The sequence below is a fragment of the Cerasicoccus frondis genome (assembly GCA_031296915.1).
Classification (GTDB): Bacteria; Verrucomicrobiota; Verrucomicrobiia; order Opitutales; family Cerasicoccaceae; genus Cerasicoccus; species Cerasicoccus frondis.
This window is the reverse complement of sequence record JAVDPC010000001.1, coordinates 1-57671: the sequence shown is the minus strand read 5'-3', so window position 1 is coordinate 57671 and position 57671 is coordinate 1. Positions and strand designations below refer to the sequence as shown.

Annotated in this window: 50 protein-coding genes (1 of these 50 running past the window's edge); 34 read left to right on the top strand and 16 right to left on the bottom strand. The window is 54.4% G+C overall.

Annotation, left to right across the window (positions count from 1 at the left end; all coding sequences use genetic code 11):
- The 15 genes from RBB63_RS00250 to sppA form a co-directional block, all read left to right on the top strand.
- A protein-coding gene (locus tag RBB63_RS00250) for a molybdopterin molybdotransferase MoeA (RefSeq protein WP_309379905.1) crosses the window boundary here: on the top strand, positions 1-862 show its 3' portion. Its footprint begins 338 nt before the window's first position; 862 of the gene's 1200 nt are visible here — the last part of the coding sequence; its start codon lies beyond the left edge, outside the window; the stop codon is at positions 860-862.
- Positions 859-1344, top strand: a complete 486-nt coding sequence (gene moaC / locus RBB63_RS00245) for a cyclic pyranopterin monophosphate synthase MoaC (protein WP_309379903.1) — start codon at positions 859-861, stop codon at positions 1342-1344. Before RBB63_RS00250 ends, moaC begins: the two co-directional genes overlap by 4 nt.
- Positions 1337-1960: a molybdenum cofactor guanylyltransferase gene (mobA, locus tag RBB63_RS00240; protein ID WP_309379901.1), complete on the top strand. Its 624-nt coding sequence runs from the start codon at positions 1337-1339 to the stop codon at positions 1958-1960. Before moaC ends, mobA begins: the two co-directional genes overlap by 8 nt.
- On the top strand, positions 1957-2199 hold the full coding sequence (locus tag RBB63_RS00235) for a MoaD/ThiS family protein (RefSeq protein WP_309379899.1): 243 nt from the start codon (positions 1957-1959) through the stop codon (positions 2197-2199). The genes mobA and RBB63_RS00235 overlap by 4 nt, the downstream gene beginning before the upstream one ends.
- Before the next feature lie 3 nt (positions 2200-2202).
- The gene (locus RBB63_RS00230) at positions 2203-2667 is read left to right on the top strand and encodes a molybdenum cofactor biosynthesis protein MoaE (protein ID WP_309379897.1); all 465 of its coding nucleotides are present in this window, start codon (positions 2203-2205) and stop codon (positions 2665-2667) included.
- Positions 2660-3733, top strand: coding sequence for a GTP 3',8-cyclase MoaA (gene moaA / locus RBB63_RS00225; RefSeq protein ID WP_309379895.1), 1074 nt, complete (start codon positions 2660-2662; stop codon positions 3731-3733). The genes RBB63_RS00230 and moaA overlap by 8 nt, the downstream gene beginning before the upstream one ends.
- Before the next feature lie 9 nt (positions 3734-3742).
- The gene (locus RBB63_RS00220) at positions 3743-4498 is read left to right on the top strand and encodes a ribonuclease HII (protein WP_309379893.1); all 756 of its coding nucleotides are present in this window, start codon (positions 3743-3745) and stop codon (positions 4496-4498) included.
- A 56-nt stretch (positions 4499-4554) separates the two neighbouring features.
- Positions 4555-5319 carry a pyridoxine 5'-phosphate synthase gene (locus tag RBB63_RS00215; RefSeq protein WP_309379891.1) on the top strand — a complete coding sequence of 255 codons (765 nt, stop codon included), beginning with the start codon at positions 4555-4557 and terminating at the stop codon, positions 5317-5319.
- Complete coding sequence (gene acpS / locus RBB63_RS00210; protein WP_309379889.1) at positions 5319-5732, top strand: holo-ACP synthase; 414 nt, start codon at positions 5319-5321, stop codon at positions 5730-5732. The genes RBB63_RS00215 and acpS overlap by 1 nt, the downstream gene beginning before the upstream one ends.
- Positions 5733-5735: 3 nt before the next feature.
- On the top strand, positions 5736-7283 hold the full coding sequence (locus tag RBB63_RS00205) for an NAD(P)H-hydrate dehydratase (protein WP_309379887.1): 1548 nt from the start codon (positions 5736-5738) through the stop codon (positions 7281-7283).
- Positions 7284-7310: 27 nt separating this feature from the next.
- Positions 7311-7706 (top strand): META domain-containing protein, encoded by a 396-nt coding sequence (locus RBB63_RS00200; protein ID WP_309379885.1) that lies wholly within the window; start codon positions 7311-7313, stop codon positions 7704-7706.
- A 7-nt stretch (positions 7707-7713) separates the two neighbouring features.
- A complete protein-coding gene (gene dprA, locus RBB63_RS00195; protein ID WP_309379883.1) occupies positions 7714-8871 on the top strand; it encodes a DNA-processing protein DprA in 1158 nt (385 codons plus the stop codon).
- Between the two features lie 3 nt (positions 8872-8874).
- Positions 8875-9804: a glycosyltransferase family 9 protein gene (locus RBB63_RS00190; protein WP_309379881.1), complete on the top strand. Its 930-nt coding sequence runs from the start codon at positions 8875-8877 to the stop codon at positions 9802-9804.
- 55 nt (positions 9805-9859) lie between these two features.
- Complete coding sequence (locus tag RBB63_RS00185; protein ID WP_309379879.1) at positions 9860-11644, top strand: ABC transporter ATP-binding protein; 1785 nt, start codon at positions 9860-9862, stop codon at positions 11642-11644.
- Between the two features lie 94 nt (positions 11645-11738).
- Positions 11739-13565 carry a signal peptide peptidase SppA gene (gene sppA / locus RBB63_RS00180; RefSeq protein ID WP_309379877.1) on the top strand — a complete coding sequence of 609 codons (1827 nt, stop codon included), beginning with the start codon at positions 11739-11741 and terminating at the stop codon, positions 13563-13565.
- 42 nt (positions 13566-13607) lie between these two features.
- On the opposite strand, the gene RBB63_RS00175 is transcribed toward sppA, so the two are convergent.
- On the bottom strand, positions 13608-14990 hold the full coding sequence (locus RBB63_RS00175) for a hypothetical protein (protein ID WP_309379875.1): 1383 nt from the start codon (positions 14988-14990) through the stop codon (positions 13608-13610).
- Positions 14991-15192: 202 nt separating this feature from the next.
- On the opposite strand from RBB63_RS00175, the gene RBB63_RS00170 reads away from it, so the two are divergent.
- Positions 15193-15732: an iron-sulfur cluster assembly protein gene (locus RBB63_RS00170; protein ID WP_309379873.1), complete on the top strand. Its 540-nt coding sequence runs from the start codon at positions 15193-15195 to the stop codon at positions 15730-15732.
- Positions 15733-16176, top strand: a complete 444-nt coding sequence (locus RBB63_RS00165; RefSeq protein ID WP_309379871.1) for a 23S rRNA (pseudouridine(1915)-N(3))-methyltransferase RlmH — start codon at positions 15733-15735, stop codon at positions 16174-16176. It begins immediately after the preceding gene.
- 12 nt (positions 16177-16188) lie between these two features.
- Here the strand turns inward: RBB63_RS00165 and RBB63_RS00160 are convergent, their stop codons facing one another.
- Complete coding sequence (locus tag RBB63_RS00160) at positions 16189-16899, bottom strand: SOS response-associated peptidase (RefSeq protein ID WP_309379869.1); 711 nt, start codon at positions 16897-16899, stop codon at positions 16189-16191.
- A gap of 109 nt (positions 16900-17008) precedes the next feature.
- Here RBB63_RS00160 and RBB63_RS00155 point away from each other — a divergent pair, with 109 nt between their 5' ends.
- From RBB63_RS00155 to RBB63_RS00130, 6 genes are all read left to right on the top strand, one after another.
- On the top strand, positions 17009-17461 hold the full coding sequence (locus RBB63_RS00155) for an RrF2 family transcriptional regulator (RefSeq protein ID WP_309379867.1): 453 nt from the start codon (positions 17009-17011) through the stop codon (positions 17459-17461).
- Positions 17462-17633: 172 nt separating this feature from the next.
- Positions 17634-18233, top strand: coding sequence for a Tll0287-like domain-containing protein (locus RBB63_RS00150; RefSeq protein ID WP_309379865.1), 600 nt, complete (start codon positions 17634-17636; stop codon positions 18231-18233).
- Positions 18234-18244: 11 nt separating this feature from the next.
- Positions 18245-18667, top strand: coding sequence for a c-type cytochrome (locus RBB63_RS00145; RefSeq protein ID WP_309379863.1), 423 nt, complete (start codon positions 18245-18247; stop codon positions 18665-18667).
- 27 nt (positions 18668-18694) lie between these two features.
- Positions 18695-19072 (top strand): group I truncated hemoglobin, encoded by a 378-nt coding sequence (locus RBB63_RS00140; protein ID WP_309379861.1) that lies wholly within the window; start codon positions 18695-18697, stop codon positions 19070-19072.
- Positions 19073-19261: 189 nt separating this feature from the next.
- Complete coding sequence (locus tag RBB63_RS00135; protein ID WP_309379859.1) at positions 19262-21232, top strand: FAD-dependent oxidoreductase; 1971 nt, start codon at positions 19262-19264, stop codon at positions 21230-21232.
- On the top strand, positions 21232-22578 hold the full coding sequence (locus RBB63_RS00130; RefSeq protein WP_309379857.1) for a cytochrome c3 family protein: 1347 nt from the start codon (positions 21232-21234) through the stop codon (positions 22576-22578). The genes RBB63_RS00135 and RBB63_RS00130 overlap by 1 nt, the downstream gene beginning before the upstream one ends.
- 184 nt (positions 22579-22762) lie before the next feature.
- Here RBB63_RS00130 and RBB63_RS00125 read toward each other — a convergent pair whose 3' ends face one another.
- From RBB63_RS00125 to RBB63_RS00115, 3 genes are all read right to left on the bottom strand, one after another.
- Positions 22763-24019, bottom strand: coding sequence for a beta-ketoacyl-[acyl-carrier-protein] synthase family protein (locus tag RBB63_RS00125; RefSeq protein ID WP_309379856.1), 1257 nt, complete (start codon positions 24017-24019; stop codon positions 22763-22765).
- Positions 24020-24116: 97 nt separating this feature from the next.
- On the bottom strand, positions 24117-24572 hold the full coding sequence (locus RBB63_RS00120; RefSeq protein WP_309379854.1) for a 3-hydroxyacyl-ACP dehydratase FabZ family protein: 456 nt from the start codon (positions 24570-24572) through the stop codon (positions 24117-24119).
- 8 nt (positions 24573-24580) lie between these two features.
- Positions 24581-24955 carry an acyl carrier protein gene (locus tag RBB63_RS00115; protein WP_309379852.1) on the bottom strand — a complete coding sequence of 125 codons (375 nt, stop codon included), beginning with the start codon at positions 24953-24955 and terminating at the stop codon, positions 24581-24583.
- A gap of 156 nt (positions 24956-25111) precedes the next feature.
- On the opposite strand from RBB63_RS00115, the gene RBB63_RS00110 reads away from it, so the two are divergent.
- Positions 25112-26176 carry an exosortase/archaeosortase family protein gene (locus RBB63_RS00110; protein ID WP_309379850.1) on the top strand — a complete coding sequence of 355 codons (1065 nt, stop codon included), beginning with the start codon at positions 25112-25114 and terminating at the stop codon, positions 26174-26176.
- A gap of 11 nt (positions 26177-26187) precedes the next feature.
- Positions 26188-27705, top strand: coding sequence for a glycogen synthase (locus RBB63_RS00105; RefSeq protein WP_309379847.1), 1518 nt, complete (start codon positions 26188-26190; stop codon positions 27703-27705).
- A gap of 986 nt (positions 27706-28691) precedes the next feature.
- Here the strand turns inward: RBB63_RS00105 and ruvA are convergent.
- Positions 28692-29300 carry a Holliday junction branch migration protein RuvA gene (gene ruvA / locus RBB63_RS00100; RefSeq protein WP_309379845.1) on the bottom strand — a complete coding sequence of 203 codons (609 nt, stop codon included), beginning with the start codon at positions 29298-29300 and terminating at the stop codon, positions 28692-28694.
- 121 nt (positions 29301-29421) lie between these two features.
- Here ruvA and RBB63_RS00095 point away from each other — a divergent pair, with 121 nt between their 5' ends.
- On the top strand, positions 29422-29574 hold the full coding sequence (locus RBB63_RS00095; protein WP_309379843.1) for a hypothetical protein: 153 nt from the start codon (positions 29422-29424) through the stop codon (positions 29572-29574).
- A gap of 140 nt (positions 29575-29714) precedes the next feature.
- Here RBB63_RS00095 and RBB63_RS00090 read toward each other — a convergent pair whose 3' ends face one another.
- The 3 genes from RBB63_RS00090 to dapA all read right to left on the bottom strand — a co-directional run bounded on the left by RBB63_RS00090 (position 29715) and on the right by dapA (position 31873).
- Positions 29715-30113, bottom strand: coding sequence for a lipoyl domain-containing protein (locus RBB63_RS00090; RefSeq protein WP_309379841.1), 399 nt, complete (start codon positions 30111-30113; stop codon positions 29715-29717).
- Positions 30114-30135: 22 nt separating this feature from the next.
- Complete coding sequence (gene dapB / locus RBB63_RS00085) at positions 30136-30870, bottom strand: 4-hydroxy-tetrahydrodipicolinate reductase (RefSeq protein WP_309379839.1); 735 nt, start codon at positions 30868-30870, stop codon at positions 30136-30138.
- Between the two features lie 109 nt (positions 30871-30979).
- Positions 30980-31873: a 4-hydroxy-tetrahydrodipicolinate synthase gene (gene dapA, locus RBB63_RS00080; RefSeq protein ID WP_309379838.1), complete on the bottom strand. Its 894-nt coding sequence runs from the start codon at positions 31871-31873 to the stop codon at positions 30980-30982.
- A gap of 97 nt (positions 31874-31970) precedes the next feature.
- Between dapA and RBB63_RS00075 the strand changes: the two genes are divergently transcribed.
- From RBB63_RS00075 to lepB, 5 genes are all read left to right on the top strand, one after another.
- Complete coding sequence (locus tag RBB63_RS00075; RefSeq protein ID WP_309379836.1) at positions 31971-33077, top strand: type IV pilus twitching motility protein PilT; 1107 nt, start codon at positions 31971-31973, stop codon at positions 33075-33077.
- Positions 33078-33350: 273 nt separating this feature from the next.
- Complete coding sequence (locus RBB63_RS00070) at positions 33351-34220, top strand: hypothetical protein (RefSeq protein ID WP_309379834.1); 870 nt, start codon at positions 33351-33353, stop codon at positions 34218-34220.
- Positions 34221-34262: 42 nt separating this feature from the next.
- Positions 34263-35168 (top strand): ACP S-malonyltransferase, encoded by a 906-nt coding sequence (fabD, locus tag RBB63_RS00065; protein ID WP_309379832.1) that lies wholly within the window; start codon positions 34263-34265, stop codon positions 35166-35168.
- A gap of 9 nt (positions 35169-35177) precedes the next feature.
- Positions 35178-36977: a translation elongation factor 4 gene (lepA, locus tag RBB63_RS00060; RefSeq protein WP_309379830.1), complete on the top strand. Its 1800-nt coding sequence runs from the start codon at positions 35178-35180 to the stop codon at positions 36975-36977.
- Positions 36978-36990: 13 nt separating this feature from the next.
- Entirely contained in the window at positions 36991-38418 is a 1428-nt protein-coding gene (gene lepB / locus RBB63_RS00055; protein ID WP_309379828.1) for a signal peptidase I, read from the top strand.
- 191 nt (positions 38419-38609) lie between these two features.
- Here the strand turns inward: lepB and uidA are convergent, their stop codons facing one another.
- The 4 genes from uidA to RBB63_RS00035 form a co-directional block, all read right to left on the bottom strand.
- The gene (gene uidA, locus RBB63_RS00050; RefSeq protein WP_309379826.1) at positions 38610-40346 is read right to left on the bottom strand and encodes a beta-glucuronidase; all 1737 of its coding nucleotides are present in this window, start codon (positions 40344-40346) and stop codon (positions 38610-38612) included.
- Positions 40347-40355: 9 nt separating this feature from the next.
- A complete protein-coding gene (locus RBB63_RS00045) occupies positions 40356-42458 on the bottom strand; it encodes a glycoside hydrolase family 2 protein (RefSeq protein WP_309379824.1) in 2103 nt (700 codons plus the stop codon).
- Between the two features lie 198 nt (positions 42459-42656).
- Complete coding sequence (locus RBB63_RS00040) at positions 42657-43451, bottom strand: PEP-CTERM sorting domain-containing protein (RefSeq protein ID WP_309379822.1); 795 nt, start codon at positions 43449-43451, stop codon at positions 42657-42659.
- Positions 43452-43617: 166 nt separating this feature from the next.
- Positions 43618-45078 (bottom strand): MFS transporter, encoded by a 1461-nt coding sequence (locus tag RBB63_RS00035; protein ID WP_309379821.1) that lies wholly within the window; start codon positions 45076-45078, stop codon positions 43618-43620.
- 493 nt (positions 45079-45571) lie between these two features.
- Between RBB63_RS00035 and RBB63_RS00030 the strand changes: the two genes are divergently transcribed.
- On the top strand, positions 45572-47296 hold the full coding sequence (locus RBB63_RS00030) for a sodium:solute symporter family protein (protein WP_309379819.1): 1725 nt from the start codon (positions 45572-45574) through the stop codon (positions 47294-47296).
- Complete coding sequence (locus RBB63_RS00025) at positions 47296-49608, top strand: FAD-dependent oxidoreductase (RefSeq protein WP_309379817.1); 2313 nt, start codon at positions 47296-47298, stop codon at positions 49606-49608. The genes RBB63_RS00030 and RBB63_RS00025 overlap by 1 nt, the downstream gene beginning before the upstream one ends.
- 73 nt (positions 49609-49681) lie before the next feature.
- On the opposite strand, the gene RBB63_RS00020 is transcribed toward RBB63_RS00025, so the two are convergent.
- The gene (locus RBB63_RS00020) at positions 49682-50740 is read right to left on the bottom strand and encodes a LacI family DNA-binding transcriptional regulator (RefSeq protein WP_309379815.1); all 1059 of its coding nucleotides are present in this window, start codon (positions 50738-50740) and stop codon (positions 49682-49684) included.
- Between the two features lie 231 nt (positions 50741-50971).
- Here RBB63_RS00020 and RBB63_RS00015 point away from each other — a divergent pair, with 231 nt between their 5' ends.
- Positions 50972-53272: a discoidin domain-containing protein gene (locus RBB63_RS00015; RefSeq protein WP_309379813.1), complete on the top strand. Its 2301-nt coding sequence runs from the start codon at positions 50972-50974 to the stop codon at positions 53270-53272.
- Positions 53273-53283: 11 nt separating this feature from the next.
- Here RBB63_RS00015 and RBB63_RS00010 read toward each other — a convergent pair whose 3' ends face one another.
- Positions 53284-54012 carry a hypothetical protein gene (locus RBB63_RS00010; RefSeq protein WP_309379811.1) on the bottom strand — a complete coding sequence of 243 codons (729 nt, stop codon included), beginning with the start codon at positions 54010-54012 and terminating at the stop codon, positions 53284-53286.
- Between the two features lie 18 nt (positions 54013-54030).
- Positions 54031-57351 carry a hypothetical protein gene (locus tag RBB63_RS00005; protein ID WP_309379810.1) on the bottom strand — a complete coding sequence of 1107 codons (3321 nt, stop codon included), beginning with the start codon at positions 57349-57351 and terminating at the stop codon, positions 54031-54033.
- Between the last annotated feature and the right edge of the window lie 320 nt (positions 57352-57671).

The following is a 57671-nucleotide window of genomic DNA, read 5'->3' as shown; positions in this document are numbered from 1 at the left end:
AGACACGGAACGCGAAGGCGAAATCTTCACCTTAACCGCCAAAGATGACATCGAGCGTGGGCAATATATCCATCGTCAAGGCACAGACTTTGCAGCGCAAAGTTTACTCGTTTCTGCAGGTTCACCATTAGGCCCCGTAGAGTTGGGCGTTGCCGCGTCCTGTGGATATGCCGAAGTAAAGGTGAGCGCACGTCCGCGGATCGCGGTCGTGGGTACGGGAGATGAGCTTGTTCCCATCACTTCGACGCCATTACCACACCAGATACGCGCGTCCAATGCGACTACGCTGGAGTCTGCCCTTGGGCTGGCCCGTTTTCACGTCGGAGAAGTTGATCACTGGCCCGACGATGAGACTGTAGGCAAAGCTCGATTGCAGGATTTACTGGCGCGATCCGATGTGCTGGTTATTGCGGGAGCCGTTTCCAAGGGGCAGCGGGATTGGATACCCATGGCGCTGGATGACGTTGCCGGTTGCGTCTTCCACGGTGTCCGTCAGCGCCCTGGAAAGCCAATGGGTTTGTGGCGAACCCCTGACGGAAAAATGATCTTCGCACTGCCAGGAAATCCCGTCTCTGCGTTAGTCGGCCTGCACCGTTACATACTGCCATATTTACGTCAACGGGATGGGCAGGCGGCAACAGCGCAGTCAGTCGCTATTGCGGAAGATGTCTCATTTGCACGACCGATGACCTGGTTTTTGCCGGTGACGCTCCGCAGTGACGGAAGTGCGGAACCACGCCCCGTCAACAATTCCGGTGACTACGCTAGACTCTGTGGCGCAGATGGTTTTATTGAGCTGCCTGAAAACGCTTCACGATGGACAGCAGGAACTAGAGTCACATTCTACAAGTGGTCAGTATGAGTAAAAGTTTAACGCATTTAGATGAGTCAGCCCGGCCGAGAATGGTCGATGTCAGCGCTAAGGCTGTTTCCACACGAGAGGCAGTTGCCGAAGCCATTGTCCTGTTTCCGCCAGATGCTTGGGCCTACTTGTGCGAAAACGGGTTCACGTCGAAGAAAGGATCGATTCTGGATGTCGCCAGAGTTGCTGGCGTCATGGGTGTTAAGCAGACGAGCCAATGGATTCCATTTTGCCATCCGCTGCCTATCGACGGTTGCTCCTTTACGATTGAGCCCGATGTTGATGAAGCGATGCTGATCATACACTGCAAGGTCAAGACGACGGGAAAGACTGGAGTCGAAATGGAAGCGCTGACCGGAGCCTCTGCAGCCGCACTAACGATCTATGATATGACGAAGGCCTTGGGGCACGGCATTGAAATTAGGCAAACGCGCTTGCTCAGTAAAACGGGCGGCAAAAAGGATTTCCAAGCTGATGCCTGAACTTCCGGAACACAGCCCGACTCTCGGCTTGGTGCTCGCTGGCGGACAAAGTCGCCGCATGGGGCGGGACAAATCGAGTTTGCACTGGGGAGGCCAGGCGCTTTGGCGCAAACAGGCTGAGCTGCTTCGTTTCGTTGGATTGGAGGTGGCGGTGTCTATTCGTCCCAATCAAGTACTGACAGAGGAAAATGGAATCAGCGTAAAGCACATTGAAGATTGTTTCGCTGATGCAGGGCCGCTTTCGGGTTGGCTCAGCGCATGGCGACAGTACCCGGATCATGCGCTGCTCGTTGTCGCATGCGATCTGCCACTATTGGATAGCGGTACGCTGCTTGAGTTGATTGCTCAGCGAGCTGCGGGCCACTTAGCGACGGCATACCGCAGTGCAAGTGATGGACTGCCGGAGCCAATGTGCGCACTTTACGAGCCTGCGGCTAAACCTGTATTTGAAGCTGCGCTTGCTGCTGATCGACGCTGTCCCAGAAAGCTTTTGATCGAAGGGCAAGGCCGAGTTAAGCTTTTGGACTTAGCCAATCGATTGGCGTTGGAAAACGCCAACACGCCGGAAGAGTTCGCGCGTTTGGAAAAGCTTGCTGGAACGGAGGCCCTGCAATGAAGACGGTAACGCTTATGTATTTTGCCCAACTAGGCGCGCAAGCCGGTTGTTCGGAGGAGCAGTTTAAAACTTCTGCGCAAACCTGCACCGAGCTTTTTGGAGAATTGAAGCATAGACACGGCTGGCAGTTGCCAGTTGATCGCGTGCGGTTTGCATGTAATGATGCGTTTTGTGCTGGCGGTGACGCCTTTAGCGATGGTGATGTGTTGGCCATCATGCCACCCATGTCCGGAGGTTAATTGATGTTTACTCTGTCAAACAAAGTAATCGAGCATGAGGTTTTGCGAGGCAGCTTACTGCGTCATGACGCCGGCGGCTTCTGTGCTTTCGAAGGTTGGGTGCGCAATCACCACCTCGGCAGAGATGTTGAGCGCTTAGAGTATCAGGCATACGCCAAGCTAGCTCAAACCCAAGGCGAGGCGGTGCTCAAACTGGCGCATGATCAGTATGACCTCCTTGATTTAAGAGCCGAGCACCGGATCGGAGCGTTGATTCCGGGAGACCTGGCGGTTTGGGTTGGCGTGTGCTCAGTGCATCGCGATCAGGCCTTTGAGGCTTGCCGTTTTATCATCGACGAAATCAAAGCAACAGTTCCCATCTGGAAGCATGAGTACTACGTGGATGGATCCGATGAGTGGGTCGATCCCACCGCGTGCCATTGCGATCATCGACACTTAAACCACGACCACAAGCACCGGCATGCTTAGTCCGTCCAGTCAGCTTACTTTGCCTGAGAAAGTAGCTTTGCAGAGCAAAGTTATCTCAGAAGGCAATGTTGCCGACCTTCGTGGACGCATGCTTAAGGACTTGCGCCTGTCGATTATTGATCGCTGCAACCTGCGTTGTCAGTATTGTTTGCCGGCTGAATTATTTGGTGAAGACTTTCGTTTTCGTTCCATCCGTGAATTATTGTCCTATGACCAACTGGCGCAAATCGCCGATGCGTTTGTGAAACTTGGCGTGGAGAAAATCAGGCTGACGGGAGGCGAGCCGCTCCTGCGGCCACAGATTGCGGACTTTGTTGCCAGGCTTAAATCAGAGCATCCTGCGGTTGACCTAGCGTTGACGACCAATGGCATGCGATTGAAGGCGATGGCTCCCGAGTTGCGGCAAGCTGGCTTAGACCGAGTGAACATCAGCCTTGATGCATTGGACCCGATTGTTGCCGCCAAGATGGCGGGGCGGCATTATAATCCCTGGACTATCATTGAGGCCGCCATTTCCGCTCGAGAAGCAGGACTTGGCGTGAAGCTGAATGCTGTCATCAAGCGTGGCGTCAACGACTCGGAAATCTTGCCACTGGCCAAAATGGCTCGGACGCATGGATTCGCGCTACGTTACATTGAGTATATGGATGTGGGCGCCACCAATGGTTGGCGGAAGGAAGATGTCGTGACTGGCGCAGAAATTCGAAGGCTGCTCACTCAATTAGCTGAGCTTGAGCCAATGCGCCCCGCAGTATTTGGCGAAGTCGCTCGACGGTATCGGTATCTGGATAGCGGCCTGGAAGTTGGTTTCATCGAATCGATCAGCCAACCGTTTTGTGGGAGTTGTACCCGGGCAAGGGTATCCGCCATGGGCGAACTCTATACCTGCCTGTTTGCGAATCGCGGCATTTCGCTAAAGCCGCATTTCGCTGACGACAATTTTGCCGAAGCCGTGCGTAACATTTGGCTGCGACGCAAAGATAATTACTCGGAGTTGCGACGCATCAAGCCTCACGGACTTGGTCCGGATGAATCACCGGCTGAAATGTGGAAACTGGGCGGATAATTGGGAGTTATGGCGACGCAGACTAGCAAAGGGCACCCGCTTTGGCGTTTTGATCGACAAGCATTGCGCAGGACACGATGCCCATCATTGATTGGTGTTGATGAGGCGGGTAGGGGGGCATTGGCTGGTCCGGTGGTTGCAGCGGTTGCTTATATTCCCGCTGCTAGTTATGAGCACCCTGGTTTTCGGCGATTGAGTCGGGAAATTAACGACTCCAAGCAGCTCAAAGCCGATCAACGTGAAGCTCAGTTGCAAGTGATTGAAGCCTGGCGTGCGGATAAGTTAGTTGCCGTTTTTCCCGGAGTCGCAAACGTGCAGGAGATTGAAACGCTCAATATCTTGGGCGCTACTCGATTAGCCATGCAGCGTGCGTTGGAAGCCTTGAAAGTGGATTTGCTCTCGGCGAATTCTGCTGGTGGGGATCTGCTTGGCAATGACGTGAATCAGAGCGCGTATCCCAGGATTTTAGTCGATGGGAAGCCACTGAAGCCTTTTCCTTGGATGCATGAGTCTGTCGTCGGTGGGGATGGCAAAAGCCTGGCCATCGCGATGGCGTCCATCTTCGCGAAGGTGACTCGTGATCGTCTGATGGTTGAACTGCACGAGACGGACTCACGTTACCACTTCGATCAGCATAAAGGTTATGGGGCTCCAAAGCATGTCCAGGCATTGCGAGAGCACGGGCCAACTTTGCATCACCGTAAGCTATTCTTGCGGAAGCTGGAATTGCCCGTGACTCAATACAATCAAGGCGAGCTGTTTTAGACTTTGCGCGAAGTCAGAAGTTTGCGTAGGTTGTCACGTTTCAATCCCAGCTTACCATGATATCCAGAAATGTATTATTGGGCGTGAACATCGACCACAGCGCCACGGTCAGGCAAGCGCGTTATCGCGATAACTCGTTGGATCGTGGACGGATGGTTGAGCCTGATCCTGTAGATTTTGCTTTGGCTGCGCAGCGCGCTGGCGCAGACGCCATTACGCTCCATCTGCGCGAAGACAGGCGACATATTCAGGACAGCGACGTCTACCGTATGATCGAAATGATTCAGGTTCCGATGAATCTGGAAATGGCGGCGACCGAAGAGATGGCGAAGATTGCGGCAGAGGTAAAGCCTGCGGTTGTGCTTCTGGTGCCGGAGAGTCGGGAGGAAGTCACGACCGAGGGCGGGCTGGACGTCGTCAAACACCGCAGTCGAGTCAAAGACGTTATCGCGGAGATGAAAGCAAACGGCATTGCCACGAGCCTGTTTATTGACCCTGAGTTTGCGCAGATTGATCTATCGGCTGAGCTTGAGGCTGAGTATGTTGAGCTTCATACGGGAGCCTTTGCTAATGAATATTATGGCCCTCAAATGGAGATGGAGCTAACCAAGCTCAAACATGGCGCAGTCCGGGCGCACGACGCAGGCATCAAGGTCAATGCAGGGCATGGGATTAACTATACGAACATTCGCCATGCCCGGGAAATCCCTTGGCTTCATGAAATGAACATTGGCCACAGTATCGTGAGCCGATCTTTATTCGTTGGCGTAGATGAGGCGGTTCGCGACATGAAAGCCAAAATGAACGGCATTTTTCGGTGATGATTGACCCATCCCGCATTCGAGGGGCCGTAATCGGCATTGGCTGCGACCTGGTGGATATTGAGCGAGTCCGCGAAATGCATGAGCGTCATGGAGAGCGTTGCTTACAGCGAATTTACTCTCCGGAAGAGCAGGCTTATTGCCTTAAAATGCGCAACCCATATCCGTCGTTGGCAGCTCGTTTTGCGGCGAAGGAAGCCGTGTCGAAAGCTTTTGGCACTGGCATCGGCAAAGAGTTTGGTTTGCTGTCTTTGAGTGTTGGAAAAGGCGAGCAGGGGGAACCGATAGCCATCCTGGATGAGCAGGGGGAAGCTTTGCTGCGCAAAGTTGGCGGAACAGACATCCTGTTGTCCCTGTCGCACACGTCCACGCAAGCAATGGCGTTTGCTGTGATTGTCTGTAAAGATCGTTAAACCATGATTTATGCGCACCCCATTCTGACTTGCGAAGAGTCCATTGCTTTGGAGAAGCATTTGCTTACCGGAAAAGAAGCGGAATGGACGGCGATGAATAAGGCGGGGCGCACGCTTGGCCGCGCGGTATTGGATGACTTTTGTGAAGTGGCGCATCCGCATTCCCACCAACATCGCAGGCCGCGTGTGTTGGTGATTGTGGGCAAAGGTCACAATGGTGGCGACGCCTTACTGGCTGCAGATGAAATTTCCCAACTGCGGCCTGAAGCCGAAATTTTCATCCTGCCTTTGGTGGAAAAGAAGGAGTGTCGCACGTTGACACAACGGGCATGGGATAACCTCGAAGGAGCCGGCAAAGCCCAAGTGATCCCGCAATTGAAAATCACTAACCTGGACTTTGAAATCTGCATAGACGGTCTGTTGGGCATGCAGTTCAAGCCTCCGCTCAGGGACAGCGCCAAGCAACTGCTCACCGCCATCAACGGGCATGCGTCCATACTTTTCCGCGTTGCAGTAGACTTGCCCAGTGGGCTGGGGGACCCGGATGCTTTTCAAGCAGACGCAACTTATGCGACCGGGATCCTCAAGTCGCCGACGATCAACTTTAGTCAGGCAGATAAAGTTGGGCGGTTGCGCTACCTGGATATTGGCTTTTTCGAAGAATTGTATCTTGGACCGCAGGAAGCAGGCGAAGATGTGCTGACGCCTCAGGTCCTTGCTCCTTTGCGCAATTGGCGCTCTCCGCATGCGGATAAACGCCAATTCGGGCATTTGTTCATCGTTGCCGGATCTCGTTCAATGCCTGGCGCTCTGCTGATGAATGCGATGGCGGCGCTCCGCAGTGGAGTAGGCTTAGTGACGGCGTTTGCTCCTGAGAGCGTGGCGGCGCAGTTTGCGGCTCAGTTGCCAGAAGTTATGTGGGTTCCCTGGCCGGAAACGCCAGATGGCGGCTTGGCGCTCGAAGGTTGGCATTTGCTACGTGAGAAATTGCCCCGGGCCACAGCGCTGCTGTGTGGTTCAGGCATCGGACAGGATCCTGAAACGCTGAAATTGATCGAGGAGATCGTCGCCGAGACGCAGACACCGATGGTGCTCGATGCGGATGCCCTGGTCCCAGCTGTTCTTGATGCAGCCGCGGCACGTGGTCCGAACAAGGGTTCAGTGATCATTACCCCGCATGCCGGTGAGTTTAAGCGACTCAGTGGGCAGGACCATGCCCGCTATGACCGCGAATCCCTCACCTGGTATGCGCATAAGCATGACGTCATTACCGTTTATAAAGGGCCGTTGACCCGCGTTACCGATGGACGCTTTGTGCATGCTTCGCCGTTTGGCGGGCCTGTTTTGGCGAGAGGCGGCAGTGGCGATTTACTTGGGGGCTTAATCGGTGGTCTGTTGGCGCAATGGCCAGGTGAAGCCTTTCAAGCTGCGAGCGCTGGAGTGGTGTGGCATGGCATGGCGGCCGATATGCTAGCCCGGGAGCGTGGGGCGGTGTCAGTGGCGACGACGGATTTATTGTCCTACCTTGCCCCTGTTTTACGTTTGGCATAGCGCCAGTTTCTCGAAAGTATTTTGGCAATGAGGAAATATTCCGTATCCATTGTTTTACTGGTCTTATGCCTTGGGCTCTGGCTTTCGTCATCCGGCTGCGCTAGTAGCAAGCAATCAGCAACAGTCCAGGGGGAATACACTCTGAGTTCGATTAACGGCAAAAATCCGGAACTGGATAACGTAACGCTGAAGCTGACGAACAAAGACATCTACGGAAATGGCCCCATCAACCTTTGGCAGGCCTCATTTGAATACGGCAAAGTTGGTCCAATGATCGTGACTCGCCGGGGCGGTCCACCACACGAAATGCAATTTGAGAGCAATCTCCTGTCTTCTCTGGAGGGCTCAACTTTGGAGACAGTGGAAGACGAACTGATTTTCAGCAAGTCCGGGTCGAAGATCATTTTCATTAAGACCGAGTAGGCCTGTTGTGAGCACGCCCGCATCATTAACGAAATCCCAGGCGCTGCTTGCGTTGAACGGCCTGCCACGCCTTGGCCCCGTAACCTTGCGCCGTTTGCTCAATGAATTTAAGGATGACCCGATAGCCATTCTATCCGCCAGCAAATCAGCCTTGTTGCGGGTGGAGCGAATTGGGCAAGATACGGCGGAGGTTATCCAAAACTGGGAAAAGCATTTCGATTTGGCGCGGGAGGAAAAACGCCTCGCCAAAGCAGGGGCGTCTTTCGTCGCCATTACCGATCCGGATTATCCCAAGCCGCTCAAGAAAATTTACGATCCGCCCCTCGGTCTCTACATGATTGGTCCATTGCGTCCGGCAGTCAAAACCGTCGCAATTGTGGGTAGCCGCCGCACTACGTTGTATGGGCAAAGTGTGGCCAAGCGATTAGCTCGGGACCTCGTTGGCATGGGGTTTTGCGTGGCCAGCGGTCTAGCGCGAGGCATTGACACCGAGGCGCATCACGGGGCCGTGGAGGCTGGCGGCGACACCGCTGCGGTTCTCGGCTGTGGCGTGGACATCGTTTACCCGCCAGAGAACATTGAGCTCTATAAGGCAATAGGAGAACGCGGCGTACTGATCAGCGAGTTGCCTTTTGGCACGCGTGCGAGCAAGACCACGTTCCCCATGCGCAACCGCCTGATTGCGGGCATGTCGGCCGCCATCATCGTCGTTGAGTCTGATAAAAGCGGCGGCAGCATGATCACCGCGCGCTTTGCGATGGAGCAAAATCGGCCGGTTTTTGCTGTTCCAGGGCGAATAGATCAGCCAAGTAGTGCAGGTTGCCACCAGTTAATCCGGGATGGGGCTGTGCTATTGACCAGTATCGACGACTTAATCAATGAACTTGCCTACGGAGGCGCCAAGCAGACTGAACTCGAACTTGGCGGTGAGGACGGTCAAAGCATCACCATGAGCGACGATCAGCGTTCCGACATCTTGAAAGACCTCAACAATGACGAGCGGGCTGTTTTCGAACATCTCTTAGATGGGGCAGCGTTGACGCGCGACGTTCTGGCCGAAAAAAGCGGCCTGCCTGTTTCCGCAGTCTCGGCGACCCTGCTGATGCTGGAGTTGAAGCGGCGGGTCGGAAAACGGGCCGACGGAAGCTACGAACGCCGGAATTAACCGATGCGTATCCTGGTTATCAAACCGTCCTCATTGGGCGATATCATTCATGGCTTGCAGGTCGTCGAGTCGATCCGCCTCCAGTTGGAGGACGTTCAAATCGACTGGGTGGCGCGTGATGTTTTTGCGCCACTGGTGGAGGCGTGCAATACGGTGGATCGGGTGCTGCCGTTTTATCGCTCTGCCGGCATCGGAGCCTTTGGGCAGCTACTGGCAGATATACGCGATACGCACTATGATTGGGTGCTGGACATGCAGGGGCTTGCGCGCAGTGGCCTGATGACCGCCTTTTCCAAGACGCCGCGTAAGCGTCGTGTTGGGCGGTCTGACGCCAGAGAGGGAAGTCGTTGGGCCTATGGGAAATTCGCCAAAGCGCCAGAAGGAGGCTCGCGTCATGCGGTCGATATTTTGCGTGAATTTATGCCAGCCATGGGACTGCAGAATCAACTCTTAGGTCACCTGTCTTTTGCCTCGCCGAAGCAAGGCGCCTTGGAGTTGCCTACCGATTACTTGCTACTGTTTCCTGGCAGTAGACGTGCCGAGAAAGAGTGGCCGGGCTTTACTGATTTAACCGAACTTCTGCTCGAAAAAACAGATGCGCCGATCATTTGGGGTGGAGATGTTGCGGCCGACGGTCGTGACGTGTGGCCTAAGGATCGTTTTTTCAATTTTACCGCCAAAACTGCATTGGATGTGCTGCCGTTACTCGTGGGTAAAGCCAAATTAGTCATCTGCAATGACAGTGGCCCCATGCACTTAGCGGCTGCAATGGGTAAGCCGGTTTGGGGTATCTTTGGCCCGACGCCACCGGAATTGTATGGGCCGTACCCGCTCAGCGCCCCCCAGAATCACGTAGTTTCAGCGCCAAATGGAGTATTGGCGGACTTAAAGGCAAACCAGATGCTTGCGGACATCTTAAGTCACATTCAGTAGACTAAATCAACCTCCTCGCTTGAACTTTGGGCAGAGCGCCTTCAAGTTTGGTGGAATGAATGTCATTTGGCGCGTTTCGAAATATCTTTTTCGCTATCCGATCTTGTTTACCCTGACGATTGGTTTGGCGGTGACCATGACCGGTCTGCAAATCTGGATACCCAAGCAAATCCAGATAATCCTGAAGGGCGTTGAAGACGAGGGCACGCTCAATCAGCTCTGGTTCGGCGCGGCCATCATAGCCTTGCTGTATTTCGGCAGCGAACTCGCCAATGGCCTGCGCATTACGCTGAATAACCTTCTGGAGCAGCGCGTGCTCAAGGACATGCGCATGCAAATTCATTCGAAATTGCTGCGTTTGCCGGTGTCTTTCTATGATCAGCGCAAAAGCGGTGAAATTTCGTCTCGGGTCATCGAGGACGTGAACAATGTCGAGCGTGCGCTGTTGGACGGAACCGAGATCGGGACCCGCGCACTGGTGATGCTCATTGGGGTGACGGTGGTTCTCTTTCGTGAGAATGCCTTTTTAGCCTGGTTCGTCTTTTTGCCGGTGCCGATCTTATTGGTGGCGGGTTATTTTTACGCCAAAAAAGGTCGCAAATACTGGAAACCGGTCCGTGAGGCATCGGGTGATCTGAACAGCCTTTTGGTCGAGGATATCCAGGGAAATCGCCTGATACAGACTTTTGGCCTGCAAAAGCGAGAAACGCAACGCTTTGACAAGCGGGCGGAAACTCTGAGAACACGTCTGCTTTCAGCAATGTTTCGCTGGGCTGCATATAATCCGGCGACTAATTTCATTACCAATCTGGGCTCTGTTAGTGTGATTGGAGTCGGGGGGTACCTTATTTTGTCGGGAAGTAGTGACTTCGGCTTTCCAGACATGGTGATGTTCCTGATTTTCGCGAACATGATTTACATGCCTATTGGGCAGCTCCATCAGCTCAATCACCTATTGGTTGCTGGGAAGGCCAGCGGTGAGCGTGTTTTCGAAATCCTTGATGCGCCGATTGAGGTGGAAGACCCTGACCAGCCTAAAGCGTTTCCTTCTGGATTGCTGGAAATCGATTTCCGCAATGTCACCTTTCAATATCCAGAGCGTCCTGCCGTCCTGGCAAATTTTAATTTAACCATCGAACCGGGTAAGGTTACGGCCTTGGTCGGCCATACTGGCGCGGGCAAAAGCACGATCGCAAACCTGGCGATGCGCTCTTATGATGCAACTGAGGGCACGGTGATGATCAACGGGCTGGATATTCGCGAGTTTGCGCTTAGTGACTTGCATCAGCAAATCGGGCACGTTGCGCAAGATCCATTTCTTTTCGAGGGCACCGTGCGGGAGAATCTCTTGCTTGCAAAGGAAGATGCGACGGATGAGGAGATCGAACGGGCGCTTCGTGGTTCATCCGCATGGGAATTCGTTCAAAAGATGCCCGAGCAAGTGGACACCAATATCGGCGAAAAAGGCATTCGCCTGTCACAGGGCGAAAAGCAGCGGCTGACCATTGCACGCGTGTTGCTGAAAAACCCACCGATGGTCATCCTGGATGAAGCGACTGCGAGCGTTGATACCATTACTGAGCGGCAGATACAGCAAGCTCTCGAAAACTTGATGAGCGAGCGCACCGTATTGGTCATTGCCCACCGCCTGTCGACGATACGAAAGGCGGACAAAATCGTGGTGCTGGAAAATGGCGGCATCCTCGAGCAAGGCACGCATGATGAGCTGTTGCTCAACGAAGGCCGTTACGCGAACCTGTGGCTGCACCAGGTGGATGTCATCCAAGAGTATGAAGACGAAGAGTTCGCCCGCAGTAAGGTAGAAACGAGCGCAAAATAGTTTTTTTGACTGTCTCTCAGCGCACAAAGCGCGATCAAGCATGTCCTGAGATTGCCAAAGTAGGTTTTAAGTCATATTAATAAGAAACTTTTCCATGAAAGATTTATTCAAAATCGTCCTCGGAAGCCTGGCGGCGCAGGCAATTGTAGCATCCGTTTTTTTACTGGGCAGTATTGCGTTTTTATTTCTGCTCCTGATGAGTGGTTCAAGCAAGCCGGTCGAAATAAAGGACAACACGGTATTGGTTGTCGACCTCTGGGCCAATATCAGCGATGCGCCGCAGAGCGAAACCTTAAACGAGGCAATCAGCCAAGCCATGGAGGGTAGCTACATTCCTAATTACTACCTCCTGGAGCTCATCGATGCGCTGGAGACTGCTGCTGATGACGACCAGATCGACGCCATTTTTCTCCATGGAAATTTGCTGCCGGTAGGCTATGGCTCTGGTTTAGCGGTCTTGACCGAGGTGCGGGAAGCGCTGCAGGAGTTTAAAAACTCGGGTAAGCCAGTCTATGCGTATGTTGTCGACCCTAGCTTGAAGGATTATTACCTGATGTCAGTGGCAGACGAAATATACATGAATCCCTTTGGCTTAATCAGCCTGAACGGACTTTCCGCCGAAGGTGTTTATTTGGGGGATGCTTTGAAAAAATATGGCGTTGGAGTACAGGCGACCAAAGTCGGGAAGTATAAGTCGGCAGTGGAAATGTTTACGGGCAACCAAATGAGTCCAGCGGATCGTGAGCAGTTGACAGAGCTCATTGATGATCTCTGGCAGACAATTATCACAGATATCTCGACTGCACGTGGGGCCAGTAAATCACAGATACTTCAAGAGTCGAATAGCCAAGGTTTCTTTATCGCCAATCAGGCGAAAGAGATCGGGCTGGTTGATCATGTCGGCTACTTCGATGAGGTCATCGAAATGCTCAAAACGACCTATGAGACTGATCACGAGAACGAGACATTTCGCCAGATTGCGATGAGCGACTACATTACACGTCACGGCTTTCGCTCGGAGGGAGTTCCGCTTTGGAATACGAGCCCGCAGGTCGCCGTTGTTTACGCCGAAGGAGAAATCGTGGATGGAGAGGGTTACCCAGATCAGGTTGGCGGCGACCGGCTCTCTCGCTGGATCCGCGAACTGCGCAATGACGATAACGTGGCGGCCATTGTTTTGAGGGTTAACAGCCCAGGTGGCAGCGCTGTCGCCTCTGAACTCATTCAAAGGGAGATTCGAGAAGCGCGCAAAGAGAAGACCGTGGTTGTTTCGATGGGCTCCATGGCGGCAAGCGGAGGTTATTGGATCTCGGCTTATTCCGACCAAATTTTTGCCGAGCCGGCCACGATTACCGGGTCGATTGGCGTCTTTGGTCTGGTGCCGAATTTCAAAGCGCTCGCCAATGAGCATGGCGTCACTTTCGATGGGGTGAAAACCAGCACTTACGCGGATCTATTTACGATTTCCCGCCCGAAAACAGATGATGAAATGGCGCTAATCCAACAGTTTACCGACCACTTATACGATGAATTTATCATGAAGGTGTCAGAGGGCAGGGGGCTGCCGTTGGAAGAAGTCAGCAAAATCGCCCAAGGCCGAGTCTGGAGTGGAGAAGATGCGCTGAATATCGGCTTAGTTGACCAGATTGGCGGACTCACAGACGCGATTCATTTCGCAGTCTCCGCAGCAGGCATTGAAGATAATTGGTCCGTAACCCAAGTGCCAGAGCCGCGAAAACTAGCGGACGCCATTGCTGATATATTGAGCGAAACGCCTGGCGCCCCGCCCGTGGTAAAAGCGCCTGAAGACCTGGTGTCCGCAACCATGCGGCGTCTGAACAAAGAACTGAAGTCTCTGCGTTCGCTTAATGATCCCCGCAATGTCTACGCGCGGGTGCCATTTTCCATCGAAATCCAATAGCCAATTTGGCAACTCCGCCGATTAAGCAACCACACTAAGCGCCTACTTCTTGGCCTGGGGGGGGATGCTCTCAGCAGAAGCAGGTTCAATTGTCAGGCTGCCAATCTCGATGGAAGCATCGCCGTTTTTAGCAATTGCGCGAATGCTGTAAACACCCTCTGAGTTTTCGACTGGAGTTGTCGGGGAAACTCGCCATTCAGCATTGGCCATATCCACTAGTTGCACATCTTCATTGGCGAGAGGCAATGCTTGGGAAATGAACTCGTAGTCATCTACATGTATGTTCTGCTCACGCATCAGCGCGTTGTTGAGCAAAATTGCGGCACGCTGATCGTAGCCATCGATTTGCCCAACGTAGTTTACGTCAAAAAAGTAGTTGGCTTTGGCAGTTCCCAATCGGCCGAGGAAATTTGTCTTATCGTCGAGGGTTAAAGACAGTCCGGCTGGTTTTGCATTGTTCGAGGCAGACTGCGTTTCGCTCTCGGAACCGGCGCCCTCAGATACGGTTGGGTCTACTGTGGTGAGCAGTTCCTCGCTCTTAATTCCGAGCGTTTCCGGGGTGTCAGCATTGATCGGGAAGCGCAAGATGGCTTGATCGATTAACACACCAGTCTTGAGATCAAAAGAATTGAGCGCGTAGAGCCCATGCTTGGCTTCAGCGTCAAAAATGATTTCTACGATCAGCAGGGCGGGTTTGAAGCGTTTAACAGTGTCCTCTCGTGAATCAAACAGAACTTTCGGCTTACTCTTATCTACATCCAGGCTGAATTCTGTAACCTCTTCAACGTATGTATAGCGGTTCCCGTCCAGATTGGCAATGGTGTCGCTGAGCGACTGACTAAGGGGGGCGGCTTTGGCATAGGCGCCATTATTTAGGACAAAGGCTCCAGCAAAGAGAATTTTGGTGTAATTATCATTCCACAACTTATAGAGCATGGCCTCAGTTGGCTGTTGGATCGCCTCTTCCAATGCAGCGCCGCTGATCGTCATGTTGATAGACTGAGAATCAAACTGGGCTTGGTAATTCTTGTATGCTTCGTAAGTTTTAATGCGAAGCTGTCCCTGCTCCTCCAAATAAGCTTCCAGTTGCGCTTTACCCTCATCGATTTTTTCTTTGCCTTTCTTACGGTCGGCGTCGGTTTGTTGTTTGGGGACAAATTGGCTGTACTCTTTGGCTGCAAGCCATTCGCCTGATTCGATATCGGCCTTGGCTTGAGCGATGCCACGTTCGACGCGTCGCCATTCTCGCAGCATATCTGGTGACATGAACTGGACTAACGTTTCGTCGGGAACATCCACCGTTACGGCTGGGGCTTCCTTTTTTTTAGCCGCAGCAAATGCTGATGGAGTGCAGAACGAAATCGAGAAAATCACACATGCCAACACAGAGGCCAGCCGGTGTAACGCAGATATGGTATTGGGCATAACGAGAATTTTAATTCAATGCAGAAAAGTGACAAATATATGTCCGGAGTTAAAAGCTACAAGTTTTTTAGCCACATATCACTTACCTTAAATATTTTAATTATAATCGCAAGGAGGAGGTCTAAATTGCCCAGTGGCTGAGGTTTGACATTTCACGCCAACTGATGAATCTGGATGCATGATTAACGACACTTTATACTTAATGCGTGATTGCCCTGCCACCCTGATTCCTGCTGGTGACGCTGTCACCTTGGCAAAAGGCAGCCCGGTAAACGTGAACCAGGCTTTAGGCGGCTCAGTTACGGTCACCGCGCCCAACGGCATGTTCCGCATAGCCAGAGAGAATTTCGCCGCTCTTGGCGCTGAGGCTGAGGAATGGCTCATGAGCGAATTGGGGGGAGAGTCGGCCGATGAGGAACTGGACGGCCCCTTCAGTGAGGACCACGTCTGGGCTGTTTTACGCAACTGTTTTGACCCGGAAATCCCTGTCAATATCGTCGATTTAGGCCTCATTTATGACCTGAAAGTTGAAGACGCTGATTCTGGCAAGCACACCATTTCGGTCCAAATGACGCTGACGGCGCAAGGCTGCGGCATGGGCCCCGTAATTGCCGCAGACGCCAAGGAAAAAATCGAAAGCTTGCCGGACGTCGAGTTTGCAGAGGTGAACATTGTTTGGGATCCACCGTGGAATCCCAAGATGATTTCCGAGGCGGGCAAAATGAAGCTTGGCCTAAAGTAAATGTTCCGCATGACGCTTCTGGTGGTGGGGAAAATGAAAAACACCCACCTGCGCGCATTGTGTGATGATTTCACTGCGCGCCTTCAGCGCCAGGGGCGGCTGGATATCATTGAGTTTAAAGATTCAGACCCTGAGTCCGAAGGAGCGCGTCTGGTGGCTGCCCTCGAAGCAAAAGCCGATGCGTCTGCTTGGGTGCTTGCCGAAGAGGGCAAGACGATGGGCTCCGCTCAATTGGCGGCGCGCATTCAGGAGCAAATGGGACGTGAACTGGTTTTCGTTATCGGCGGACCCTATGGCTTGTCAAAGGCAGTCAAACAACGCGCTAACCGATTATTCGCACTCTCGCCGATGACCTTTACGCACGAGATGGCGCGCTACCTACTGCTTGAGCAACTCTACCGTGGCGTTTCAATCAACAGCGGCTCAAAATACCATCATGAGTAGCAGGCAACGCCGTCAGAATCCAAATCCCATTTGTGACGGCGGCTCCGGAGGCAGTTCGGTCGGCATTACACACTCTGGCAAATCATTTTGAACGCGATTGACTAAGGGGGTAACGGGCTCATGGACGAAGAAATCTTCCGGTGGCGCGCGGAGTAAATCTGCTACTTCTCCGCTGCGCTGTATCGCTGGGTCTAGCCAGCGATCATAGTCTTGGGGAGCGATGATCACTGGCATGCGAGCATGGATAGGTTTCATGAATTGATTGGCCGCGGTGGTGAGTATGGTGGCCGATTCGATCTCAGACCCGTCCGGTGAACCCCAGTGATCAAAGAGGCCGGCAAAGCAAAATGGCTCGAAATTCGGGCGTCGGATGTAAAATGGCTGTTTCTGGCCTGATCGACCTTTCCACTCGAAGAAGCCGTCAGCAGGAATCAAACAGCGATGATGACGCATCGGTCCGCGAAAGGCAGGTTTAACGGCAGCTGTTTCTGAGCGCGCATTGAGCAGCTTCGTGGAAATCGAGGGCTCTTTGGCCCAAAAGGGAACGAGCCCCCAGTTGAAAATCGCCACTTCTCGCTCCCGGGACTGTTCGTTGGCTCGAATCGCGGCAATCGGTTGGGTGGGGGCGATATTGTAACGAGCCTTTAGGCCTGCCAATTGCTGCATTTTCAGCATTTTGGTGAGCGCGGCTTCCACTTTGATCAATGTGTAACGACAGCACATGGTTTGATTAAACGGTTAAGGTATCCCTGAAATAGTCCGTAGACTAAAGCGTGGAGAAGTCGCTCGCTACTTGCAATTATTTCAATATGCCCACTAATTGACTAATTGCTTGCCCGAACTACTCATGGAACTCACTGCATTTACGGACTATTCTCTGCGCGTTTTAATGTATTTGGCGCGTGAAGATGGGTTGCAATCATCGATTGATGAATTAGCCGAATATTACAATGTTTCGCGGCACCATATTGCGAAAATTACCGGGCACTTGGCTAAAGCTGGCTATCTCAAGAATTCGCGGGGGAAGAACGGCGGTGTTTCCTTGGCCATGCGTCCTGCTGAGATCAATTTGGCCGAAGTTGTCCGTTGCACAGAGCCACATTTCAACTTGGTTGAGTGTTTCGCTGGCGAGCAAAGCAACTGCCTATTGAATAATTGTTGCCGGTTGAAAGGCATCTTGTATGGCGCTCGTGCACAATTTTTTCAACACCTGCAAAAATATACGCTCGAAGATGCGATAGCTGGTGGCTGGCCAAAGACCGAGCTCGAAGGGCAGTCGGCCTGAAGCAGGGCTTATACGCCCCATTAATGCTATGGCATGAGGTGGATTCATGCCTGGGATGCATTAAAAGCAGCCTTAAAAAACGTCAGTAACAGTGCGTTGGTTTTAAAATGGCATTCTGAGTGCTATTTTAACAATTAGCCATTTCTTGCGGCTAACTAAAATCTGACGTACCATGAAAAAAACGATAATGACTATCGCGCTCGGCGCGACAGCACTGGGTTGCTGGTTGGTGACCGGTTGCTCCAAGACAGAAGCCGTAGAGGCAGCGCCTCCCGGAGTTTCTTACGAAAAAATGACGGACGCACTGCATATGGTGCTTGAAAACGACCGTACGGTCTACACGCAAAAAGTTGTTAACCGACTGGTTAAAGAAGACAAAGTAATCAAGGCCAGTGAACACTGGACCGAGGACCAGGCTCTGCCACTGCCAGCACAAATGTTTCGCATGGGCGCAGAGCTCACCGCGAGTAAGGATGCCTGGTTTAGCTATTCACTTCAGTCGCTTTGGCCGATAAATAAGTCCAACGCGGCGGGCCAAACTGAAGTTGAAAAGAAGGGCTTGGAATTCGTTGCCGCGAACGGAGGCTCTGCACCTTACTACAGTCAGGAAACGCTCGGTGGGCAGAAGTACTTCACCGCCGTCTATGCAGATGTCGCGGTGGCGCCCGTTTGCGTATCTTGCCACAACGAGCACAAAGACAGCCCCAAAACCGACTTCAAGCTCGGTGACGTGATGGGCGGCGTTGTGATTCGCGTCCCCATGGATTCCTAATCCCGCCGGACATGAGCTTTGTGCAGCAAAGTGCATGGTCTGCTGTATGTCTGCTGGCCTGCCTGCTCCTTGTGAGCGGGTGTGGCCAGGAGGCAAAGCCAGTTGCGGTATCAGAACCCAAGGCGGAAAAACCTAAGCTTTTCGACCCAATGGCGCTCAAGCTAAGTGATCCCGCCTTGATCGAAGGTCGTGAGCTCTGGGTTCCGCGCTGTGGCCAATGCCACATTAGCGGACTTGGCGGAGCGCCTAAAATAGGCGACCAGAAGGCATGGGCGCCTCGGATAGCACAGGGAAAAGAAATCCTCTATCAGCACGCAATTAACGGATTTTCCGGGCCACAGATGCTCGTGATGCCCGCTAAAGGCGGCTTTACCGAATTAACCGACGAACAAATTAAGCTGTGTGTGGATTTTGTGGTTCATGCCAGCCAGTAACCAAACCGAACAACGATAGCATTACCAATGAGCACATTATACGATAAACTCGGCGGGGAGCCCGCCATAGACGCCGCAGTCGACATTTTTTACGTGAAGGTCCTCGCCGATGATCGCATCAAACACTTCTTTGTGGGGATCGACATGGACAAGATGCGCGATCACCAAAAGAAGTTTCTCACCTTTGCTTTTGGCGGTCCCAGTCAATACTCTGGCCGTAGTATGGGTCCGGCGCACGCGCACTTGGTCAAGGAAATGGGCCTGAACGACACCCACTTTGACGCAGTGGTTGAAAACCTTGGCGCCACTTTGACTGAGCTGGGCGTGCCCAGCGACCTCATCGCCGAGGCGGCTGGCATTGCCGAAAGCGTCCGTGCTGATGTTTTAGGCAAAGCAATTGCTTAACCATTTAACCGACTTTTCCCGCCGCACCCTCAACGCCATGAATGGTTGCGGTTGGTAAATGTAGTCAGCATCAGGCCTGGAGCGTTCATGCGCTCCGGGTCATGGATGTGGTAGGCGATGCACTCTCAGCACAACACGGCAGCCATCAAATGACCGCACCGGCAATCCTGCGATTTTGGCGACATCACGATGCGCACTCATAAAACAGATGAGTCGCCGATTGCGATCATCGGCAATGGCATGGCTGGTTGGCGTCTTTGCCAACAGCTCGTTGAACGCGGGGTAAATAAAAAGCGTCCGATCATCATATTTGGCGAAGAGCCACGCCCGGCTTATGATCGAGTCAACCTGACCAAAGCTTTCTACCTCGATGACCCTGATGAGCTCCTGCTCGCCAAAGCGGATTGGTACGCAGCGAATGGCATCGAACGCCGCCCAACAAAGTTTATCATCGAGATCGATGCCGCTGCGAAAACGCTGATAGATCAGGATGGGGCAAAGACAGCCTACGGAGATTGCGTTCTGGCTACTGGCAGTCGTCCATTTATTCCGGAGATCGAGGGCGTCCGATCTCCGAATGTCTTTGTCTACCGGACGCTGGAGGATGTCCAAAAGATTAAAGCTTCGGCCAAGCAAGGGCAGCGATGCCTTGTTGTTGGCGGTGGACTACTGGGCTTGGAAGCAGCGGACACCATGCGTCGCATGGGGCTGGAAACCTGCATCGTGCACAGCGCCAATTGCTTAATGAGCCGTCAGTTGACGCCAGACAGCTCCAGCTATTTGCTACGCGAAGTCGCTCAACGCGGCATCAGTGTCCGCCTCACAACGCGGACCCAGAAGATCGAACCGGAGGCGGGCCGGCTCCGCGTCTTGTTTGATCAGGGAGACCCGCAGACAGTCGATTTGGTGGTGCTGGCGGCGGGCATACGGCCCCGCGATGAGCTGGCGGTTCAGGCCGACTTGCCCACGGGCGTTCGGAGCGGTGGGGTGATCATCGACGATGAATTGCGCACCAATAATCCCAGCATCTATGCCATTGGCGAATGTGTTTCGCACCATGGGGTGGTGTATGGGATCGTGGCGCCGGCATACCAGCAGGCCGATGTGCTCGCCGCGCGCTTTGCTGGTAAAAACGAATACTACCGCGGCAGTGATCAGTCCTGTCGCCTGAAGTTGCTGGGCGTCGAAGTCAGCGTGTTCGGCGACTTCATGGGCGAGGGCACTACCCATATTTATCGTGGGGAGAACGTTTATCGCGCCATTGTCACTCGGCTTGGGCACATTGTTGGGGCGACCATCGTGGGGCCGTGGGACAAAACCATGCTCGTTGAGCGCGCCGTTCGCGAAAAGCGCTCTAATTCCCAGCGCGTGGCGGAAGCGTTTGTCCGAGATGGTGATATTTTCACCGATTCGTCCGAGCAATCGGTGCTCAATTGGCCGGATAGCGCCTTGGTCTGTCACTGCACGAATACCAACTGCGGCGTCCTGCGCAAAGCCGTGGCGGGCGGTTGCTCCACGGTCAAGGAACTCGGTGCGCAAACTGGCGCGGGTCGCGTTTGCGGCTCCTGTTTGCCGCAGTTGGCAGAGTTTGTCGGCGAAGACGCCCAGGCCATTGCCGCTGCTGGCTCCCCCCGGGGGAGATGGTTGCTGATCATCTCAGCGGTTTTGGGGGCGATCCTCGCTCTGGCTTTCATGTGCATTCCGGGGCTACCTGCCTCCGATACAGTGCAAAGCAGCTACTACCAGCTAACCCGAATCTGGACCGACTCGCTAACCAAGCAAATTTCAGGCTATACGCTGGCGGGAATATCCGCCATTGCGCTTCTGCTTTCGGCGCGGAAGCGGATTAAATTCCTGTCCTTTGGCAACTACGGTTTTTGGCGTGCGGCGCATTCCTGGCTGGGGGTAACGACCATTGTCGTACTGTTTTTCCACACCGGCCTACATCTCGGTGAAAACCTCAACCTCTGGCTGATGATTTGTTTCCTTGGCCTGAATCTCGCCGGGGCGCTTGCTGCAATCGCAGTCGCGGCTGAAAAGCGATTTGACGGCTATTTGGGCATGCGCATGCGGCGCTGGGCGCTCAAGTCGCACCTCCTGTTTTTCGCACCGTATCCCGTGTTGCTCGGGTTTCACATTGCCAAGGTTTATATCTACTGATGCAGACTTTTCTCAAAGGCAATTGGTATTGGATACTCGGCGTTCTTGCGCTCAGCGGTTACCTGGGCTTTGCGCTGCAAGGCGGGCATGAGCAGGTATTGATGCCTGGCGTCACGACGCACGGCCACTACCAGATCGAACTCGATTGTGCGGCCTGTCACACGCCAAATATGGGCGTCAAGCAGGAGTCCTGTAACGAATGCCATGCCGAGGAATTAGAGCGCGTCGACGACTCGCATCCGGTGATCAAGTTTAGGGACCCGCGCAACGCCGAGCGCTTGGCGCACCTCGATGCCCGCTACTGCATCACATGCCACCGAGAGCACCAACCGGAATTAACGGGTGAAATGGGGCTCACGCTGCCGACCGATTACTGCTACCATTGCCACGAAAACATTGCTGAAGAACGTCCCACCCACCAAGGCATGGGATTCGACACCTGTGCGACGGCCGGTTGCCACAATTTCCATGACAACACCGGGCTTTACGAACGGTTTCTCGTCGATCATTTGGATGAACCCGACTTCAAGCCCGAGGCTTATCAGCGTGTGCGAGATTATTACATGGCGCACTATGGCGATCGCAGCGAAGCGCTGGAAGCGGCGAGGGCGGAATACCCCCATGAGCTCAAGGTCAGCCAGGAAATTCTCCACGACTGGTCGGCCACCTCGCACGCCGCCGCTGGGGTCAATTGCCGAGCCTGTCATGACATGCCCAACGCCGAGACCGGCGCCATGGTCTGGGTCGACAAGCCCAACTACGAGTCTTGCCAGAAATGCCACGACTACGAAGTGAAAGGCTTTCTGGAAGGACGGCACGGTATGCGACTGGCCCGTGGTTTGAGTCCGATGACGCCAGGCATGGCGCGCCTGCCGATGAAGTCTGAGGCCGCGCATTTTGAACTCTCCTGCATGTCTTGCCACAGCAGCCATGAGTTCAATACGACGTTTGCCGCCGTGGACGCCTGCTTGCAGTGCCACAATGACGACCATTCACTTGCCTACAAGGAATCGCCGCATTTCGATCTATTCACGCAAGCCAAGGAAGGGCTTCGCACGCCTAATGAAGCGGTGTCCTGCGCCACCTGCCACTTGCCCCGTGTTGAAGTGTCTAAATTCGGCGAGACACTGGTGCGCGTCGACCACAACCAGAACAACAGCCTGCGCCCGAACGATAAAATGGTCCGCGCCGCCTGCATCAACTGCCACGGATTGCAATTCTCGCTCAACGCACTGTCAGACCAGAAACTCATCCGCAACAACTTCAACGGGCAACCGGAAGTCTTTGTGGAAAGCCTGGAAATGGCGCGCGAAGAAAAGGAACGCACGGAGGCTAGCCGTCGCTAGCCGGTGATTGAAATGCCAACGCAGCGAACTTCTAATCTGGCCACAAGGCTCCAACCGAGTGTTTTTCCGCACCAGCAGCGTTGGCTTTTCGCTCAGAGGCTTCCAGCCTACCGCGCTCAAGCCGCCTTGCTGGACGCGAAAAATCACTGCGGCCTGATCGGCCAAGTTCGATGAAAAGTGCTCTCTAGCCCTTGTATTTCTTTAGGGCGAGTGTGACATTGGCGCCGCCAAAGCCGCTGCTGTTTTTCAGGGCGATATCGGGCGCTCGGTCAAGATTTTCGGTGAGGATGTCCACGTCCTCGATCTTCGGGTCGACTTCGGTGATATTCGCCGAGCCGAGGGTGAAGTTTTCATGCATCGATATCGCGGTGAAGCCAGCCTCCATCACACTGGCCAGCGACAATCCGTGGCCGGTCAGGGCTTTGGTGCTGCTGACTTTGGGGCGATCATTCGGGAAAGCCTTACGCAAGGCCTGAACCTCCGACAAGTCGCCAATCGAAGTGGATGTCGCGTGCGCATTGACGTAGTTGACGTCGCTAGGGTTGATTTGCGCACTGCGCATGGCAATGTTCATGGCCTCGGCCAGGCCATGACCTTCCGGGTGAGAAATCGCCACATTATAGCCATCCGAAGACTGTCCCCAGCCGATCATTTCGGCGTAGATTTTGGCGCCGCGCGCCTTGGCGGTTTCGAGCTCTTCGAGCACCATGACCACGCCGCCGCCGGTGCCAACGAAGCCGTTGCGATCCTTGTCGAATGGACGGGAGGCAATGTCGGGATCAGTCGTCAGCGAGAGTGCGCGCATGCCGGCGAAAGGCAGGATTGCCTCGCGATTGCCGTCTTCGGCGCCGACGACAAACATGCGCTTCTGCCGTCCTAGGGCGATTTCATCGTAAGCAAAACCAGCGGCATGACCCGAGGATGCGCAAGCTGAAGCAAACCCGCACGAGGAGCCCAATATCTGGAAGCTCGCCACCATGTTGAACGACAGGGCGCCGACCACTGAGGAAACGACTGCCATTGGGGAAACGCGGTTTACGCCCACCTGATTCATGCGGGCAATGTTGTAATGCATGCCGCGAGCGGAACCAGCGGAAGCCGTGAACATGCCAGTCTCGCGGTTGGAAATTTCCTCTTCGCTCAAGCCCGCGTCCTCGATGGCCTGCAACAACGCACAATGCGCATAAAGCACGTGCGGCGACATGCTGCGCAGGTGTTCGCGGCGGATTTTGTAAGGCTTGGGAATGGTCCAGTCCTCGACGTCCATGGAGGAGCAGTCAAAGTCCTTGATCGTGCCCAGCAAGTGGACGGGGTCCTTTTCCAGAAACTCGTCGGTAAGGGCGATGCCGTGCTTAAGCCCCTTGAGGCTGTCGGTCACGGTGGCGCGATCATTTCCAATGCTGGTGATAAAACCCAGCCCTGTAATGGCTACTCTTGGCATGGTCGTGGAATATGGACGGCGTTTGGCCGCCTGACAATGGCTCTTTTTAAAGGAGAGACTTGAGGAGCGGAATTATTCCGCCAACTGAAGCGCTTATTTACCCGGCGTAATCAAACTTGAGCGAGATTTCCTCGGCAAAAACCGCCTTTTCGCCGTTGACGAGAATTTTGCCTTCAAAGGTCGCTCCTGGATGGCGGATGCGACGCGCTTTGACCTGCATTTCCAGCTTATCGCCGGGCTTGCACACACGGGAACAGCGCACGCCGTCGCACGCGGTAAACAGGATGCGGCCCGGATCGACTTTAGCCGTCAGGGATTCATCTTCGGCCAATAGCAGGTAAACCACCGCCAATTGCCCCAAGGCCTCCAACATGATGGACGCCGGGAAAACTGGGTTGCCTTTGAAGTGGCCGCGTAGGAAATCCTCCTGGCCGGTTATTTGATAGCTGCCAGAAATCTGCCGCCCCTCAACGGTGGCCTCTTCGACAAAGAGAAATGGATCGGCGTGGGGCAGGGTCTCTGCAATGACACGCGCGTCAATAGTAGTCGGCATGGGACGGCTTAGGCGGAGAGCTTGCGCTTCACGAATTCCTTGACGTCGCCAATGGTCTTCAGGTCGCCGAGTTCTTCGTTGTCGATGGTGATGTCGAGCGACTCCTCAACGAGCATGACAACGTCCACCATCGTTAGCGAATCAAGGCCTAGATCGTCCATGATCTGCAAATCGTCTGAGCCCTCTTCCTTCAGTTTCGGGCGGACATCTGGTTCACAGAAGCGCTGAATGATGCCGATGATAACCACCGGAGCCATGCTGAGATCCCCTTGGTTGCGGAAGGCAATAGCTGCCTCAATCGTCTCTGGCGTGCAACGCTTCAGGGAATCGCGCAGGGTTTCTTCTTGTTCGGGAGTAAGCGGATTGTTCGGTGCGGAACTCATAAGCCGCATTGATAAAGTGGGCCTGTCCCCCTTTTGTAAATCCTAATTTTAAACAGGTTTGTTCTGAACACTCTCAGGAAGTCCGGGTCCAAAAGCCGAGCGATTTGCTATTGCCCTCATCCTTGGGGAGTCTTTTCCTCAGCCTCTTTCTCTTCCATGGCGAAACCCGAAACCCAGTCCCCCGAAAAACCGCTCGGCCTCATGGCCGAACTGAAGCGCCTCGACCCCATGGTGCGCTACAGCCTCATGATCGTAGTCGCTATGGCGGGTATTGTGGTGTTTGATCAGTACTTCTATTGGTCGACAGTCCCGGATTACAGTTTCGGCTATCTGGTGCCATTTTTCGCCGCTTATGTGGTTTATGACCGTTGGCCGAAAATCCAGAAATATCTGACTGGAGAAGCAGGTGAGGCCAAGGGCGCCACCACTGATTTTCTGGCCATTTTCTTTAATGCCTGTTTCGCGCTGGGTTTGCTGGCGTCGCTCTTTGTGTTTCTGGTCGGCGCGATGGTTCGCGCAGGGCAGGGGCCTTCCAATCAGGGGAGCCTCGCTTTAGCAGCCGGATTTGGTGGAATTGTCCTGGGCTTTGCCTACCTCGTGAGCGACCGCGACGCCAACGGCGCCCGCTACGACCTGAAGCACCGCTTGAGCTTCACCATGTGGTTCCTGTTTCCGGCGTGGGTGTGGCTAATTTCCGCCCCCATGGTGATGTATCTGGACTCGACCGTGAAGCTCTACCTGCTGGAGTGGGTCACCATCATCGTCTACCACGTCTTCGATTTCCTCGGCTTCTCGCTGGTGCGGGAGGGCAATGTGCTGCTCATGCCCAAGGGCCGGGTGGGGGTTGCGGACGCTTGTTCCGGCGTGCGCTCCCTGACAGGCTGTATTTTTGCGGGCACGTTCCTGGCGGCTGTTTTCCTGGATAAGTTTTGGAAAAAGCTGCTGTTGTTCGTCGCTGCCTGCGTGTTGGCGTTCATCATGAACATTTTCCGCAGTCTGTTCCTGACAGCCTGGGCCTATCACTATGGCGCGGGCGCCATTGATGAAGACGTGCCTGTCATTGGCATGTCGGTGCACGACATTGCGGGCTTCTCCGTATTGGGGCTAACGGTTGTTTTCCTGCTCGCGCTGCTCCCCATCTTCACCATAACTTTTGAAGACGAAGATGATGATCAAGGCGACGATGGATCGTTGCCCGATGCCGAAGCTGCTACACATTGATAGACTGACACATGGAGAATCGCCGACTGAAAATACTACAGGTCGCGCCTGAGCTGGCGCCATATGCCAAAGTCGGAGGGCTGGCCGATGTGGCCGGAGCAATTACCAAGGAGATGAGCCGATGCGGGCATGAGGTGAAAACCCTTTGTCCAAAATACGGAATCCTCGACGCCGAAAAGGAAGGTTGGGAAAAACTACCCGTCGCCTTTGGCGTACATCTCGGTTGGGGGCGCAGTGAATACGCTCAGCTTTGGAAAACCACTTACCCGCAGTCCAAGGCTGAGGTCTACTTCATTGAGCACAATCAGTATTACGGCGGCGGCATTTACGACGGCGGCTCCAGCAACCCAGAGCGCTTCACGTTCCTCTGCCGTGCGGCGATTGATTTCTGCCACGCTTTCCAATGGTGGCCCGATGTGATTCATTGCCACGATTGGGGCGTTGGGCTGCTCCCGGTCTACCTCAACACTACCGAGGCGCAGACGCCGCTGCATCACGCCGCCAGCGTGTTCACGATTCATAATCTGCAGCATCAGGGCCGCGCAGGACGTGAATTACTGGACTTTGCCGGGCTTCCGCAGGCGCTTTTCACCCCCGACAATTTGGAGCATCAGGGCGCGGTCAATATGATGAAGGCGGCGCTGTATCACTCGACCAAATTGACGACGGTTAGCCCGCATTATTCGCGTGAAATTCAAGGCCCGGAGTACGGTTGCGGTCTCGACAGCGTGCTGCGTTACCGTTCGGCGGACTTAATCGGGCTGCTCAACGGCATCGACACTGACGCCTGGAATCCCAAGACGGATCCATTCATTCCGGCCAATTTTTCGCCCCGGAAGATGCAGGGCAAAGACATTTGCAAGAAGGCCCTGCAGGAAGCCTTTGGGCTCGAAGTGAATCCCGATGTGCCGATCTTTTCCGCCATTGCCCGCCTCTATGACCAAAAGGGCTTGGATATGTTCGCCGAGATCATTCCCGGCCTCATGAACGACATGAAATTGCAGGTCGTCATGCTGGGCTCGGGCGACCCGGCCCTGGAGCGCTGGTTCAATGAGCTGGCCGGACGTTATCCCGGGCGGATGGGCGTCTACATTGGCTACAACAACGAGCGTTCCCACCTGATCGAGGCAGGCAGCGACTTCTTTGTTATGCCGAGCCGGTTCGAGCCTTGCGGGCTGAACCAAATGTATTCCATGGCCTACGGCACGCTGCCAATCGTCCGCGAAACTGGTGGGCTGGTCGACAGTGTGCAGCAGTACGCGCCGGGGCGCGGCGAGGGCACGGGCTTCCGTTTCCATGAGTGCAGTCCTCACGCGCTGTATTACACCATTGGTTGGGCGAACGCGACGTGGTGGGACCACCCGGACGAAATCAAGAAGCTCCGCCACAATGCAATGACGCAGGATCTCGGCTGGGCGCAGTCCGCCGCGAAATACGAGGAAGTCTTCCAATGGGCAGTCCAAACAAGACTGCGCGGCCTGGGCTTGAAATCCGGCCTTACCCTGACTCCCTGGAAAACGCCCGTCTGAGCGCAGAATGCCGGGCGTGGAGTGCGGCATTGAGAAACCGCTTTCAAGCTACGCTGTTTCACATTTTAGTCATTTCCGCGAAGCCATCTGCATCAGGCTGCCGTCATTTGCCACAGGAACCATTCCACATCCCTAAAATCCACATTCCTCATTGATGGGGGGGGGGGGGATGTCTGCAAGAAATTCGAACTGTCAGAGAACAAGATTCCCGCCCGCTAGCGGAAATTTCCGCACGGGTAGGGTGAACTGCGAAATCGGCGCTTCGCAGGCCTGACGCCGAGCGGCGCAATGCCCGGCGTCTTTACGTCGCTGCTCTGGACGGCAAACTGGCATAAGACTCATCCATCGCGGCCTGAATTAAAACCGTACGGCATCCACTCATTTTGCGCAGCAAAATCCATGGATGAAACCGCAGGTTTCCCTGGGAGCGTCGCGGTTCGGTCGTTTTACACCCAACCAAACCGCGAATGAGCTCCGTTGCAACGGGAGCCGTGATCGAGTCGTCTGAATGCCTCAGCAGCAGCGACTGGACTGGTTAGCGCAGCGCTAATCGTCGGGCCGACGGGCACAAAATGGTGAATATGATAACATGGCGGTTTAGTGTTTTTATGTTCGATTTTAAGTGAACGCGCATATACTAACCATTAGGAGGGTAAACGCCAGCAAAAACAGTGAACGCGCGAATATTAATAGTGAGTAGCTCTGACTCATAATTCACGTTGGTAATCAATGGGTTAAGGGAGCATCAGGCTGCGGCATACTCAAGTAGAAGCGGCATCTTGCCGCTTTAGTTTCAACTGGATTGGGTAAAAGCGACTGGAAGTCGCTTCCACGGCGGTGAGGCAACGCAGCGACTTGTCCCGTTGAGCGGGACTGCGCCCTACCTTTTGTCAGTTGGATTCGCCATTTGCCCATTGGCCAAATCTTTGGATGCAACGGCACGTTGCCCGGATGCAAGGCATCCGACGGTGCAGCGGGACGCTGCCTCAGTTGAGGGCGGCGCGGATGAGTTCTTCGGTGGTGGCGGAATCGCCGAGCTTGCCCGCTGCCTTGCGGACGGATTTATCCGCCGTGTCGGCCTTGTAGCCCAGGGCGATCAGTGCGGCAACTGCATCCATGATGGTCGTGGAGGCTACTGGCTCGTTGGAGACTGCGCCTGGCGCGGCCGAAGGCGTCGACGGCGAACCGATCACGCCAACCTTGTCCTTAAGCTCCACAATGAGGCGCTCAGCGGTTTTCTTACCAATGCCTGGGCACTTCGAAAGCAGCGCCACGTCGCCATTGGCGATGGTTTGCCGCAGCATCGGCACGCTGAGCTTACTCAAAATGCTAATCGCCGTCTTTGGGCCGATGCCGGACACTTTCTCCATCAGCAGGCGGAAGAAATCGCGCTCATCGGTGCTGGCAAAGCCATAGAGCGAGGCCGAATCCTCGCGGTAAACGGCCACGGTCCAAATCTTGGTTTCCTGGCCGATGGCGGGCAGCTTTTCGGCGGTGGTCACGGGGACCATCACGTAATACCCGACGCCATTCACGTCGATAATAGCGCTCAGCGGCGTCGCATCCGCAACTTTCCCTTGGAGGTAGGCAATCATTGTCTGTAATTGCCGCAAATAGGCGTGGAAGACACAAAGCAAAAGTTGCAGGCAAAAGGAATATCGCTTGCTCGCATACACTTGCCAACAGACGAAAAGTGAGTTAGTTAGATTATACCACATGACACAGCAACTCACTGAGCGCGAATTGTGGAATCAGCGTCGCAAGCAGAAGGAAGCGTTTTTCGTAATCCTGATGATTGCATGCCTCACGCCGTGGATTGCCTATACGATTGGGGTCGCGGTGTGGTGCCTGTTACAGTTCTTAAATTAACCCTGCACGCCGAGCAGCGATGCCAAGGTCATTGTATAAGGAGCAGAAAAGACTTCGCCATTCATCATCCTGCCGCACATCGCGGTGGCGGGGGTAAGTATTAGTGGGACGCTTTGTGGATGATGATGTATTAAAAAAGCCTATTCTGCGTATTCTTGCAAAGCTTGCTTTAGGAGGTTGCTCAGAAATTCTTCCCGAGAAAGTAAGCTGCGACACTGATCCAGCTTTGCGATGTCGCGCGCATCGAAAGCGGTAGACGTATTTATGATCTTAATCTCTTTCGACACTTGGTCATATTCTTCAATTGTGCACGCGATCTTGGCAATGATTTGGCCTGACTCTTGAACCGCACCGGCCTCTGCGATTAGGTGTATCTTTCCATTGGAAAATACCTCCAAATCGATGGTGGCCTTGTCGGACTCCAACTCTGCAATGATGTCGCCAGCGACAATTTTTTGCCCCTCGCGAACATGCCATTTTGAAACCTTAAAATCTTTGAGGTTTTCAATCGAGGGAATCCGAATGTCTTCAATGGGCATTTTTTCTAAACAATGAGGAAAATTACCCCCTCAATCCGAGGACGTCTTCCATGTTGTAGACGCCGGGGGCCTTGCCGAGGACCCAGTGTCCGGCGTGGATGGCGCCGCGGGCGAAGATGCCGCGGTCTTCGGCGTGGTGGCTCAGGGAAATGCGCTCATGCGGGCCGGCGAAGAGGACCTCGTGGTCGCCCACAATGCTGCCGCCACGGACGGCATGCACGCCGACTTCGTTTTGCGGACGCGCGCCGATATTGCCTTCGCGGCCATGCTGGAGGTTGTCGCGGGTCAGGCCGCGGGCATCGAGGACTTGCTCGATCAGGCGCTCGGCGGTGCCGCTGGGCGCGTCGATCTTGCTGTGGTGGTGCATTTCGATGATCTCTGCCTCGTATTCGGCGGACAGCAGCTTCGCAGCCTTGCCGACCAAGTGAAACAGCACGTTGACGCCGATGGAGAAATTACCGGCCCAAACCATGGGGATCGACTTTGCGGCCTCGAGGATGACTTCGCGCTCCGCGGCGGTGTGCCCAGTGGCGCCAATAACCATCGGCTTACCGTGCTCGGCGGCGAGCTTGGCGACGACGGGCGTCACTTCGTGGAATGAGAAGTCGATGACGACATCGCAGTCGGCAATGCAGCCGGCGGGGTTGTCGCCCTGATCGTAGGCAGCGAGGATGACCGCGTCGCTCTCGGGAGCAGCCTTAGAGATAGCCTGGCCCATGCGGCCCTTGGCTCCAACTAGTAATACTTTAAGCGCCATGATGCTGAATAATTTTCAATGGTCAGTTGTCAGTGGTCGATTATCAATTGAATTGGGCTCGCCCAAATCGAAAACTGAAAATCGATAATCGACCTTTGATAATTAACTTTTAATAGCCGACAGCCTTGAGCGTCGCCAAGAGTTGGGCCTCGGTTGCGGCGGTCATTTCGCAGAGTGGCAGGCGGACGGCCGACGACGAGATGATGCCAAGCTTTTGCATCGCCACCTTACAGGGGACGGGATTGGGCTGGATGAAGAGGTCGCCAAAGAGCGGCTGGAAGCGGCGGTTGATTTTGTCGGCAGCGGCAAAGTCGTTCTTCAGGCAAAGCTGGACCATTTCGACGAGCTCCTTGACCACGAAGTTCGAAGCTACGCTGATGACGCCCTTGGCGCCAAAGGACATGAAGGGCAGGGTGAGGCCGTCGTCACCGGAGAGGATCAGGTAGTCGTCGCCCAGCTTTTGCGCCAGGGCGGCCACGCGGCTGGATTGACCACCTGCTTCCTTGATGCCGCAAACGTGGGGGTACTTTTCGTAGAGACGGGCGCAGACGTCGACCGGGATGTCGATGCCGCAGCGGCCGGGAATCGAGTAAAGGATGATCGGCTTGTCGGTCGACTCAGCAATGGCGCTGAAGTGGCGGAAGAGGCCCTCAGCGCTCGGCTTGTTGTAATACGGCGCAACGACCAGCATGCCGGTGACGCGCTCGTTGGCGGCGGCGCGCTTGGTCAGCGAGACTGCCTCGGTCGTGGAATTGGAGCCCGTGCCCGCGAGGACAGGGACTTTGCCCGCTGCGGCGTCGGCCACGGTTTGAATGACCTGGCTGTGTTCGTCGTGATCGAGGGTGGGGGACTCGCCAGTCGTGCCGACGGCGACGAGGCCATTGATTCCTTCGGCGACCTGCTTTTCCACCAGCGCGGAAAGCTCGTCGTAAGCGACAGAGCCGTCATTCTGCATTGGAGTGACGAGCGCGGTGTGAACGCCATAGAATTGGGTTGTGTTCATTCGAGGTTCTTTTAAGCTATTTAAGTTATATGCGCGGCTACTTATTGCGAAGGAGCCGCCCATGACAACGGTATTTTGTAAAACTCAAACCTGCGCCATGTCCGAGTCCATCGAATTATTCAACAGCCTACTACAGCTTGCCGTCGAAAACGGCGCCAGCGACATTCACATTAAGACCGAAAAACCGGCCTATTTGCGCCTCCACGGACACTTGGAGCCCGTGGATATGGACCCGTTGGGCCACGAGCAGATTCTCGAATTTATCGAGCAAAGCGTGCCGGAGCAATTTTACGAGAGCTGGAAAAACGACAACCAAGTCGACTATTGTTATGACCTCGAAGAGCTCGGTCTGGGGCGTTTTCGTGTCAACGGATTCTACCAGCGCGGCGTGCCGAGCATTGTTTTTCGTCACGTTAAAGACACTCCGCCAACCTTTGAAGACCTCAATCACGACCCGGACCAGTTCAAGAAATTCTGCACGCATAAGGACGGCATTGTGCTCGTTTGCGGCGCCACTGGCTCCGGTAAGAGCTCTACGCTTGCGGCGATGCTCGACTACATCAACGAGAACTACGACAAGCACATCGTGACGCTCGAAGACCCGATTGAATTCAACTATTCGGACAAGAAATCGGTCTTCAATCAGCGCGAAATCGGCATTGATGCGCCGACGTTCCATCATGGACTGAAGGCGGTTCTGCGTCAGGACCCGGACGTCATCCTGATCGGGGAAATGCGTGATAAATCGACTTTCGAAACGGCTCTGCATGCGGCGGAAACGGGCCACTTGGTGTTCGGCACACTGCACGCCGGTAGCGCCCAACAAGCGGTTCAGCGCTTGTTCGAGTTCTTCCCGGTTGAGCAACAGCACTCGATGCGTCGCCAGATTGCGAGCACGCTGCGCGGCACCATCACCCAAAAGCTGATCCCTGGCATTGAAGGTGGACGCGTGCCCTGTGTGGAGTTGTTCGTGATCGACAGTTTGGGCCGAACGGTCATTGAAGACGGCGAGTTCCAGAAGATCAACGGCGTCATCGATGGCAACGACGAGTCCGGCTCGAAATCCTTCAACCGCGACCTTTACCGCCTGATCAAGGCTGGCCTGGTGTCACGTGCAGATGGCTTGGAATCATCGCCGAACCCGAAGGCGCTCGAGATGAACCTGAAGGGCATCTTCCTGAGCACCGGCGGCTTGGTGGGCTAGAGGGAGTGTCTGTAAATTAAAAAATAGATGGCGGTAAGGATTCTTTTGTTTAACGAGGCGGATTGTGGGGCACAAGGTTGGAAGCCTGTGGCCCGCAAGGCAACGAAGTTGAACGAAAAAACCCTTCCGTCGGTTGATGCGGAGAAAATGAAAGGTCACTGCGTTGGCCATACACTCATGGGCTTCCAGCCCATGAGTGTATGGCCGCCTTGTGCTGCATTCATTTTCTCGCGCACCATCACATTTTTAATTTCCAGACACCCCCTAATCAAAATGCGCATACTCGTGGCAGTCATGCTCGGCTTGGGCGCGCTTACGGCGCTGCCGGCGGAAACCAGTGAGCAAACTGCGGGCGCCAAGGCGCATAATCAGTCGCGCTCGGCTTATTTACGCGGTGATCAGTCTCAATCCAATGAGACATTGAATTCCGCTGCCGAGGCATTGCCCAGCGATCAGCTGACACGTGATTTAGGCGTAAAACCGGGCATTTCATTAACCGAAGCTGAGTCTAGCACGGAGACCGATTTGGTTTTACGCCGCGAGCAGAAAGATTGGCTGACGGTAGGCGTCCAAAAGCTCACAGGCGACTACAAGCCGGAGGCAAATTTATCCGAAGAGGAACTGCTGGAGCTCGAAGAAAAGCGCGCCAGCATTTATTCCCCGACGCTCTTTGTGGATCACTTTGCCCGTTTGGAGCAAGCGAAGGGGAATGACACGCCAGCCAAGCCGGCAATCGAACTTGATTGGGGAGAGCCGCTCGCAGGACAAGGCCAATCTCCGCTGATGGATTTTACCCGCGGTTGGACTACGTCGCGCGAGCCAATTGTCTCAGTCAATACGCAGCCTCGGCAGAATCCTTATTTGCAGCAACTCAATCTTGCTGACGCCACGACAAGCGCGATGGCGCCAGCTACGCCAGGCATGCGTGAGCCTGTCGCGCCAGTCAGTAATTCCTGGCGACAGGCCGCGAGTTCAGTTGACCGAAAGCAACCACTCCTTAATGGCAATTCGAATACTGCGCCAACCGCGCCAACGGCCTTGGCGACACCTGCGAATTCTCCGCAAACAGAGCCCGAAACACCCAAATCTTGGCGCAAGGAGGACATCTCTGAGAAGTATTTCCGGAACCTGGATCGTTTTTAATCTTTTCATGTGCCCGGATATCAGTGAAATGCTCTACCCCTTATGGCAGTAGCATTCATTTTTTCCGGTCAAGGCGCGCAAGCGGTCGGCATGGGCAAGTCCCTGTGCGAGAACAGCGAAGCAGCGAAACAAGTCTTCGACCAGGCCAACGACGTATTGGGCTGGGATTTGAAAACGGTCTGTTTTGAAGGACCAGTTGAAACCTTGACGGAAACCCGCGTCTGCCAACCCGCGCTTTACGTGCACGGCATCGCTGTAGTCGCCGCTTTGCGCGAGCAGGGCAAGCTGCCAGAAATCGGCGGCGCCGCAGGCCTCAGCTTGGGCGAACTGACTGCGCTTCATTTGGCGGGCGTGTTCGACTTCGCCACCGGCCTGGAAATCGTCGCCAAACGTGGCGCTCTCATGCAGGAAGCCTGTGAATCGACCAATGGCGGCATGACCAGCCTCCTCGGCGGTGACCTTCAAGCGGCCTACGATCTGGCCGCAGCGCACGATGTCGATGTTGCGAATTTGAATTGCCCCGGCCAAACCGTGCTTTCCGGCGACAAGGACAAGATTGCCAACGCCACGGCCGCCGCACAAGACGCAGGCTTCAAGCGCGCCATTCCGCTGAACGTTGCGGGCGCCTACCACAGCCGTCTGATGCAGCCCGCCGCCGACGCTTTTGAAGCGTTCCTTGCAGAAAAGGACTTTGCCGCTCCGATCATGCCAGTCTTCACCAACACGACTGGTCAGGAAATCAAAGCCCCTGCCGAGATCAAGCAAGCGTTGGTGAAGCAAGTTGTGTCGGCGGTTCGCTGGGAGGATTGCTTCCGCGGCCTGATCGCCCTGGGCATGAATGAATTTTACGAATGCGGACCGGGCGGCACTTTGGCCGGCCTTGCCAAGCGCATTGATCGCGACGCTTCAGTTAAGTCGCTAAGCGAATTTGCCGACCTGCCGCAATAACCCCACTATATGAGCTCCACGGACCACATTCGCAATTTTTGCATCATCGCCCACGTCGACCACGGCAAGACCACCTTGTCTGACCGGTTACTGGAGCACACCCGCACCGTCGAACAGCGCGACATGAAGGCGCAATTGCTCGACTCGATGGATCTCGAGCGCGAGCGCGGCATCACCATTAAGAGCCATCCCGTCTCGATGCTCTACAAGCACGAGGGCAAGGATTACCTGTTCAACCTGATTGACACCCCCGGGCACGTGGACTTCTCCTACGAAGTTTCCCGCAGCTTGGCGGCCTGTGAAGGCGCACTGCTGCTGGTGGACGCCGCACAGGGCATTGAGGCGCAAACTGTCGCCAACGCGCACCTGGCGCTCGATCAGGGGCTGGAAATCATTCCGGTCATCAACAAGATTGATTTGCCGGGCGCCGAGCCCGAGATCATCGAGCAACAAATCGAGGACGTGTTGGCCATTCCACGCGAGGACGCCATCCGCGCCAGCGGCAAGTCCGGCATCGGCATCGAAGAAATTTTGGAAGCCGTTGCCAAGCGCCTGCCGCCGCCACGCTGGACCGATTATGACGCCGCACGTTGCCTGATTTTCGACAGCGTTTACGACACCTACAAGGGCGTCATTTGCTTCGTGCGTGTTTTCTCTGGCACAATCAAGGCTGGCGATGAAGTCGTCATGATGGGCACCGGCGAGAAAACGTTGGTCAAGGAAGTGGGTCGTTTCTCGCCCCGCATGCTGCCCGAGAAGGAGCTGTCCGCTGGCCGTACGGGCTATGTAGTCACCGCGATCAAGGAGCTGACCGAAATCAAAATCGGTGATACGATCACCCTGAGCGCCAACCCCGCCAAGGACATGCTGCCGGGTTATAAGGAAGTGCGCCCGATGGTGTTCAGCGGCATTTACCCACTCGACACCAACGACTACGGCAAGCTGAAGGCCAGTATGGCCAAGCTGCAACTGAACGACGCCGCCCTGGACTTTCAGCCCGAAAGCTCGGTGGCGTTGGGTTTTGGTTTTCGCTGCGGGTTCCTCGGTCTGTTGCACATGGAAATTGTGCAGGAGCGCCTGCGCCGCGAGTATGACCTCGACATCATTTCGACGTATCCAAGCGTAGTTTATAAAGTCGGCCTGTCCGATGGCGAAGAAAAGGAAGTTCACAATCCGGTCTTTATGCCGGAGCCTTCGGCCATCGAGTACATTGAGGAGCCGACTATCCGCGCAACGATCCATACGCCGAGCGACAATATCGGCGATATTCTGGCGCTGGTTTCGGAGAAGCGTGGCTACTGCGACCACACCGAAACGATTGATGTGACGCGAGTTATGCTCGTCTGCGTCTTGCCGCTGAACGAAATTCTAATCGACTTCAACGACCGCTTGAAATCCGTGACCAAGGGCTACGGCTCAATGGACTACGAGATGGGCGCCTACCAGCGTAGCGACCTCGTCAAAATGGACATCATGGTCCACGGCGAGATCGTCGACGCATTTTCATCCATTGTGCACCGAGAAAAAGCCGAGGGCAGGGGGAGGGCGCTGTGCGAGAGGCTTAAGGAGATTCTGCCGTCACAGATGTTCAAAGTGCCGATTCAGGCCGTGATCGGCACCAAGGTCATTGCCCGCGAAACCTTGAGCGCTTTCCGCAAGGACGTGACGGCCAAGTGTTATGGCGGTGACATTACCCGTAAGCGCAAACTGCTCGAAAAGCAGAAAAAGGGCAAGGAGCGCATGAAGCAAATCGGCAAGGTGTCGATTCCGCAGGACGCATTCATCAAGATTCTCAAGACCTCGAACTAAACCAACTTGAAGCATGGGGCTATTTGGCAACAAACAGAAGAAACTGCGCAAAGAATGCCGCATGCTGCTCAGCCATGCGCACAAGGTGGTCAGCTATCGGCGGGATGAGCTCAGCGAGGAAGCGTTGGCGCAAATCGCTCAAGCTCGCAAAATGCTGGAAGACAAGCTGCTCGCCAAAGCGTCGGACAAAGAATTGACGGTCGAGCGCGACACCTTGGATAAGGTCTTGAGAAAGCACGGTGGCGCGCTTTATCCAGTGACGTTTGCCAACGAAAACGTAGAGATGGTGATTATCGCCGTCATCCTCGCCATTGGCGTGCGCACGTATTTTTTCCAACCGTTCAAAATTCCCACGAATTCCATGTGGCCGACCTACGCGGGTCTGAACGCCACGGTTTATCCGCCGACCGAGGCGCGTCCGTCATTCCCAGAGCGTTTTTTCCTCGGCGCAACCCAAGGTCTCTTGGGCTCAGCGTTTGGCAATTTCAACCATTACATTACTGCGCCCAACAGCGGGGAATTATTGCTGCCAGTCTATGTCCAGCAAACGGACGCCGGGATCAACGGATTCCGTGTGATGCCATTCTTCGTACCGACCAACAAGCCGATGGGGGGCGGCAAGATACCGCTATTGAGCAAAATCCAGTCTATGCAGCGTGATTACCGACTGGTTGTTGGCGGTGAGGTGATAAATTTTGATGCGCCAGGTGACTTCGAGCTGGAGGATGTCATTTTGCAAAGCTGGTTTCCAGAAGAGTCGTGGCTGGACTATGGATTGACCAAGGTCTTCATGGATTACCAAGCGAAGAATAAGATTTCGCAGTATCCTGGGCAGTCTAACGCCTACCTGATCCACACCGGCATTATGCTAGAAGAGGGCGACGCAATCCTCGACTTCAACATCAACAGCGGCGACATGCTTTTTGTAGACCGCATCAGCTATAATTTTGTGGAGCCAAAGGTTGGTTCGCCGATCGTTTTTCGGACGGAGAATATTCCCGGATTGCGCACTGACGATGGCACAGGGGCGTTTAATGTCCCCGACGAACGGTATTACATTAAGCGCTTAGTCGGAGCGCCTGGCGATACGCTGGAAATCAAGGGCAATACCTTACTGAGTAATGGCAAGCCAATTGAAGGCGCTGAAGCATTTGAGCTGAATGCCACGCGTGAAGAAGGTTATCCTGGCTACCGCCAAATCCGGTGGTTGGCGGATGGCAAAACAGTGACCATTCCCGAGGACTATTTTTTCGCCATGGGCGATAACTCGCCACACAGTTCTGATGGACGTTTCTGGGGGTATGGTCACGAGAATTTGGTTCTAACTCCTGCAGAAAAGGAATCAGGCGTGCCGGTTAATATGGTTCCTGAATATGATGTAATTGGACGCGCCGCCTTTATTTTCTACCCGTTCTCACATCGCTGGGGACCTGCGAAGTAGAGGGTTGATTTGTTTGTCATTGTTCTCAACTGAAAATCAGGGCGAGATACCCATGTGAAAACTGCTTAGGGCGCAGATCGCAAAACTAGCGGCGCACTTTGGAAGGGGGCTTCTGGATTATTCGGCTGAGGGAAAGATTGTCGAGGTCAACCCACGCGCGCGTGTAACGCTGATTTTACCAGGGGCTCGCACTATTCGTAGCGAGGCTTGGACCAGAATTGCTTGAGGAAGTGCGCGACCATCTTGGGTTGGCGCTCGCGCGTGAAGACGCCCTTCTTGTTGCCGCCCACGCGCACGAAGTTTTGCGCGGTGCGGAAGTCCGCAAAGTTCCAAATGTGCTCGCCGATAACGAAGTCCATCTCACGCATGACATTGATGAGTTCCATGATGAGCTCGGTCTGGTATTCCTCGCTCCATTGTTCGGCAGGTAGGCTGTGGAGGCCAGCAATCGTGTCCGCGCCAAACTCGGTGATGAAGATCGGTTTTTGAAATTTATCATACAGCGATTTCAGGTCGTTGCGAAGGTTCACTTTTGCGTCGGCAACTTGCCCGGGAATGCTGTACCAACCAGGGTAGACGTTGATGCTCATCACGTCGAAAAACTCGGTGACAAGGTCGTCCATCCCCTTGCAGGTAATCATCGTTACCGGGCGCGTTGTATCCATGGAGCGCACAAGCTCGGCCAGTTGCTTAAAATACGGGATCGCTACTTCGCGGTCGCTGGTCGCTTCATTCGCGACGGACCACATAATGACGGACGGGTTGTTGCGGTCGCGCTCGATCAACTCCGCAAGCACATCCAGGTGTGCCTTGAGGGTCTGCTCATTGACATAGTCGAAATTGATCGAGACTGCCGGCGCTTCAGAAATGAGCAGGATGCCCTGTTCATCGGCGAGTTGAATGAGCTCTTCGGAATACGGATAGTGCGAGGTGCGGTAGGAGTTCGCGTTGATCCACTTGAGCAGTTCGTGGTCGCGGATATTCACCGAGTCGTTCAGCCCTTTGCCGATGATATGGAAATCCTCATGACGGCCGAAGCCCTGCAGGTAAACGGGTTTGCCGTTTAGTACGAGGCGGTTGCCCTCGACTAGGACGGTGCGCACGCCAAAGCGCTGGGTGTAATCATCGAGTAGATTACCAACTGAGTCGAACAGTTGAATCTTCGCATGGTATAGATTGGGCTGGTTGACATCCCACAGGGCAACATCGGCAATGCTCAGTGCGGCCTCGAATGCGCCGTCATTAATTTTCACCGTAGCCTCAGCCTCGGAATCAAGCACCATGATACGCGCCTGGGTTGCGCTGCCTTTTACTTTGCATTGCAAAGTTAGATGGCCGGTACTTCCACTGTAAGTGGTTTCGACTTGGACGGTGTCGAGCCATGCGTCTTTGGCTGTTGTATAAATGGCAACCGGACGCTGAATGCCCGCGTAGGGGAAAAAGTCGAATGGCGTGTCTGGGTATTGTCCGGCGAACTGCCCGGCTTCCGGCGAGTTCTGTAAGTTGCCCATGGGGACCGTTTCGTTGGACAAGGTGTTGTCGCCACGCACGCAAAGTAGATTTGGTTCGCCGAATTTAACACAATCGGTGATGTCGAACTCAAAGGGCGTGTAGCCGGTTTCGTGGCCGCCGAGTAGTTGACCATTCAGATAAACCTCCGCGCGATAACTGACCGAGCCAAACCGCAACACGATGCGCTCGCTCTTCAACATGCGCGGCAGCACAAACTCGCGTGAATACCAGACGCCTGCATGCCAATTGCGGAACGCCTCCTCGGTGAAGAGATCGTTGTAACTGCCGGGGACGGCGACTTGCTTTTCGGCGACAAAGCCTGTCGCGTAAGGGGCATCGGAATTCTCGCGGGCGAAATTCCAGACGCCGTTCAGTTCAAACAGATCACGAGTTTGGGTGCGCTGTGGATAGAGCATGGTGGGAAATTAGTTGTGTGAAACTTGGGAGGAAAGGGAGTCCTCGCTCGTTACCTTGACTTCGTAGGCGGCGGACCACTCCGCATCGTCTTTGAGCGGTCGAATCTTTAGTGAATACTTGCCGGGTTCCAAGTCGCTGATTTTGGCCGCGCCTTTGAGGCCACGCACTTCGAGTGTGTGCGTTGAGCCACCATCTTTTTGATAAGCGATTTCGTAATCATCGTTTTCGTCGACCACGCTGTAACCGACCATGATGGCATTCGGCAGTGGGACCGCAGCGAGAATATAGACTGCGTCCACTGGCCGGTAGTTTGGAATCGGCGCCATGGTGGGCAGCGGCGCATCGCTGGCTTCACCGGTGAAGAGTTCGCGCATTTCGTAGGCAGCAGTTTTGGGTTGGCGCCACACATTGTAAACGCCCCATGCACGGTTTTCAGTGGACGGTGTTCCGTCGAAGTGGCTGCGATAATCGTTGTAACTCCAGATCGCGCAGCCGACTACGTAGTCATATTTTTTCAACGCAGAGATTTCTTCTTTCAGCTGTTCGTGCAGCTTGCCTTCGTCGAGATGATTGCCCACCTGGCTTTTGCCGAGCTCGGACACGAAGATCGGCTTGTCCGGCCAAATCTTGTGCAGCTTCTCGACTTGGCCCGGGGCGCCGCCGTAGCTGTTGTGCATCATGATGTCGACCACGTCGTTCGGGTCGATGCCGGGTCCGTTGGCGCCGGTGGCGGTGTTGCTCACGTAAGTCTTGAGGCGCGTTGGGTCGAGCGTGCCGACATGCTCAATCATCGTGCGTACGTATTCATACACGCGCCAGCTCATCTGCTGTCCCTTGTGCTTTTGCTCGGCCAGCTCGTTACCCACCGACCAGCCGATGATGGAAGGGTGGTTATAGTCGCGGTCGATCATTTCTCTGAGCCAGGTTTTGGTCTGCTCGTTGTTGGGCCACACCTGCGGGTCGGTCTTGCTCCAGACCGGAATTTCCTCGATCAGCAGGTAGCCAACTTCGTCGCAATAGTCGAGCAGCTCGGGCGTCTGCGCGTGGTGAGCAATGCGGGAAAAGCGCGCGCCCATGGCCATCATCGCATCAATGTCGAACTTCACCAAATGCTCGGGGTCAGTCTGCCCGTAGGCGCGGTGCGTTGCCACGCGGTTGAAGCCGCTGAGGTGGATCGGCTTGCCGTTGAGCAGGAGCTTCGCGTCGGCTGTTGAAATCTTCCGAATGCCGAAGCGGTCGCTCTTTTCGCTAACGGTCGTTTGCCCCTGCTGCACGCGCGTGAGCAGTTCGTAAAGATATGGATTGCCCAAGTCCCACAGCGTGGTCTCTCCTTGGTTCAGCTGGAATGTAAGCTCTACCGTTTTAGTGGCTCCGGCTTCGAGTGAAATCGGTTTCTGCGCGAGCGGGCCCTGCGGCTTTTGATTCTTCCAACTGACGATGCGTGAGAGCAGTTCACCGCGGAATGGAGTATCGCCAAGGTTCCGCAGAATCACGCGCACATCGATTTGCGACGTGCCGTTTTCGAGGTTGGGCTCGGCAATGATCAGCTGTCGTTCTACCTGAACTTGTCCGCCGCGAACTAGCTCTACTTCCTGGTGAATGCCTCCCCATTTCCACCAAGCGCCGCGGTTGTAGGTATTGTCTACGGACACGGCCAGCGTGTTGGATTCGCCCGCGCGCAGCACTTTATCCACGTCGAATTCAAAGGGCGTATAGCCGCCAACGTGCTCGCCGAGGTATTCGCCGTTGAGCCATACTTGGGCCGTCTGATAAACCGCGCCGAAGTGCAGGCGCACGAAGCCGTGCTTCCAATCCGCAGGCGTGGTAAACTGCGTTACGTAAAAAGCCGTTCCCTTGAAGTGCGCATACTCGTTCTCCGTGTCCCAACTGCCCGGGACGGCCATGTTTGCCCAATTCGCAGTGTCGTAGCCAGGCTGTGTCCAGGCGTCACTTTGGTTGAGCGTTTTATCGGCGGAAAACTTCCATATGCCGCCGAGGTTTTGCGTTTGCTCTGCATTGCAAAGTAAGGTTGCGGCAAGGAGCGCGCACACACAGGCGAATGCCCGAAGTGGGCTCAATTTAGCGGAAAGGGTTTGCGGCAACTGTCGCATGGAAATTGATACAGGGATTGGTTTGCGAGTTGGGAATGAACTCTGCGGAGCAAAGGCACAACTTGTCAGGTGATTACGCGGGAAGAAATCCGGCGACCAATGATACTGTCACATGGTGGGGACGCTTCGTGAATATCCCAACAAAAATGGCCGGATGCATGTATCCGGCCATAGTGAAAATTTTGCTGATCGCGCAGCTTAGCGCCTGCGTTTGGCGAGGGCTGCCAAGCCGAGGGTGCTGAGGCCAAGGATGAGCGCCCAGGTGGATGGCTCGGGGATGCTGGTGAGGCTGAAGTTGTCGTAGATGACGCCGGGACCGCCGGAAGTCGAGGTCGTGAAGCCAACAGCGGTGATGGCGGACAGCAAGCCCGAGGACTCTGCTTCGCTATAGGTGAAGGTGCTGCCGTACTGGATGTCATCAACGAAGAGCGCCAGCGTGAATTCCGAGGCGGTGGTGTCCAAGACCATCTTGTAATTCCGACTGACGGTTACGTCGAAGCTGGAGTCGATCGACGAAAAGCCTCCGATGTCGGTGCCTAAGGGGCGAAGCGACATGTCACCCTGATTGGATGCGTCATTTTGTGTACGCAGGAACATCCAGGGGGTTTCGGGGCCGAGCGAGGGAAACGCGGTATAGCTGGGCGTTGTGTTGTTGAAGAAGCCAAAGCCAGCGTATTTTGATGTCGTTGCCGAGGGAGTCTGGGACTGAAAATCCGCTGATAGCGTGTAAATGTTTCCTGCTTCCAGAGTGAAGGCCAGAGAGTTGGTTGATGCGCCGACAATGGCATTCGAAGAGCCGCTGCCATTCTTCTCCACGTAGGTAGGGGTGCTCCAGACGCCGGAGCCGACAGTCGGAGCCTGTCCACCGAGTTGGCCTGCGGCCCCCGAAAAGTCTTCGAGGAAGATGGTGGTGCTCGCAGTGGCTGGAAGCGCGACAACAAGGCTAGTTGCAAAGGCTAAAGAACGAACATGGGTGAGGGATATGATATTCATGATTCTTATGGGGTTAGAAAGGTTTTGTTACAGATGACAGCAGACTGTAGTTTCTATGAAATGTTGTCGAACCCTTGGGGCATGTTACTGTACCAAGTCGCCTGAAGGTTGCCTCAATATGCACAATTGCAGTTGCAGATCGGCAAAATGACGTTGAGCGACTGAATTATAACTTGCCCCGGCGACCTTCCAGTTCCGTGCGAATCGCGTGCATCTTCTCGCGATTCAGGGGATAGATCCACATCATCCAAGCCGAGACGCCCCAGAAGCCGAGAGGGATCAGGACAAAAAACAGCAACATGCGCGTCAGTACTTCGGGTGGTTGCTCGCTGCCAACGCTGACGTCAAATCCCGTCGCCTCAATGATGAAGCCGGAGACTCCTGCTGACAGAGTAAAGGCCATCTTTAGGAACCAGGAGAAGATGGAGTTGATGCTGCCTTCGCGGCGTTGGTGGGTGGTCCGTTCGTCATAGTCCACGATGTCGGCTTGCATCGACGGAACGATGAGCCACATGGCGCCGAGGACGCCAGCATTGAACGCTACGGGCACCAACTGAAGGTAGGGGTAGTCGGGCTGCATGCACACATAATTCAGACCGGCCCCAATGAAGCCTGAAATTAGGATAATGAACATCGCCCACTTCTTGTCGAACTTCTCACAAATCCAAGTCCAAATCGGAATCGTGCCAATGCCCACCAGGGCCGAAACGGTGGCTTTCCAGCCTTCAATGATGTAAGATCTCTGCAGTTCCCCATCGTTGATCAGGTAAATATTCAAGTAGATGCCCAACTTGCTCACCACTCCGTTACCGAACATGAAGAGGAAAATGAATCCACACAACAGCCAGAATGGTTTGATTTTCACCGTCTCCTTTACGCCTTTCCAGAACGGCACCTTCTCTTGTTGAGCGGCCTCTTTCTTGTAGTAGCGCTCTTTAACAAACAGCGCGGGGAGTATGCCCAAAATCAATACCAGTGCTGCTAAGCCAAAACTAACCACGCCCATGCCTTGCTTCACATCCGGTTCGCCCGTAGCCGGATCGATGAAGTAATCCATCGAGGCGAGCGCCAGCACCCATCCGCCAACAAACACCCCAAGCTTCGTGACTGCTGCTCGGTAACCGGCAACGTGTGTGCGCTCATCGTAGTCAGGCGTCATCTCCAGCATCAGACTGTAGTAGGGCATCGCCCAAACAGTGAAAGCGGTGAAAAGCAATAGACCTACGACAGTGAGGTAAATAACCAGTCCGGAAATCTGATGATCGTCGCCTAAGAAGGGGAGTGTCGGCATCCAGCCAATAACGCTTTGTGGTGGATTCCACAGCGCCGGAACTAGAAGCGCCGTGAAAATAGCGCCCACAAAGATGTACGGTCGACGGCGCCCCCAGCGTGTGCGTGTGTTGTCTGAAATGTTCCCCATGACTGGGTCAGCGATCGCATCCCAACCGCGGTAAATCAGCAAGATGATCCCTAGGATAGCGGGGCTCACCCCGTAAGCGATGTTCCAAATAGGCATCCACAGGATACCTGTCGCCAAGCCAACTGACCACCAGTCGATTGGGGCGGCGGAAGAGTAGGCTAATTTCTGAAAAAACGGAACTTTATCTTCCGCTGCAACTTGCTTCATAGAATTACGTTTTGGCTAAACCAATGACGACTGTCGTTGGGGTGTGGATAAATACAAACTCAGTAGACGTCGCGGCTGGCGCTTGCTCCTAAATAGGCAATACGGGGCTAAAGCGGCATGGGCTGTACTGGTTTACGTTTAAAGGGCTCACTTATATACGTGCATGTTGGTGCGCCACTGAAGAGATGAAAGCAGGATTGAGGTGTTACTGTAACGGAGGCCGTCGCAAAGAGTCGTTGCTCTATGGTGCACATGCGGAATCGCTTTGGACTGTGTCTGTGGCCAAACGCCGCCACCCTTCAACCGAAAAAATGAGGCCATTCACCAACTGATAGCTCAAGCTGTGACAGTAACAAGCCGATGGCGATTGTGGGAGCTTTCGTTAGATCGTCTAATTGCGCTCTTGAAACACATGCCGTAGGCTATCGGTGATTCATAGAAGGCAAACCCTTGCCAGCCTTTTCACCATCTACGCCTAACGCGCTTCTCGTTTATGCTTACCGTCGATTATTTTGTGCTAACCGTTTACCTGCTGGGGATCTTCCTGGTGGGACTGTTCTTGTCGACCAAGAACAAGAGTTCTGAGGACATGTTTGCCGCCGGTGGTGAGTCCCCGTGGTGGACCTCAGGGCTGAGTTCGTTCATGACGATGTTTTCTGCGGGCACCTTTGTGGTATGGGGGGGAATTGCCTACCAACATGGCTTGGTTGCCGTGGTGATTAATCTTTGCTACGGCGTGGCCGCGCTACTGGTGGGCTACTTCGTGGCGGGGCATTGGAAACGTATGGGCGTGAAAACGCCGGCCGAGTTTATCGAGCTTCGCTTCGGGGTGAGCGCGGTGCAATTTTACACTTGGGCGATGATGGTGTTCCGCATCGTGGGGGTGGCGGTGTCGCTTTACTCGCTATCGATTGTGCTGGTGGCGATGATGCCTCTGGCCGAGGGGAATCCACTGCGCGACCCCGAAACGGGTAACCTTTCGCTGATGTGGGCCATCGTAATATTTGGCGGCATCGTGGTCATCTACACGATGGCCGGTGGCTTATGGGCAGTGCTCATGACCGACGTCTTGCAGTTCATCGTGCTCAACCTTGCGGTGATCTTTATCGTGCCGTTGGCCTTCGGGACTGTGGGAGGCATCGGCGGTTTCATCGACAAGGCGCCAGAAGGATTTTTTGCGTTAACGAGTGATAAATACACCGTCTTTTTCCTCGTTGGTTGGGTGTTGATTCACTTTTTCATGATCGGCGCGGAGTGGGCCTTTGCCCAACGCTTCATCTGCGTATCCAGCGAGCAAGATGCGAAGAAAAGCTGCTACCTGTTCGGCGGTCTGTATTTGCTCAGCCCGATGCTGTGGTTGCTGCCCCCCATGATCTACCGCACCATCAACCCGGACGCCGACCCGCAGGAGGCCTACATCCTGGCCTGCCGCGCGGTGCTGCCTGCGGGAATGGCCGGCCTGATGGTGGCCGCGATGTTTTCCGCGACGGCGAGCATGGTGAGCTCGCAACTCAATGTGTTTGCGGGCGTGTTGACAGAGGAAATTTACGGCCGCCTCATCAAGCCGGGCGCGACGGAAAAACACCTGGTAACAGTCGGTCGCGGCTTCACGATTTTACTCGGCGCCATCTTGATCGGTGTGTCGCTATTGATCCCGCATCTCGGCGGCGCGGAAAAGGTGGTCGTTGCGATCACGAGCTTGATGGTGGGCCCGCTGCTGGCGCCGACTATCTGGGGACTCTTCAGCAAGCGCGTTAGCCTCAGCGCGATTTGGACGACGGTTGCGATCAGCTTTCTTGTCGGTCTTATCTTTAAGCTGGGCTTAGGCAAAGACGGTTTTCTCGTGATGGAGTCCACGGCTGGCCTCGCCAACTGGGCGCAGGCCAATGGCACGACGGTGGACTTGATCATCGGCGTGGTGATTCCCGTGGTGATTCTCACGGTAATGCACTACTCGCTGAGTGACGTGGCCGCTGGGTGGACGCGTGTGGAAGAGCAAGTGAGCGCGGTGATTGCCGCTGGCAAAAAAACGGAAGCCAGCTCGATGCCCGCGATCATCGTTGGCGGCTGTCTGCTTGTATGCGCGCTGCTGATGTTTGGCTTGATCCCTTTTAATGATTCCGGGCATGGCATCCTGGCCATTTTTGGCGGAGTGCTGGTGCTGATTTCCGGCACGATATTCTTCTTGATTAAGACACATCAGAAACACCGAATTTAATGACGATTTCCGAACCAACGCTTTCGCGCGCCTTAAAGAAAATAGACATCGCGGTCGACCTCGCCATCGTGGGGGGAGGCTTGGCCGGCGTGTGTGCTGCCATTACCGCAGCCCGTGAAGGCGTGAAGGTGGCGCTGGTGCAGGATCGCCCGGTGCTGGGTGGAAATGCTTCGTCCGAAGTGCGTTTATGGGCGCTCGGGGCAACCTCCCACCAAGGTAACAACAACCGCTGGTCACGAGAGGGTGGAATCATTGATGAACTATGCGTGGAGAACGTCTGGCGCAACCGCGAAGGCAACCCGCTATACTTCGATGCACTGCTCCTAGAGAAGGTGCGCCTGGAGCCGAACATCACGTTGCTGCTGAACACGGTCATGGTCGGTTTGGAGAAACATGGCGAGTCGCGCATCAAGCTGCTGCACGCATTTTGTAGCCAGAACAGCACGATGTATGACATCACGGCGTCGCTGTTTTGCGACGCGTCGGGTGACGGCATCATGGGCTATTTGGCGGGCGCCGCTTACCGCGTGGGCGCAGAATCCGCAGAAGAATTCAACGAACCGTTTGCGCCCGACGAGGGCTACGGCGAGCTACTCGGCCACACGATCTATTTCTATGCCAAGGAGACCGGCGAACCCGTTAAATACGTGGCGCCAGACTTTGCCCTGAAAAACATCGAGGAGATTCCGCGCCATGATCAGATCGAAGTGAAGCAGTACGGCTGCTCGCTGTGGTGGCTGGAATACGGCGGCCGGATGGACACGATTCACGACACCGAAGAGATCAAGTGGGAACTCTGGAAGGTTGCCTACGGCGTGTGGGATTATATTAAAAATTCCGGTAAGTTCCCTGAGTCTGAAAACCAAACTTTGGAATGGATCGGCACAATCCCGGGTAAGCGCGAAAGTCGCCGCTTCGAGGGCGACTATATGATGAGCCAGTCGGATATCATCGAGCAAAAGCGATTCGATGACGCGGTGTCTTTTGGCGGCTGGGCGATCGACCTACACCCAGCAGATGGCGTTTACAGTGAGCGTTCCGGTTGCACGCAGTTTCACAGCAAGGGCGTTTACCAGATCCCGTATCGCACGATGTATAGTCGTAATGTGGATAACCTGTTTTCTGCCGGGCGACTGATCTCCTCGTCACACATTGCCTTTGGTTCGACCCGCGTCATGATGACGTGTGCTCACAATGCACAGGCCGTGGGCATGGCCGCTGCGCTTTGCCACGAAAATGGCTTAGAGCCGCGTGATTTGCTTGAGGCCAGTCGGATGTGCACGCTGCAGCGTCGCCTGCGAAGAATCGGTCAGTTCATCCCTCACTTGTCGCTGCCGGAAGATGCCGAGGACTTGGTTCGTTCTGCGCGTTTGTCGGCTTCGAGTGAATCCCGGATCGCCAGCTTCCCTGCAGACGGCGGCTATGCGTCGCTCGAATGTGCTCGCGCGCTCTTGCTGCCGGTGAAGGCCGACGCGATGCCAGAGCTGACCTTCATCTTTCGTTCGCCGAAAGAGCAGCAGCTTCGCTTTGAACTGCGACGCTCCGAGCGTGAAGGCAACTTTACTCCAGACGAAACATTGGAGTCGGTGCAGCTCACTTTGCCTAAGGGCGACGGCGTTCCGGTGACGGTTGCCTTCCAGTCGAAATTGCCGAAGGACGAATACATCTTTGTCTGCATCGACCAATGCCCGGGCGTGGAAATAGCGCAGTCGCAGGCGCATCACAGTGGGGTGATGGCGCTCGTGCACAGCGCGAATAAAAAGGTGGCCAAAAGCGCGGTGCAAATGCCCGATGAAGGCAGTGGATTTGACAGCTTTGAATTCTGGCTTCCCGAGAGACGCCCAGTTGGGAAGCTGCCTGCTGTGACGTTTAGCCCGCCCTTGTCAGGCTTTGGCGTGGAGCAATTGGCCAGCGATTATCAGCGCCCATTCATCCAAAGTAATGCCTGGGTCGCGGAGGCCAGTGACGCCAAGCCGACGCTTCATGTGGAGTGGGAGGAGCCACAGCAAGTCGCGTCGTTGGTGTTATATTTCGATGTGGATTACGACCATGCAATGGAGTCCGTGCAGTGGCATCATCCGGAGAATGCGATGCCATTTTGCGTGAAGCATTTCCGTGTCCTGGATGACGCTGGCAACTGCATCGCAGAAACCAAGGAGAATTTCAAGGGGCGCGTAGCCATCACCCTGGACACGGCGATTCACACGCGGGCGTTGACTTTGGAATTGCTGGAGACGCATGGTGCGCCAGCTGCGTTGTTTTCCATGCAAGCATTCAGCGCAACAAGCACAAAGGATGTGTCGGAGGTATAAATTATTTAGATAAGGTCAAGGTGTGTCTTGACTGATGACTTGGATTTGGGTCGCTGGAGTTTTCATTGGGGGGCTAGTATTGACTAGCGCTCCGGCGACCTAAATCACTTTTTCCGGTGAGCGAGCTGGCTTCGATCCAAGTGCCCGCTGTGAGCATGATGACGGGCTCTTCTGGCTCACCCAACTCATGGGTAAAGCGCGCGCGCACCAGCAGGTCGATTGCGCACTTGGCGATGCGGGACGAGTTCTGGTAGATGCCGGAAATGTTGCCTTTTTGATTACGCACCGCGAGCGAGATGAAGCCACAGGCTTTATTCTCCGGAGATAGAAAGTCGTGCCAGGGATCACAGTCGGCAATGATGACATCGGGCTTGTGCCTTTTTAGCCAATCAGGAAGTCCGTCGGAGCTTGGTGTGGCGGCGTGCCAGATGCGTTCATCGGCGTGTCCCCACGCAAGGAATGCGGCGGTGTAGGCGCGCAGCATGCGCTGCTCCACATCACTGCGCACTAATAGGCAGGGCTTTTTATAGCCGCGCTCCTGCAGTATTTCGAGGGCTTTGACCATGGCGGCGTAGTGACTGGCTTGAGCGCGGTGAAATTGCGGTTCGCGCAAAGAACTGCCGATGATCACGCTACTGAGTTTATCCCACTCCAAGTCAGGTGCGCCAATTTTTACCGAAGCGGGAGGTGTGAGGATGACGCCTTGTATATTACGCGCTTGCAGAATGCGCATGATGGCGCGCGGCGTCATGTCTTTAGAAATAATAAAGTGGTCGATCTTGCGACCATGAAGCTTGGCTCCCTCAATGAGCCCTCGGTAAATGTCCGCCTCGAAACCTTGGCCGGCGTCGATGCATTTCCAACGTTCTGGCCACCAAATTGCGCCAAACGTTTCTTGGTAATTAATGGGGCGTCGACTAGCAAAACTGGTCATCAATTCGCTGACCATCGTATCGGGCACATATCCAAGGTCCTTCGCGACTTTGAGAACGCGCTCACGCACTTCAGGCTTGATCGAGGAGTCGGGCTTAAAGGCGCGGGATACAGTCATCCTGGAGACTCCAACAGCTTCAGCGACTTGGCGGAGTGAAGTGGCTTTCTTGGGGGGGGAGTCTTTGGACGGAGTAGACATGACACCATACTGTGACAGTAACACGCCGGCGGCAATTCTATTTTTACACCCAAATCAATTTCATACGAATGAACGCCAATGAAATGTGCGTTGGATGTATCGGCGCCAGACTCGTTGATTGCCCCTGTTGATATTGATGCGATGAGAGAACCCATGTGCTGTATACCCAACTCCAGATTTTATCCTGCTAAGTTTTGGCAACGAAACAACAGAGCCTTGATGATTCGGTGTGTGTGTGGATCGCTCCTGTTCGCTGGCTTGGCGAACGCCGTTCCGCATCGTTCCGAGCCAATAAATTTGGCTTTAAACTCAACGGCGCGCGCGAGCTCAACTCATCTGGAAAATGTCGCGACGAATGCTGTTGATGGCGATACGGGAGACGACTCGCGTTGGGTGAGTGAGCTGAATACCGGCAAGGCGGAATGGTTGGAAATCACCTTTAACGAGCCGGTGGCGATTGGCGGGATCCACTTATACAGTGGCTATCAAAATCGCGATGCGATCTCGGACTTTGAGGTGCAGTTTTGGGCTCAGGGCGAATGGTTGACGATCCCTTCGGCCACGATAACGGACAACCATGCGACTGCGTTACGCGTCCCTTTTGATGCCGCTGTCGAAGTGACCACCGACAAGCTCCGACTTTATATCGATGAGGTGGATCACCATGCGGCCCGCGTAAAGGAAATCATGGTTTGGCCTTATCGCAAGGAGGGCATCCCACCACTTGGGGGCAAAGATCAAAACCAGTACGCGGATATTCCCAAAATCTATTTAAACCAAAGTGGTTTTAATCGTGGTAAACCTAAGCGCTTTACCGCGCCGCTCGCGGAAAAGGGCGCCTCATTTTGGATAACTGAAAACGGGCAAGAGACGGTGCTTTACCGGGGAGAGCTACAAGAGCAGTGGGGAGACTTCAGTGATTTCGAGCCGGAGGGAGACGCTGAATACGTGGTGCATATCGGCGCTGAAAAGTCTGTACCGTTTCGCATCGGTAACTGGTGGCTGGAGCGCGTGAGCTATCAGGGCATGGTCGACTTCATGGTGGATAGCCGTCACTATGTCGGTAATCACCGAGGCGTCTGTATCGGGTCATTTGCCTGGCGCGATGATCATCACTTTGGCTATGAGTTGAACTCGCTCGTGCCCATGCTCCTCTCCAATCCCGACGCTTATACGCGCATGGCAAAGCAGGTCACTTACGAGTCGCCGCGAGATGGGCTCTGGGGAGCGCTGGAGCCGTATGACCCGGAGGCGCCCGACTTGGTAAAACTCATACACTGGGGGGCGGATGTAATCGTCACGCAGCAGCTCAAGCACATGATGCTAAAGGAACAACTCGCGTATTTTTTATATGCCTGGCCACTGCTCAAAGAGTGGCTGCCCCAGCAGAATTACGATGTGGTGAAGGCCTACGCGTTGGGCGCTTGGACGGAGGAGGAAATTGACCGACAATACCGCTACGATGAGACAGAGGAGAACCATAACCTGCTCGAAGTGAAGCGCCAAATCGGGACGACTAAAGGCGCCAATCCGCCGGGCCATAGCATCTTGCCAAATCTGCTGATGTATACGGTCGCCCTGCGCGATGGCGACCCCGCTGCGGAGCGCTTTTTCAATGCCGCCTATGCGCAAACGCAGTGGGTCATCGATGACGTGGATTTTAGAGACCCGATAACCACCAAAGGCCAACGCATGAGCGAACATGCGACGATTCTTGGTTTGGCCGCGATGGCGCAGTTTTATCCCGAGCGTGCGCCGCGAGGACTGCGAGCAAAGCTAAATGATTGGGCCCGCATTATGATCGAGCGCTCGGATAATATGTGGGATTTTCGACGCTTGTCCGAGACGCAGTGGACGCCAACCGGAGAGCTGCACACGCATTGGAATGAACCGGGGAATGTCATGGGTTTTCCCGCGTGCGTGTTGGCGGTCATGCCTTTTGTGGATTCGCCAGATGAACGGGTTCGCTTGAGTGAAATTGCATGGGCGCATTTCGATAATGCCTTCGGTCGAAACCCGGCGGGGCGGCATTTTTCCTACGATGCGCCGCGCGAAATCGAGGGCGTGGAGTTCGGCTGGTATTCGTATCACGAGGGGGGCATCGGGCAGCTCGCAGAAGCGCGATTTGTCTTCGATGGTTCTCCGAAAAATCAGCACTACCCGTATCACCCCGAAGTGGGCGATGTTGGCTGGTCTGAGGGTTGGGTTACGTTTAACACCGCTTACAATTTGAGCCTGAGTTATCTGGCGCTATCGGAAACTGCGATTGAGGCGAGTTGGAATGGGCGGGTCTTAACGGTCCGTTTGAAAGCGCCGATCAATTTCGACTACGGACAAATAGAGCATGCAAAAATTCGGGTGTTGCTGATGGATGGATCCGAGCAACTGATGACCGTCACGGAAGAGTCGGTGGACAGCCCGTATCTAGCCGGTGAGTTGGAGCTAACGAATGCACCGCATTCCGTCGCCTATGGCTATGGTTACTTCGAAACGCGGGTCAGCTTGCAACCCTCTGCCGCCGCTTTGGAATAAAGCGTTGGGCGTTAATTTTGTTGAGCGACAGGTGGCGCCGGCAGGAATTCTTTGTACATCCGAATTTCAACGGGGTCGATTTTATCGCCGGTATTAAAGATGAAAATGTTGACGCGATTGTTGGCCTTGTGCGCCCAGAGCGAACTGTAGGCGAGGCTCCAACTGTCGTTTTCATTGCGGGCAAACTTCACTTCGATCGTGGCGGTTTCCTGTAGCGGCAGTTTGATGACCTGGCTTCGTTGTGTATTGATTTGGAACAGCTGCTCGTCGATTTTTCCGGAGATCGGGTAGTCGCTCAAATTAAAGATTTGGTAACTGCCGCGAGGGAAGTCATCACGGTTTCGATTGATGGGGAAAATCTGGTAGTGTTCTTTAGAGCCTTGATCGTTTTGCTTAAAGATAAGCAGTAGCTCCCTCACGTTTTCCGGAATGTTTACTTGAGCAACGATATTGCGCAGAGGTTCGCCTGTTGCCGGATCGGTGACTTCGCGAAAGAAGCGCATCGTTCGTGGTCCCACATAGGTTTGTGGAATGGAAAACCCACGCTGGTAAATGCTGACCGAGTCCACTTCTCCCTCGGACTCGAACTTCAAGTCCTTGATCATGCTGGCGTCCCAACTCAGCGTGGTAAATTGTATGGAAACGTTCGGCTCTGCTTGTTTGATCGGCGCCGCGTTCAAGGAGGCGCAGAACGCAGTAAGGGCGTAGAGTGCCAGGGTGGTGCGCAAAATACGAAACATGTAGAAGGTGGATATGAGTTAGACTTCTTCCGGGGTCAACCACTTGAAGTTCACGATCACGAATTTGCGGCCCATCGTGCCTGCGGGATCATTGATATTGGTTATGGATGTTGGATCACCTTCGGCCGGCTCGGGAATGCGTTGCACGGTAGCCTCACAATAAGCTGTCGCGGTAACTTCATCCGTATATGGGTTCCGCACATCTCCATAGCCGCGAATAATGAAAGTATCCGAGCGTGTTGTGAGTATGGGGCCCAAGGCTTGTAAAATGTCCCCTTGAAGGAGATAACCGGGGGCCCCGGCGGCCTGCTGTCCAGTAACATCAGTGACAAAGGGGTTCGGGCCTTGAGTGTCGTTTATTTCTTCGGAAAGGTAATCGTTGATTGAGCTGTTAATATTGTTTTCGGTCTTGTCGATGGCCTGTTGGAGCAAGCCGCTCAAGCGCTCATCTTCCGGTGTGTCGGGTAGGTCAACCAGACTCCGGTTGACGAATTCCGCCATGGAGCCGAAGGGGCGCCCCCTTGCTTGTAAACGCTCAACGATATCCTCGGCCAAACTCGAAATTTGATCAGGCGTCAACTCCTGGAAGCCGCGCCAAAAGTTGTCATAGCTGGTTTCATCATCCGCTTGGTAGGCGTCGCCGAAGGGCACGCTCAGGCGGCTGAAGAACAAGTTCCCTTCGGTTGGCGTAGCAACCAAGGAGGCGGGGTCATAGACTGGCAACTGCAAGTCGTTCATCGAGCTGAGCACGGCAATCCAAGCCTTAACTGAGGTGGAGTTGATGTTGAACGCGCCATTGATCGCCATGTAAGAGGCAAGTGCGTGATACTGATCGATATCACTCTTGGCATCGGTAAAGACCCCTTCGTTGATTAGCTCGCTGGCGCTTTTCAGGAAAACGTAGCGCTTGTTGCGGTAGGTGTTCAGCGCAATCACATCCCTGATCTCTGCGTCTGTTTGCGAAGGATCGATCGAGGAGAAGAAGTAGCTGTCCCAAAGCTTGTCATTGACTAGGTAGGGTAGGTCATAGACGTCATAATCGCTATAGACAAAGCCCTCATTGACGGTTTCGTCTAACTGGATGCGCGGATTGGCGTAGGAGTTCCCTATAATGAAGCTTGGGTCGCTGCTGTAGCGAGACAAATTGGCGTGCTGCAAGGCGCCGATCGAGAGGAGCGGCTCTTGTGGAATGTCAAAGAGAACGACGTGCCCTTGCCCGGCGCTTTCAATACTGTTGCCCCAGCGACCGCTGTATCGATTGTCGTTATATGTTTGTGGGGGCAGGGGGGTGTTTAACAATCCTTTATCTCCCTGGAATGCGAAACCGCCCATCATCGTGTTGCCATTGCCGTTCACAAAGCCGTCCCAGTTGGGGTTGCCTAACACTGTGCGCAAATTGTTGTCGATGCCATTGCGTAGACCATGGTCACTGCGTGTGGTTTGCATGTTGAAGGCCCAGGTCGCGATTTCTTCACCTTCTTGCAAACTGGAGAGCTCCATTGGCGGCAATGGATTGTTGGAATCGATCAGCGTTGGGTGCAAGCTGGATGGAGTGGACTGCCAGAGCTTAGTGAATTTCTGTAAATTGTTGGTGGCGGTGTCTCGGGTGGGTCCAACGAGTAAGTTGATGAATGCGTTATTGCCAATGTCGATGCTGGTGACTTCGACCGTGGCGGTGTGATTGCCGTCTTCATCCACCATCGGATCGATGAGGATGAGATCTTTGACATCATTGCCTTCAGAGTCCTTGTTGACGTCGTACAATGTGGTGTAAAGCTTGCCGTCGGCTGAATAGGTGTTGCGCAGCACATTGGGAATTTTATCTCCCGACTTGTAGCCGCTGCCAGGGAGCCAAGCTGTCCGGCTAAGCGGTGCAAATAACCGAGTTTCACCTGGAAGGAAATCGATTCCGTCGCCACTGGCGGTGTTGACAATAAAGCGCATGTAGCCGCTGCCGTTACTCAGCAAGCCGAGGTCTTTGAAGTTTATTTGGTAGTTGTTCCCGCCAGCGACGAGTGTGATGGTGGGATTAAAGTGGAAAAGGAAGATGTAGACCGCATCATCCAGTTTCACGTTGTAGGGATTGTAGAGGCCGATTACTGGTCGGACTTCGATTCGGATCTTGTATTTGCCGGTGTCATTATGCAACTCAGCCTGAATGCCAAACTCAAGTTGCAGACGGGACAGCACCGGGTGAACCGGATTGTTGCGCTGATAATCGTCAATGTAGATGTAGTGCCAGAAATCATTAATCGGGCCATGCTTATAAGGAAGGAAATCGGTGCGTAGCGCAGTGTTGGCGTCTGGCAGCGCTGAACTCACTGGCATGGAGCCAAGAGTCACATGATTGTAGAGCGAATAATAGTCACGCAGAATATCCCAGTTGGGACCCGTTAGGCCAGTTTCCGGGTCTTCCAAACCATCAATGAAGAAGCGATCCGGACTGTTCTCTCCACCAAACTCCATGGTATAGACGCCAGAGTCTTCAAAGGCGAATGTAAGGTCCTTTTTAAAGCCTCCATTGCGAGTGTCGGTGAGAAGCCCCAAGCTGGACGCTGTGAGGTCATGGAAATACGCTTTGGCGGTAGTCTCATCGTGGGTAATGAGCGTGATGTCCGCAACGGACACTGAGTTCGCTGTTCGCGAATCTTCTTCCAGATCGGACTGTGAAAAGATGTCATCCAACTGGTTGATGCCGAATTGATAAGCAAGCGTCGTTGGTGAGCCCGTTTTGCTAACGGCTGGCGTGTTGCTTTCCGACTCGATGTTGAACTTTGCCTTTACGCCTTCGTCGCCTACCCAATACGCATAGTGGCCATTGGTGCTTCCCGACGAATCGGTCAAAGCAATCATCGGAGCCTGGATTCGGTCTTCGTTCTGGCTGACGGAGTTGTTCAATAGCCACACATAGTCATTGGTAGTTGTCGGCACGGGCAAGGCATTGTCCGGTGAGATGAAGTTCGGGCTATCGGTCAAGAGACCTGCATTACCACTAATCAACCAAGTAAGCGGCTCTGTGGTGTCGGCCGAATCCCATACGCCCGTCCAGTGAGGGTGCGGGAGGCCGTTGCCTGCAATGTCGGATCGCGCGGTGACGCGCTGATCGGGGCCTGCATATTTTTGCAATTCACCCAACGCGACCAAGAGCGCCAACTGGGCATTCTCTTTGGCTTTGTTACTTGCCCTAATATGCTCAGCCGCATGTATCTCGACCGTTGTTAGGCTCGCCATACTGACAAGCAGCAGCACGATGAACGACATCAGGCTAAGAGCCAGCACCAATGCAAAGCCATGCTCAGCATTATGGTTACTGGTAGGGGGACTATAGTTCTTGCGCATGACCAATTGGGGATTCGGGGAAAGAGAGCTCTCTGATTTAGGCGATTAGCAATCAAAATTACCTAATCTATAAAATATGATAATGTCATGCTTGTAGAAGTCTGCTTGCTTTGTTACAGTCACAATGGTCGCCTTCCACATTGAATTCCAAAAGCACCTTGGCATTAATTAGCTCTACTTCTGATAAGCCTACGATCTAATCGATAAGCTAGACTGTCCATAGGCTGCCCCTTGTGGGCATTTCTAGTGTTCCGTTAGCTTAGTTTATTGCAAAATTGATTAATTTTGTGGAAGATGTCATCAGCTGAAGCGGTCCATTG

What these genes read in the sequence shown, in the direction of transcription:
- RBB63_RS00095 (WP_309379843.1), top strand. Translation starts at nt 29,422, where the DNA reads ATGACACAGCAACTCACTGAGCGCGAATTGTGGAATCAGCGTCGCAAG.
- RBB63_RS00205 (WP_309379887.1), top strand. Translation starts at nt 5,736, where the DNA reads ATGATTTATGCGCACCCCATTCTGACTTGCGAAGAGTCCATTGCTTTG.
- RBB63_RS00175 (WP_309379875.1), bottom strand. Translation starts at nt 14,990, where the DNA reads ATGCCCAATACCATATCTGCGTTACACCGGCTGGCCTCTGTGTTGGCA.
- RBB63_RS00230 (WP_309379897.1), top strand. Translation starts at nt 2,203, where the DNA reads ATGTTTACTCTGTCAAACAAAGTAATCGAGCATGAGGTTTTGCGAGGC.
- RBB63_RS00070 (WP_309379834.1), top strand. Translation starts at nt 33,351, where the DNA reads ATGCGCATACTCGTGGCAGTCATGCTCGGCTTGGGCGCGCTTACGGCG.
- RBB63_RS00145 (WP_309379863.1), top strand. Translation starts at nt 18,245, where the DNA reads ATGAGCTTTGTGCAGCAAAGTGCATGGTCTGCTGTATGTCTGCTGGCC.
- RBB63_RS00235 (WP_309379899.1), top strand. Translation starts at nt 1,957, where the DNA reads ATGAAGACGGTAACGCTTATGTATTTTGCCCAACTAGGCGCGCAAGCC.
- fabD (WP_309379832.1), top strand. Translation starts at nt 34,263, where the DNA reads ATGGCAGTAGCATTCATTTTTTCCGGTCAAGGCGCGCAAGCGGTCGGC.
- RBB63_RS00170 (WP_309379873.1), top strand. Translation starts at nt 15,193, where the DNA reads ATGCGTGATTGCCCTGCCACCCTGATTCCTGCTGGTGACGCTGTCACC.
- RBB63_RS00025 (WP_309379817.1), top strand. Translation starts at nt 47,296, where the DNA reads ATGACGATTTCCGAACCAACGCTTTCGCGCGCCTTAAAGAAAATAGAC.
- dapA (WP_309379838.1), bottom strand. Translation starts at nt 31,873, where the DNA reads ATGAACACAACCCAATTCTATGGCGTTCACACCGCGCTCGTCACTCCA.
- RBB63_RS00035 (WP_309379821.1), bottom strand. Translation starts at nt 45,078, where the DNA reads ATGAAGCAAGTTGCAGCGGAAGATAAAGTTCCGTTTTTTCAGAAATTA.
- RBB63_RS00005 (WP_309379810.1), bottom strand. Translation starts at nt 57,351, where the DNA reads ATGCGCAAGAACTATAGTCCCCCTACCAGTAACCATAATGCTGAGCAT.
- RBB63_RS00215 (WP_309379891.1), top strand. Translation starts at nt 4,555, where the DNA reads ATGATATCCAGAAATGTATTATTGGGCGTGAACATCGACCACAGCGCC.
- dapB (WP_309379839.1), bottom strand. Translation starts at nt 30,870, where the DNA reads ATGGCGCTTAAAGTATTACTAGTTGGAGCCAAGGGCCGCATGGGCCAG.
- RBB63_RS00045 (WP_309379824.1), bottom strand. Translation starts at nt 42,458, where the DNA reads ATGCGACAGTTGCCGCAAACCCTTTCCGCTAAATTGAGCCCACTTCGG.
- mobA (WP_309379901.1), top strand. Translation starts at nt 1,337, where the DNA reads ATGCCTGAACTTCCGGAACACAGCCCGACTCTCGGCTTGGTGCTCGCT.
- RBB63_RS00185 (WP_309379879.1), top strand. Translation starts at nt 9,860, where the DNA reads ATGAATGTCATTTGGCGCGTTTCGAAATATCTTTTTCGCTATCCGATC.
- RBB63_RS00090 (WP_309379841.1), bottom strand. Translation starts at nt 30,113, where the DNA reads ATGCCCATTGAAGACATTCGGATTCCCTCGATTGAAAACCTCAAAGAT.
- RBB63_RS00190 (WP_309379881.1), top strand. Translation starts at nt 8,875, where the DNA reads ATGCGTATCCTGGTTATCAAACCGTCCTCATTGGGCGATATCATTCAT.
- ruvA (WP_309379845.1), bottom strand. Translation starts at nt 29,300, where the DNA reads ATGATTGCCTACCTCCAAGGGAAAGTTGCGGATGCGACGCCGCTGAGC.
- sppA (WP_309379877.1), top strand. Translation starts at nt 11,739, where the DNA reads ATGAAAGATTTATTCAAAATCGTCCTCGGAAGCCTGGCGGCGCAGGCA.
- moaA (WP_309379895.1), top strand. Translation starts at nt 2,660, where the DNA reads ATGCTTAGTCCGTCCAGTCAGCTTACTTTGCCTGAGAAAGTAGCTTTG.
- RBB63_RS00140 (WP_309379861.1), top strand. Translation starts at nt 18,695, where the DNA reads ATGAGCACATTATACGATAAACTCGGCGGGGAGCCCGCCATAGACGCC.
- lepA (WP_309379830.1), top strand. Translation starts at nt 35,178, where the DNA reads ATGAGCTCCACGGACCACATTCGCAATTTTTGCATCATCGCCCACGTC.
- RBB63_RS00200 (WP_309379885.1), top strand. Translation starts at nt 7,311, where the DNA reads ATGAGGAAATATTCCGTATCCATTGTTTTACTGGTCTTATGCCTTGGG.
- RBB63_RS00110 (WP_309379850.1), top strand. Translation starts at nt 25,112, where the DNA reads ATGGCGAAACCCGAAACCCAGTCCCCCGAAAAACCGCTCGGCCTCATG.
- RBB63_RS00165 (WP_309379871.1), top strand. Translation starts at nt 15,733, where the DNA reads ATGTTCCGCATGACGCTTCTGGTGGTGGGGAAAATGAAAAACACCCAC.
- lepB (WP_309379828.1), top strand. Translation starts at nt 36,991, where the DNA reads ATGGGGCTATTTGGCAACAAACAGAAGAAACTGCGCAAAGAATGCCGC.
- RBB63_RS00120 (WP_309379854.1), bottom strand. Translation starts at nt 24,572, where the DNA reads ATGCCGACTACTATTGACGCGCGTGTCATTGCAGAGACCCTGCCCCAC.
- RBB63_RS00030 (WP_309379819.1), top strand. Translation starts at nt 45,572, where the DNA reads ATGCTTACCGTCGATTATTTTGTGCTAACCGTTTACCTGCTGGGGATC.
- uidA (WP_309379826.1), bottom strand. Translation starts at nt 40,346, where the DNA reads ATGCTCTATCCACAGCGCACCCAAACTCGTGATCTGTTTGAACTGAAC.
- acpS (WP_309379889.1), top strand. Translation starts at nt 5,319, where the DNA reads ATGATTGACCCATCCCGCATTCGAGGGGCCGTAATCGGCATTGGCTGC.
- RBB63_RS00220 (WP_309379893.1), top strand. Translation starts at nt 3,743, where the DNA reads ATGGCGACGCAGACTAGCAAAGGGCACCCGCTTTGGCGTTTTGATCGA.
- RBB63_RS00075 (WP_309379836.1), top strand. Translation starts at nt 31,971, where the DNA reads ATGTCCGAGTCCATCGAATTATTCAACAGCCTACTACAGCTTGCCGTC.
- RBB63_RS00150 (WP_309379865.1), top strand. Translation starts at nt 17,634, where the DNA reads ATGAAAAAAACGATAATGACTATCGCGCTCGGCGCGACAGCACTGGGT.
- RBB63_RS00040 (WP_309379822.1), bottom strand. Translation starts at nt 43,451, where the DNA reads ATGAATATCATATCCCTCACCCATGTTCGTTCTTTAGCCTTTGCAACT.
- RBB63_RS00020 (WP_309379815.1), bottom strand. Translation starts at nt 50,740, where the DNA reads ATGTCTACTCCGTCCAAAGACTCCCCCCCCAAGAAAGCCACTTCACTC.
- RBB63_RS00125 (WP_309379856.1), bottom strand. Translation starts at nt 24,019, where the DNA reads ATGCCAAGAGTAGCCATTACAGGGCTGGGTTTTATCACCAGCATTGGA.
- RBB63_RS00010 (WP_309379811.1), bottom strand. Translation starts at nt 54,012, where the DNA reads ATGTTTCGTATTTTGCGCACCACCCTGGCACTCTACGCCCTTACTGCG.
- RBB63_RS00135 (WP_309379859.1), top strand. Translation starts at nt 19,262, where the DNA reads ATGCGCACTCATAAAACAGATGAGTCGCCGATTGCGATCATCGGCAAT.
- RBB63_RS00105 (WP_309379847.1), top strand. Translation starts at nt 26,188, where the DNA reads ATGGAGAATCGCCGACTGAAAATACTACAGGTCGCGCCTGAGCTGGCG.
- moaC (WP_309379903.1), top strand. Translation starts at nt 859, where the DNA reads ATGAGTAAAAGTTTAACGCATTTAGATGAGTCAGCCCGGCCGAGAATG.
- RBB63_RS00115 (WP_309379852.1), bottom strand. Translation starts at nt 24,955, where the DNA reads ATGAGTTCCGCACCGAACAATCCGCTTACTCCCGAACAAGAAGAAACC.
- RBB63_RS00130 (WP_309379857.1), top strand. Translation starts at nt 21,232, where the DNA reads ATGCAGACTTTTCTCAAAGGCAATTGGTATTGGATACTCGGCGTTCTT.
- RBB63_RS00160 (WP_309379869.1), bottom strand. Translation starts at nt 16,899, where the DNA reads ATGTGCTGTCGTTACACATTGATCAAAGTGGAAGCCGCGCTCACCAAA.